The sequence below is a fragment of the Mesorhizobium sp. M0077 genome, assembly GCF_040322955.1.
Lineage (GTDB): Bacteria > Pseudomonadota > Alphaproteobacteria > Rhizobiales > Rhizobiaceae > Mesorhizobium.
Genome location: NZ_JAMYUL010000005.1, coordinates 57268 through 112243, shown reverse-complemented (window position 1 = coordinate 112243; position 54976 = coordinate 57268). Strand labels below are relative to the sequence as shown.

General features: G+C 62.9%; 59 protein-coding genes (2 of these 59 running past the window's edge). 39 read left to right on the top strand and 20 right to left on the bottom strand.

Features of this window, described 5'->3' with window-relative positions; translation table 11 throughout:
- From NKJ57_RS12695 to trmB, 18 genes are all read left to right on the top strand, one after another.
- A protein-coding gene (locus NKJ57_RS12695; RefSeq protein WP_352511129.1) for an imelysin family protein crosses the window boundary here: on the top strand, positions 1-738 show its 3' portion. Its footprint begins 555 nt before the window's first position; the window shows 738 of its 1293 coding nt (coding positions 556-1293); its start codon lies beyond the left edge, outside the window; its stop codon occupies positions 736-738.
- Between the two features lie 59 nt (positions 739-797).
- Positions 798-1109 (top strand): (2Fe-2S)-binding protein, encoded by a 312-nt coding sequence (locus tag NKJ57_RS12690; RefSeq protein ID WP_023669536.1) that lies wholly within the window; start codon positions 798-800, stop codon positions 1107-1109.
- Complete coding sequence (gene bfr, locus NKJ57_RS12685; RefSeq protein WP_023669537.1) at positions 1075-1560, top strand: bacterioferritin; 486 nt, start codon at positions 1075-1077, stop codon at positions 1558-1560. The genes NKJ57_RS12690 and bfr overlap by 35 nt, the downstream gene beginning before the upstream one ends.
- 12 nt (positions 1561-1572) lie before the next feature.
- Positions 1573-3162 (top strand): di-heme oxidoreductase family protein, encoded by a 1590-nt coding sequence (locus NKJ57_RS12680; RefSeq protein WP_352510980.1) that lies wholly within the window; start codon positions 1573-1575, stop codon positions 3160-3162.
- The gene (locus tag NKJ57_RS12675; RefSeq protein WP_023821522.1) at positions 3162-4241 is read left to right on the top strand and encodes an imelysin family protein; all 1080 of its coding nucleotides are present in this window, start codon (positions 3162-3164) and stop codon (positions 4239-4241) included. The genes NKJ57_RS12680 and NKJ57_RS12675 overlap by 1 nt, the downstream gene beginning before the upstream one ends.
- Before the next feature lie 3 nt (positions 4242-4244).
- A complete protein-coding gene (locus NKJ57_RS12670; RefSeq protein ID WP_023821523.1) occupies positions 4245-5360 on the top strand; it encodes a DUF1513 domain-containing protein in 1116 nt (371 codons plus the stop codon).
- A 107-nt stretch (positions 5361-5467) separates the two neighbouring features.
- Complete coding sequence (gene tsaB, locus NKJ57_RS12665; RefSeq protein ID WP_023669541.1) at positions 5468-6145, top strand: tRNA (adenosine(37)-N6)-threonylcarbamoyltransferase complex dimerization subunit type 1 TsaB; 678 nt, start codon at positions 5468-5470, stop codon at positions 6143-6145.
- Positions 6145-6639, top strand: a complete 495-nt coding sequence (rimI, locus tag NKJ57_RS12660; protein ID WP_023669542.1) for a ribosomal protein S18-alanine N-acetyltransferase — start codon at positions 6145-6147, stop codon at positions 6637-6639. Before tsaB ends, rimI begins: the two co-directional genes overlap by 1 nt.
- A 28-nt stretch (positions 6640-6667) precedes the next feature.
- On the top strand, positions 6668-7468 hold the full coding sequence (olsA, locus tag NKJ57_RS12655; RefSeq protein WP_352510979.1) for a lyso-ornithine lipid O-acyltransferase: 801 nt from the start codon (positions 6668-6670) through the stop codon (positions 7466-7468).
- Between the two features lie 76 nt (positions 7469-7544).
- Positions 7545-8954 (top strand): tRNA (N6-isopentenyl adenosine(37)-C2)-methylthiotransferase MiaB, encoded by a 1410-nt coding sequence (miaB, locus tag NKJ57_RS12650; protein ID WP_352510978.1) that lies wholly within the window; start codon positions 7545-7547, stop codon positions 8952-8954.
- Positions 8955-9037: 83 nt separating this feature from the next.
- Positions 9038-10030 carry a PhoH family protein gene (locus tag NKJ57_RS12645; protein WP_502902026.1) on the top strand — a complete coding sequence of 331 codons (993 nt, stop codon included), beginning with the start codon at positions 9038-9040 and terminating at the stop codon, positions 10028-10030.
- Positions 10031-10047: 17 nt separating this feature from the next.
- Positions 10048-10554: an rRNA maturation RNase YbeY gene (gene ybeY / locus NKJ57_RS12640; RefSeq protein WP_352510976.1), complete on the top strand. Its 507-nt coding sequence runs from the start codon at positions 10048-10050 to the stop codon at positions 10552-10554.
- Positions 10555-10582: 28 nt separating this feature from the next.
- Positions 10583-11677, top strand: coding sequence for a hemolysin family protein (locus NKJ57_RS12635; protein WP_023682011.1), 1095 nt, complete (start codon positions 10583-10585; stop codon positions 11675-11677).
- 20 nt (positions 11678-11697) lie between these two features.
- A complete protein-coding gene (locus tag NKJ57_RS12630) occupies positions 11698-12168 on the top strand; it encodes a VOC family protein (protein ID WP_352510975.1) in 471 nt (156 codons plus the stop codon).
- A 77-nt stretch (positions 12169-12245) separates the two neighbouring features.
- Positions 12246-13838 (top strand): apolipoprotein N-acyltransferase, encoded by a 1593-nt coding sequence (lnt, locus tag NKJ57_RS12625; protein ID WP_352510974.1) that lies wholly within the window; start codon positions 12246-12248, stop codon positions 13836-13838.
- A gap of 137 nt (positions 13839-13975) precedes the next feature.
- Complete coding sequence (locus tag NKJ57_RS12620; RefSeq protein ID WP_023669550.1) at positions 13976-14395, top strand: helix-turn-helix domain-containing protein; 420 nt, start codon at positions 13976-13978, stop codon at positions 14393-14395.
- A gap of 222 nt (positions 14396-14617) precedes the next feature.
- Entirely contained in the window at positions 14618-15883 is a 1266-nt protein-coding gene (metK, locus tag NKJ57_RS12615) for a methionine adenosyltransferase (RefSeq protein WP_023669551.1), read from the top strand.
- A 138-nt stretch (positions 15884-16021) separates the two neighbouring features.
- A complete protein-coding gene (gene trmB, locus NKJ57_RS12610; RefSeq protein ID WP_023669552.1) occupies positions 16022-16723 on the top strand; it encodes a tRNA (guanine(46)-N(7))-methyltransferase TrmB in 702 nt (233 codons plus the stop codon).
- A 42-nt stretch (positions 16724-16765) separates the two neighbouring features.
- Here trmB and NKJ57_RS12605 read toward each other — a convergent pair whose 3' ends face one another.
- Positions 16766-16930: a hypothetical protein gene (locus NKJ57_RS12605; RefSeq protein ID WP_023669553.1), complete on the bottom strand. Its 165-nt coding sequence runs from the start codon at positions 16928-16930 to the stop codon at positions 16766-16768.
- Positions 16931-17265: 335 nt separating this feature from the next.
- Between NKJ57_RS12605 and rimP the strand changes: the two genes are divergently transcribed.
- From rimP to NKJ57_RS12555, 10 genes are all read left to right on the top strand, one after another.
- A complete protein-coding gene (gene rimP / locus NKJ57_RS12600; protein ID WP_023669554.1) occupies positions 17266-17910 on the top strand; it encodes a ribosome maturation factor RimP in 645 nt (214 codons plus the stop codon).
- A gap of 47 nt (positions 17911-17957) precedes the next feature.
- A complete protein-coding gene (nusA, locus tag NKJ57_RS12595; RefSeq protein ID WP_023669555.1) occupies positions 17958-19553 on the top strand; it encodes a transcription termination factor NusA in 1596 nt (531 codons plus the stop codon).
- A gap of 38 nt (positions 19554-19591) precedes the next feature.
- On the top strand, positions 19592-20242 hold the full coding sequence (locus NKJ57_RS12590; protein ID WP_023669556.1) for an RNA-binding protein: 651 nt from the start codon (positions 19592-19594) through the stop codon (positions 20240-20242).
- Complete coding sequence (infB, locus tag NKJ57_RS12585; RefSeq protein ID WP_023669557.1) at positions 20239-22803, top strand: translation initiation factor IF-2; 2565 nt, start codon at positions 20239-20241, stop codon at positions 22801-22803. The genes NKJ57_RS12590 and infB overlap by 4 nt, the downstream gene beginning before the upstream one ends.
- A 161-nt stretch (positions 22804-22964) precedes the next feature.
- On the top strand, positions 22965-23384 hold the full coding sequence (gene rbfA / locus NKJ57_RS12580) for a 30S ribosome-binding factor RbfA (protein ID WP_023669558.1): 420 nt from the start codon (positions 22965-22967) through the stop codon (positions 23382-23384).
- Positions 23384-24355 (top strand): tRNA pseudouridine(55) synthase TruB, encoded by a 972-nt coding sequence (truB, locus tag NKJ57_RS12575; protein WP_023692584.1) that lies wholly within the window; start codon positions 23384-23386, stop codon positions 24353-24355. The genes rbfA and truB overlap by 1 nt, the downstream gene beginning before the upstream one ends.
- 44 nt (positions 24356-24399) lie before the next feature.
- Complete coding sequence (gene corA / locus NKJ57_RS12570) at positions 24400-25494, top strand: magnesium/cobalt transporter CorA (protein ID WP_023738181.1); 1095 nt, start codon at positions 24400-24402, stop codon at positions 25492-25494.
- A gap of 95 nt (positions 25495-25589) precedes the next feature.
- The gene (gene rpsO, locus NKJ57_RS12565) at positions 25590-25964 is read left to right on the top strand and encodes a 30S ribosomal protein S15 (protein ID WP_280790898.1); all 375 of its coding nucleotides are present in this window, start codon (positions 25590-25592) and stop codon (positions 25962-25964) included.
- A gap of 278 nt (positions 25965-26242) precedes the next feature.
- Positions 26243-28390 (top strand): polyribonucleotide nucleotidyltransferase, encoded by a 2148-nt coding sequence (gene pnp, locus NKJ57_RS12560; protein WP_352510973.1) that lies wholly within the window; start codon positions 26243-26245, stop codon positions 28388-28390.
- An 85-nt stretch (positions 28391-28475) separates the two neighbouring features.
- Entirely contained in the window at positions 28476-29489 is a 1014-nt protein-coding gene (locus NKJ57_RS12555) for a class I SAM-dependent methyltransferase (RefSeq protein WP_352510972.1), read from the top strand.
- Between the two features lie 16 nt (positions 29490-29505).
- Here the strand turns inward: NKJ57_RS12555 and NKJ57_RS12550 are convergent, their stop codons facing one another.
- From NKJ57_RS12550 to fabA, 4 genes are all read right to left on the bottom strand, one after another.
- A complete protein-coding gene (locus NKJ57_RS12550; RefSeq protein ID WP_352510971.1) occupies positions 29506-31059 on the bottom strand; it encodes a putative bifunctional diguanylate cyclase/phosphodiesterase in 1554 nt (517 codons plus the stop codon).
- Positions 31060-31243: 184 nt separating this feature from the next.
- Complete coding sequence (gene fabI / locus NKJ57_RS12545) at positions 31244-32056, bottom strand: enoyl-ACP reductase FabI (protein WP_023669564.1); 813 nt, start codon at positions 32054-32056, stop codon at positions 31244-31246.
- A gap of 33 nt (positions 32057-32089) precedes the next feature.
- Entirely contained in the window at positions 32090-33310 is a 1221-nt protein-coding gene (gene fabB, locus NKJ57_RS12540) for a beta-ketoacyl-ACP synthase I (protein ID WP_023823753.1), read from the bottom strand.
- A gap of 122 nt (positions 33311-33432) precedes the next feature.
- Positions 33433-33948: a 3-hydroxyacyl-[acyl-carrier-protein] dehydratase FabA gene (gene fabA, locus NKJ57_RS12535; protein ID WP_023669566.1), complete on the bottom strand. Its 516-nt coding sequence runs from the start codon at positions 33946-33948 to the stop codon at positions 33433-33435.
- Between the two features lie 344 nt (positions 33949-34292).
- On the opposite strand from fabA, the gene irrA reads away from it, so the two are divergent.
- Both irrA and NKJ57_RS12525 read left to right on the top strand, forming a co-directional pair.
- A complete protein-coding gene (irrA, locus tag NKJ57_RS12530; protein WP_023688734.1) occupies positions 34293-34724 on the top strand; it encodes an iron response transcriptional regulator IrrA in 432 nt (143 codons plus the stop codon).
- Between the two features lie 10 nt (positions 34725-34734).
- Positions 34735-35094: a DUF4260 domain-containing protein gene (locus tag NKJ57_RS12525; protein ID WP_352510970.1), complete on the top strand. Its 360-nt coding sequence runs from the start codon at positions 34735-34737 to the stop codon at positions 35092-35094.
- Positions 35095-35107: 13 nt separating this feature from the next.
- On the opposite strand, the gene NKJ57_RS12520 is transcribed toward NKJ57_RS12525, so the two are convergent.
- Positions 35108-35665, bottom strand: a complete 558-nt coding sequence (locus tag NKJ57_RS12520; RefSeq protein WP_352510969.1) for an SH3 domain-containing protein — start codon at positions 35663-35665, stop codon at positions 35108-35110.
- Between the two features lie 157 nt (positions 35666-35822).
- On the opposite strand from NKJ57_RS12520, the gene NKJ57_RS12515 reads away from it, so the two are divergent.
- Positions 35823-36824: a 2-hydroxyacid dehydrogenase gene (locus NKJ57_RS12515; protein WP_023703476.1), complete on the top strand. Its 1002-nt coding sequence runs from the start codon at positions 35823-35825 to the stop codon at positions 36822-36824.
- A gap of 12 nt (positions 36825-36836) precedes the next feature.
- On the opposite strand, the gene NKJ57_RS12510 is transcribed toward NKJ57_RS12515, so the two are convergent.
- From NKJ57_RS12510 to dnaN, 6 genes are read right to left on the bottom strand one after another with little or no spacing between them, the layout of a single operon-like run.
- Complete coding sequence (locus NKJ57_RS12510) at positions 36837-37250, bottom strand: aconitase X swivel domain-containing protein (protein WP_023834323.1); 414 nt, start codon at positions 37248-37250, stop codon at positions 36837-36839.
- Positions 37247-38500, bottom strand: a complete 1254-nt coding sequence (locus NKJ57_RS12505) for an aconitase X (RefSeq protein ID WP_023669572.1) — start codon at positions 38498-38500, stop codon at positions 37247-37249. The genes NKJ57_RS12510 and NKJ57_RS12505 overlap by 4 nt, the downstream gene beginning before the upstream one ends.
- Positions 38497-38985, bottom strand: a complete 489-nt coding sequence (locus tag NKJ57_RS12500; RefSeq protein ID WP_023703474.1) for a GNAT family N-acetyltransferase — start codon at positions 38983-38985, stop codon at positions 38497-38499. The genes NKJ57_RS12505 and NKJ57_RS12500 overlap by 4 nt, the downstream gene beginning before the upstream one ends.
- A 4-nt stretch (positions 38986-38989) precedes the next feature.
- The gene (locus tag NKJ57_RS12495; protein ID WP_352510968.1) at positions 38990-39745 is read right to left on the bottom strand and encodes a molybdopterin-synthase adenylyltransferase MoeB; all 756 of its coding nucleotides are present in this window, start codon (positions 39743-39745) and stop codon (positions 38990-38992) included.
- A gap of 31 nt (positions 39746-39776) precedes the next feature.
- Entirely contained in the window at positions 39777-40922 is a 1146-nt protein-coding gene (recF, locus tag NKJ57_RS12490; protein ID WP_352510967.1) for a DNA replication/repair protein RecF, read from the bottom strand.
- Positions 40923-40980: 58 nt separating this feature from the next.
- Positions 40981-42099 carry a DNA polymerase III subunit beta gene (gene dnaN / locus NKJ57_RS12485; protein ID WP_352510966.1) on the bottom strand — a complete coding sequence of 373 codons (1119 nt, stop codon included), beginning with the start codon at positions 42097-42099 and terminating at the stop codon, positions 40981-40983.
- On the opposite strand from dnaN, the gene NKJ57_RS12480 reads away from it, so the two are divergent.
- On the top strand, positions 42098-42373 hold the full coding sequence (locus NKJ57_RS12480; protein WP_155922476.1) for a hypothetical protein: 276 nt from the start codon (positions 42098-42100) through the stop codon (positions 42371-42373). The two genes, dnaN and NKJ57_RS12480, sit on opposite strands and share 2 nt — an antisense overlap.
- Before the next feature lie 27 nt (positions 42374-42400).
- On the opposite strand, the gene dnaA is transcribed toward NKJ57_RS12480, so the two are convergent.
- A complete protein-coding gene (gene dnaA, locus NKJ57_RS12475; RefSeq protein ID WP_031204276.1) occupies positions 42401-43945 on the bottom strand; it encodes a chromosomal replication initiator protein DnaA in 1545 nt (514 codons plus the stop codon).
- Positions 43946-44514: 569 nt separating this feature from the next.
- Here dnaA and NKJ57_RS12470 point away from each other — a divergent pair.
- Positions 44515-44766: a hypothetical protein gene (locus NKJ57_RS12470; RefSeq protein WP_156931527.1), complete on the top strand. Its 252-nt coding sequence runs from the start codon at positions 44515-44517 to the stop codon at positions 44764-44766.
- A 26-nt stretch (positions 44767-44792) separates the two neighbouring features.
- Here the strand turns inward: NKJ57_RS12470 and rpsT are convergent, their stop codons facing one another.
- The 4 genes from rpsT to NKJ57_RS12450 form a co-directional block, all read right to left on the bottom strand.
- The gene (rpsT, locus tag NKJ57_RS12465; protein ID WP_023681995.1) at positions 44793-45059 is read right to left on the bottom strand and encodes a 30S ribosomal protein S20; all 267 of its coding nucleotides are present in this window, start codon (positions 45057-45059) and stop codon (positions 44793-44795) included.
- Positions 45060-45218: 159 nt separating this feature from the next.
- Positions 45219-45992: an enoyl-CoA hydratase gene (locus tag NKJ57_RS12460; RefSeq protein ID WP_023681994.1), complete on the bottom strand. Its 774-nt coding sequence runs from the start codon at positions 45990-45992 to the stop codon at positions 45219-45221.
- Between the two features lie 41 nt (positions 45993-46033).
- Positions 46034-46924, bottom strand: a complete 891-nt coding sequence (gene mutM / locus NKJ57_RS12455) for a bifunctional DNA-formamidopyrimidine glycosylase/DNA-(apurinic or apyrimidinic site) lyase (protein ID WP_352510965.1) — start codon at positions 46922-46924, stop codon at positions 46034-46036.
- Positions 46917-48155, bottom strand: coding sequence for a phosphopentomutase (locus NKJ57_RS12450; RefSeq protein WP_352510964.1), 1239 nt, complete (start codon positions 48153-48155; stop codon positions 46917-46919). Before NKJ57_RS12450 ends, mutM begins: the two co-directional genes overlap by 8 nt.
- A 177-nt stretch (positions 48156-48332) precedes the next feature.
- Between NKJ57_RS12450 and NKJ57_RS12445 the strand changes: the two genes are divergently transcribed.
- Positions 48333-49286, top strand: a complete 954-nt coding sequence (locus NKJ57_RS12445) for a phosphate/phosphite/phosphonate ABC transporter substrate-binding protein (RefSeq protein WP_352510963.1) — start codon at positions 48333-48335, stop codon at positions 49284-49286.
- 25 nt (positions 49287-49311) lie between these two features.
- Here the strand turns inward: NKJ57_RS12445 and NKJ57_RS12440 are convergent, their stop codons facing one another.
- From NKJ57_RS12440 to NKJ57_RS12430, 3 genes are all read right to left on the bottom strand, one after another.
- The gene (locus tag NKJ57_RS12440; protein WP_352510962.1) at positions 49312-49947 is read right to left on the bottom strand and encodes a TadE/TadG family type IV pilus assembly protein; all 636 of its coding nucleotides are present in this window, start codon (positions 49945-49947) and stop codon (positions 49312-49314) included.
- A gap of 25 nt (positions 49948-49972) precedes the next feature.
- Positions 49973-50590 (bottom strand): TadE/TadG family type IV pilus assembly protein, encoded by a 618-nt coding sequence (locus tag NKJ57_RS12435; protein ID WP_352510961.1) that lies wholly within the window; start codon positions 50588-50590, stop codon positions 49973-49975.
- A 155-nt stretch (positions 50591-50745) separates the two neighbouring features.
- Entirely contained in the window at positions 50746-51168 is a 423-nt protein-coding gene (locus tag NKJ57_RS12430) for a pilus assembly protein N-terminal domain-containing protein (protein ID WP_023681988.1), read from the bottom strand.
- Between the two features lie 345 nt (positions 51169-51513).
- Between NKJ57_RS12430 and NKJ57_RS12425 the strand changes: the two genes are divergently transcribed.
- The 5 genes from NKJ57_RS12425 to NKJ57_RS12405 form a co-directional block, all read left to right on the top strand.
- Positions 51514-51684, top strand: coding sequence for a Flp family type IVb pilin (locus NKJ57_RS12425; RefSeq protein WP_023681987.1), 171 nt, complete (start codon positions 51514-51516; stop codon positions 51682-51684).
- Positions 51685-51833: 149 nt separating this feature from the next.
- The gene (locus tag NKJ57_RS12420; RefSeq protein ID WP_352510960.1) at positions 51834-52352 is read left to right on the top strand and encodes an A24 family peptidase; all 519 of its coding nucleotides are present in this window, start codon (positions 51834-51836) and stop codon (positions 52350-52352) included.
- 205 nt (positions 52353-52557) lie between these two features.
- Positions 52558-53370: a Flp pilus assembly protein CpaB gene (gene cpaB, locus NKJ57_RS12415; protein WP_023681985.1), complete on the top strand. Its 813-nt coding sequence runs from the start codon at positions 52558-52560 to the stop codon at positions 53368-53370.
- Positions 53367-54899: a type II and III secretion system protein family protein gene (locus NKJ57_RS12410; protein ID WP_023681984.1), complete on the top strand. Its 1533-nt coding sequence runs from the start codon at positions 53367-53369 to the stop codon at positions 54897-54899. Before cpaB ends, NKJ57_RS12410 begins: the two co-directional genes overlap by 4 nt.
- Positions 54900-54913: 14 nt before the next feature.
- Positions 54914-54976 carry the beginning of a CpaD family pilus assembly protein gene (locus tag NKJ57_RS12405; protein WP_352510959.1) on the top strand. 675 nt of this gene lie beyond the right edge of the window, so 63 of the gene's 738 nt are visible here — the first part of the coding sequence; the start codon lies at positions 54914-54916; the stop codon falls past the right edge of the window.

Genomic DNA, 54976 nt, shown 5'->3' with positions numbered 1-54976 from the left:
TTCCTGCTCTGGGGCCAGGATTTGCACGGCACCGGCCCGGGCGCCGGCGAGCGTCCGTTCACCGACTACGACCTCAAGAACTGCACCGGCGGCAATTGCGATCGCCGGGCCGAGTATCTGAAGTCGGCCAGCGATCTTCTGGTCTCCGACCTGCAGGAGATGGTCGGCAACTGGAAGGAAGACGGCGCCGCCCGCAAGAACCTCGTCGATGGCCAGCCGAACACCGCTATCTCGGTGATCTTCACCGGCATGGGCTCGCTGTCCTACGGCGAACTGGCCGGGGAACGCATGAAACTCGGCCTGCTGCTGCACGATCCCGAAGAGGAGCACGACTGCTTCTCGGATAATACCTACAACTCGCATCTCTATGACGCCATCGGCATCCGCGCCGCCTATCTCGCCAGCTACACGCGCATCGACGGCACCGTCGTTTCAGGCCCGTCGGTGCACGATATGGTCAAGGCGGCCGATCCGGCGATCGACAAGGAACTATCCGACAAGCTCGATGTCTCGGTCGCCAAGATGGAGGCGATCAAGGCGCGGGAAGTGGCCGGCGAGGCCTACGACCAGCAGATCGCCGAGGGCAACACCGAAGGCAATGCTACCGTGCAGGCGGCAATCGACGCGCTGGTCGACCAGACCAAGTCGATCGAACGCGCCGTCGGCGCGCTGAACCTGAACAACATAGCCTTCGAGGGGTCCGACAGCCTCGACGCACCGGACAAGGTGTTCAAGTAGCACCCCAACCAACTACCAGCCAAACGGCGCGGAGGGGCGCCGTCAGCCAGAGCCAATCCATGCTGATCTGCCATTGCAACATCATCACCGAAAAGGAGATTGAGCAGACGATCGTCGATCTGCTGGATCAGGACCCCTGGCAACTGATCGTGCCGGCGAAGGTCTATCACACGATGCAAAAGCGCGGTCGCTGTTGCGGCTGCTTCCCAAATGTGGTCGAAACGATCATTCGGGTCACCGAAAATTACCACACCCGTTCGGAGGCGAGCGGCGTGGACATCGTTTCACACCTGGATCGCGTCAGAGGCCTGCGCGTCCAATATGGGAGCAGAATCCATGAAAGGCGAACCGCAGATCATCGAGCGGCTTAACGAGGCTCTGTTCCTGGAGCTTGGCGCCGTCAATCAATACTGGGTGCATTTCCGCCTGCTCGAAGATTGGGGATATGCCAAGCTGGCAAAGAAGGAACGCGCCGAATCGATCGAGGAGATGCACCATGCCGACCGGCTGGTGGCCCGTATCATCTTCCTCGAAGGGCATCCCAATTTGCAGTCCGTGGCGCCGTTGCGCATCGGCCAGAACGTCAAGGAAGTGCTCGAATCCGATCTCGCCGGCGAATATGACGCACGCACCGCCTACAAGCGTTCGCGCGAGATCTGCAACGAAGCCGGCGACTACGTGACGATGAAGCTGTTCGAGGAATTGCTGGCGGATGAGGAAGGTCACATCGACTTCCTCGAGACGCAGCTCGACCTCCTTGCCTCGATCGGCGAGGAAAAATACGGCCAGCTCAACGCCGCATCGGCGGACGAGGCGGAATAGGACCATGCAGGAATGCGGCGCCCCATAGATATTCTGCGCCGCTTGCGGCGGGCCGCCGGCCCGCTGCTCCTCAAAAACCCGCGATATCAGGCCTTTCGCGGGCTTTCGGTTGTAACCCTGGCGGCAATTTTGGCCCCGGCCCTGGCCGGATCGTCGGAACCGGTCGGCCTCGCCACGAGCCGCACCGACCTGACGCCGAAGGACCAGGCCCGCGTCCTTGCCGTTACCAGGCCAACCCAGGATTTCTACAAGCCCGAATCCTTCGAAACGATGCAAGGCGGCGCCGGCACGTCGCGCAAGCAGGTCGATCGCGACGCCTTCTCGCAACCCTCTGAAAACATCACCTTCGAGGAACAGGGCAATTTCAAGCTCGGCAATGCGCTTTTCCGCAAGAACTGGGTGTCGTCGCCATCCTCGACCCAGGCCTCGGACGGTCTCGGACCCCTGTTCAACGAGCGCGCCTGCCAGAATTGCCATTTGAAGGATGGCCGCGGCCGCCCGCCGGCCGCCGACAGCCGCACCACGTCGATGTTCCTGCGGCTAGCGCGCGATGCGAGCACGGCCGAGGAAAAGACCGAGATCGCCGCGCACAAGGTGCTGAACTTCCCCGATCCGGTCTACGGCGCGCAGTTGCAGGAACTGGCGGTGCCCGGCCTCAAGGGCGAAGGCCGCATGTGTATCGATTATCGCGAGGAAAAGGTCACGCTCGGCGACGGCAGCGTGGTTTGGCTGCGCAAGCCGAGCTATTCGGTCGACGGGCTTGGCTACGGCCCGCTTGACCCGCGCACCACGCTGTCGCCGCGCCTGACGCCGCCAATGATCGGCCTTGGCCTGATCGAGCAGATCGCGCCGGCCGACCTCCTTGCCCATGCCGATCCCGGCGAACGCGACGGCATTTCCGGCAAGCCCAACATGGTGCGTGACCTCAGCAGTGGGCAACTGACGCTTGGCCGCTTCGGTTGGAAGGCCCAGACCGCGTCGATCCGCCAGCAGGCGGCGGACGCCTTTGCCGGCGATATCGGCATTTCGACGCCGGACGAGCCTAGTCACTGGGGCGATTGCACCGCAGCCGAAGAGGCCTGTTTGGCCATGCCCAATGGCGTGCCGAAGCGGCTCGGCCCGGTCGAGGCGCCACCACCGGTGATGGACCTCGTCACCTTCTATTCGCAGAACCTTGCGGTGCCGGCGCGGCGCGATGTCGGCGCACCCGCCGTGCTCGCCGGCAAGAAGCTGTTCTACGAGATGGGCTGCATTGCCTGTCATACGCCGAAATTCGTCACCATGCGCGGGAACAAGGCGCAGGCGTTCCAACTGATCTGGCCCTATTCCGACTTTCTGCTGCACGACATGGGGCCGGGCCTTGCCGACGGCCAGGCAGTGGGCGATGCCACGGGCAGTGAATGGCGCACCCCGCCGCTCTGGGGCATCGGCCTGACCAAGGCCGTCAACGGCAACGCTTTCTTCCTGCATGACGGGCGTGCGCGCACGCTTGCCGAAGCGATCCTGTGGCATGGTGGCGAGGGGCAGAAAGCGCGCGATCGCTTCGCCGCCGCCAATACGGCCGACCGCGATGCTCTCATCAAATTCCTGGAGTCATTCTGATGCTCAAGCGGGTTTTGCCTGTTCTACTCCTCCCATTGGCTCTGTTCGGTGCGTCCCCGGCATCGGCCTCGGTGAAAGCCTCCGACGTGATCCAAAGAGCGATCGACGGATTTGTCCGCCCCGCCTATGCCAGCCTGCATGGCCATGCCGGCACCTTGGCGAAGGCCATGGACGCGCTCTGCCAGGCGCCGTCGCAGGGCAACCTCGATGCCGCGCATGCCGGATTCTCGGCCACGGTCGCAGCCTGGTCGTCGGCTGAAATCATCGGCTTCGGGCCAATCAAGGAGAACAACCGGCTGGAGCGCATGCTCTACTGGCCGGACCGAAAGAGCATCGGCCTGAAGCAGGTGCAGGCGGCGCTGGCCGGCAAGGATCCGACCGCCACCGATCCGGCGCAGCTGGCGGGCAAGAGTGTCGCGATGCAGGGATTAGGGGCGCTTGAGTTCGTGCTTTACGGCGACGGCGCCGAGACGCTCGTCGGCAAGGACGAGCCCTATCGCTGCGCCTATGGCGCGGCAGTCGCCAAGAACATCGAGACCATGGCGGCCGATGTCGACGCGGCCTGGAAAAAACCGGACGGTTTTGCAGCCTTGTGGGCTAATCCTGGACCCGACAATGCGCTTTACCGCGACGGCACCGAAGCGGTGACCGAACTGGTCGGCGTCTTCATCAACGAGCTGGAAATGGTCCGCGACGTGCGCCTCAAAGGTTTTCTCGGCGCCAAACCGCAGGGTGACAAGCCGAGGCAAGCGATCTACTGGCGCTCGCAAAACACCGGCCTTTCATTAGCCGGCAACCTCTCCGGCATTGATGCGCTGTTCCAGGCCTCGAAGCTCGGCGACGCGCTGCCCGAGGATAGCAGATGGATGGCGGAATCCATCCATATCCAGCTCATCAATGGCGTTGCCACTGCCAAATCCATCCAGGGTCGGATCGACAAGACGCTCGCCGATCCCGCGGAGCGCGGAAAACTCGAACATTTCGCGCTGATCACCTCCAGCCTGTCGGGCTTGATCGGCACCCGGCTAACCGCCGAGTTCGGCCTGACCGCCGGCTTTTCGTCACTGGACGGGGACTGACCAATGGTTGCGACACGCACGCCGCTGATGGACCGCCGCGATTTTCTCAGAGCTGCCGGCGCCGGCTTCGTCGCGTCAATGGCGCCGCGGGCCTGGGCGGACACGCTTGCCGCCGATGCCGTCTTTGCCACCGCCTTCGTCAAGCGCGACGGCAGCTTTGGCGCCGCTGTGTTGTCGGAAGCCGGAAAAGTATTGCATGCGATCGACCTGCCCGACCGTGGCCACGACGTCACCTTCGATCCGGTCTCGAAGCGCTCCGTGGTCTTCGCCCGGCAACCCGGCACCTTCGCCGTGGTCTTCGACCATGCCGGCCGCGAGCCGCCGCTGACCATCGCCAGCATCACCGGTCGGCATTTCTTCGGCCACGGTGTGTTTTCCACCGACGGCGCGCTGCTTTACGCCACCGAAAACAATTTCGACAATGCCGCCGGCGTCGTCGGGATCTACGACGCACGGGCCAAGTTCAGCCGCATCGGCGAGTTTCCGACCTATGGCATGGGGCCGCATGAGCTCTTGCTGGTCGGAGACGGCCGGACGATCGCCATCGCCAATGGCGGCATCGAGACCCATCCCGACTATGGCCGCGCCGAGCTCAACATCGCCACCATGAAGCCGTCCTATGTGCTGGTCGATCGCACAACCGGCGATCTCATCGAAAAGCACGAACTGCCGCCGGCTCTGCACCAGCTGTCGATTCGCCACATGGATGCCGACCCCACAGGCACCATCTGGTTCGGCTGCCAGTACCGCGGGCCGGGCACCGAGCGGCCACCGCTGGTCGGCCGCGCCACGCGCGGCAAGGGGCTGCAGCTGCTCGACATGCCGCAGGACGTGCTATCCGGCTTCCGGAATTACATCGGCTCGGTCGCCGCCAACCCGATTGCCGGCACGGTCGCGGTGTCTTCGCCGGAAGGCAATTCGCTGGCCGTCATCGACGCCGCCAGCGGCAAGATCGTCGCCACCAAGGCGCTGGTCGAGGTCTGCGGCCTGGCGCCCGACGGCCCGGGCTTCATGGCAACCACGGGTGCCGGCGAAATCATCGAAGGCAGCGGCGCGACGCGCTCCGAGCCCGACTATGTCTGGGACAACCACATGCTGCGCATCGCGCCGGCGGCGTAAGCCGTCCGGCCTGCACCGAAGCGAAGCCACTTAACAATTTACGCGCTGGCTCTTGCGGCGGCGCGCCGTGGCGGGCAGAGGGAGACTGTTTTTCGAACCGGTCGCCCATGAAACTGCTCGCCATCGACTGTGCCGCCAATCTCTGCGCCGCTTGCGTCTATGACGCATCGGGCGGCAGAGAACTTGGCCGCTCGGTACTCGATCTCGGCAAAGGCCATGCCGAACACCTGATGGCTGTCATTGACGAAGCGCTGAAAGCGGACGGCACCGATTATGCCGGCCTTGGCGCCGTTGCGGTTTCCATCGGTCCGGGTTCCTTCACCGGCCTGCGGGTGGGCGTCTCGGCGGCGCGCGGCCTGGCGCTGGCGCTGAAGATCCCGGCGATCGGGGTAACGACACTGGAGGCGCTGGCGGCCGAGGCGAGGGCGGCATTTCCCGGCCGCCCGGTCCTGGCCGCTCTCGATGCCGGCCGCGAGGAAATCCATGCCGCGCTTTACGATGCGGAAGCGATTTTGCGCTATGGTCCGGCGGTGACCACACTTGCGCAAGCCGCGGGAATGGCGGCGGACAATCGTCCGGTGCTTGCCGGCACGGCCGCCGTGCAGATCGCAGCCGCGGCCGGTCGCGATTTCGATATCGGCCCGACGGCTGCCACCGCCGACATTGCCGTCTACGCCCGGCTCGCCGCTGCAAAAGGCGAGGGCGACAAGCCGAAGCCACTCTATCTGCGCGGCGCCGATGCCAAGGCGCAGGCCGGGTTCATCCTGTTGAGGCAGGAAAAGTGATGCGCATCCCTTTCCTCCAGCCGCGCCGCAGGGACTATGCGCTCGAGCCGCTGACCATCGCCGACAGCCCGGCAGCGTCGGTGCTGCACCGCGAGGATTTCGTCCGGCCCTGGACCGATGGCGAGTTCGCCGCGTTGCTCGAACAGGAAACGGTGTTCGGCTATGCCGCGCGCGAAATCGGCCAGGGCGCCAAGCCGCCGGTCGGCTTCGTGCTGGCCAGGCTTGCAGCCGGCGAGGGCGAGATTCTGACCGTGGCGGTGGCGCGCTCGCATCGCCGCCAGGGGCTCGGCTGGCAATTGATGGACGCCGTACTGCGCGAATTGCATGCGCAGCGCGCCGAGGCGCTGTTCCTTGAGGTTGACGAGACCAATGTCGCTGCCATCGCCCTCTACCGGCGGCTGGGCTTCCGCCAGGTCGGCCACCGCGCCAATTATTACCGCTCGACCGAACACGGTCCTACCGGCGCGCTTGTCATGCGCCGCGATCTTCGCTAGCCAAAGTTTTGGGGCAGGGCCAAGCTGCATGATCGGAAAAATCAGGATTTTCCTGGCGCTGGGCCTCGTTGTCGTCGGTTCGCTGGTCCTTGTGCCTTTGCAGCTGCTGTCGATGAAGACTGGAATCTGGCGTGAGACGGTCATTCTGAAGGCCTGGCACAGCCTCATCGTCCGGACGCTCGGCCTGCGCATCCATGTCAAAGGTGCGCTGTCCAGCCAGCGCCCGCTGCTGGTCGCCTCGAACCATATCTCCTGGACCGACATCATGGTGCTGGGCTCCTTTGCCGATGTGACCTTCATCGCTCGGGCGGACATGGAGGGATGGCCGCTGATCGGCTGGCTGTCGAAACTGCAGCGTACGGTCTTCATCGAACGCGAGCGCAAGCGGACAGCTGGCGACCAGGCCAGCGAGATCGCCAGCCGCATGGCCAAGGGCGACGCCATGGTGCTGTTTGCCGAGGGCTCTACCGGCGACGGCAACACCATCCTGCCGTTCAAGAGCACCTTGTTCGGCGCCGCCTCGATGGCGATTTCGGAAGGCGCGGCCGAGCAGGTCTTCATCCAGCCGCTGGCGATTGCCTACACGCGGGTGCACGGCGTGCCTCTCGGCCGCCGCCACCGGCCGCTCGCTGCCTGGATCGGCGATCAGGACCTGATGCCGCATCTCAAGGTGCTGATGGCCGAAGGCGCCATTGACGTCGAGGTGCATTTTGGCGAGCCAATCGCCTTTTCCAAGGGCTCGAACCGCAAGGAAACGTCGAGGCTGATGGAAACCCAGGTGCGCGCCATGATGCAGGCCGCGCTCGCCGATCCCCGCCCAAGCCGCTAGCGCAGGCCGGGCGCCTACAGGCCGATGCCCGAGAATCGTCTGTTTTTTGTCACGGAAAGGCGTTAGAAGCCGCCGGATGGATTTGAACACGATAGAGCGGAACGAAACCGACAGCGCCTCGCAAAGCGCTGCTGCGGCGTCCGCCCCGGCCAAAAAGGTCTTCGTCAAGACCTATGGCTGCCAGATGAATGTCTATGACTCACAGCGCATGACCGATGCGCTGGCCGCCGACGGCTACACCGCGACCGATGTCATCGCCGACGCCGATCTGGTGCTGCTCAACACCTGCCATATCAGGGAGAAGGCGGCGGAAAAGGTCTATTCCGAGCTTGGCCGCATCCGCGACATGAAGGCTGAACGCGCAGCAGTTGGGCGCGAAATGCTGATCGGCGTCGCCGGTTGCGTCGCGCAGGCCGAAGGCGCGGAAATCATCCGCCGTTCGCCTGCTGTCGATCTGGTCATCGGCCCGCAGACCTATCACCGGCTGCCCGATGTGCTGGCCAGGGTGCGTGGCGGCGAGAAGATCGTCGAGACCGAATACGCCATCGAGGACAAGTTCGAGCATCTGCCGCAGCCGAAGCGCGCCGAAATGATCAAGCGCGGCGTCACCGCCTTCCTCACGGTGCAGGAAGGCTGCGACAAATTCTGCACCTTCTGCGTCGTGCCCTACACCAGGGGCTCGGAAGTGTCGCGTCCGGTGGCGCAGATCGTCGCCGAAGCCGAGCGGCTGGCCGATGCCGGTGTGCGCGAGGTGACGCTGCTGGGGCAGAACGTCAATGCGTGGCACGGCAAGGGTGAGGATGGCATGGAATGGGGACTTGGCCGTCTGCTGTTCCGGCTGGCCGAGATTCCCGGCCTGGCGCGGCTGCGCTACACCACCAGCCATCCGCGCGACATGGACGACGAATTGATCGCTGCCCATCGCGACCTCCCGGCTTTGATGCCCTATCTGCATTTGCCGGTGCAATCCGGGTCCGACCGCATCCTCAAGGCGATGAACCGCAGGCACACGGCCAAGGACTATCTGGCACTGCTTGAGCGCATCCGCGCTGCGCGCGGCGACATCGCGCTGTCCGGTGACTTCATCGTCGGCTTCCCCGGCGAGACCGATGCAGATTTCGAGGCAACCATGGGTCTGGTGCGCCAGGTGAACTACGCCTCGGCCTTCTCGTTCAAATATTCGCCGCGTCCCGGCACGCCGGGCGCCGATATGCCCGATCACGTGCCGGAAGCGGTCAAGGACGAGCGCCTGCAACGCCTGCAGGCGCTGCTGCTGAAACAACAGCAGGATTTCGGCCTGGGCCTGGTCGGCAGCACCATCGACACGCTGATCGAGAAGCCCGGCCGTCAGGCCGGCCAGAAGGTCGGCCGCTCGCCCTGGCTGCAGCCGGTTATTGTTGATGAAAAGGCCGGCAAAATCGGTGACATTATCCGGGTGCGAATCACGAAGACGGGCTACAATAGCCTGTTCGCCGAGTTGGCTTGATGGGCTCGGCAGATGAGGAGAGACGGTTGAGCGCTGCTGAAGTGAAGACTCTGCCCCAGAACCAGACATCCGGGGCCTCTGACATGGCGCACATCGTTCTGACTTTCGACAACAACAAGCTTGCCAGCGCCCTGTACGGCCAGTTCGACGAGAACCTGGCCCGGCTCGAGCAGAAGCTCGGCGTCGACATCCGCTCGCGCGGCAACCAGTTGACCATCAAGGGCTCGGCCTCGGCGGCCGAACAGGCGCGCCGCGCACTCGACAATCTCTACGGCATTCTCCAGAAGGGCACCGACATTGGCCAGTCCGACGTCGATGGCGCCGTGCGCATGGCCATTGCCGCCGACGACCAGCTGACGCTGCCGACGCTGGAACGCAAGGGCAAGGTTTCGGCCGCCCAGATCTCCACCCGCAAGAAGACGATCTATGCCCGTTCGCTCAACCAGGACGCCTATATGCGGGCGCTGGAGCGTTCGGAACTTGTCTTCGGCATTGGCCCCGCCGGCACCGGCAAGACCTATCTGGCGGTGGCGCATGCGGCGATGCTGCTCGAACGCGGCATGGTCGAGCGCATCATCCTGTCACGCCCAGCGGTCGAGGCCGGCGAGCGGCTGGGTTTTCTGCCCGGCGATATGAAGGAAAAGGTCGATCCGTACCTGCGGCCCCTCTATGACGCGCTCTACGACATGATGCCGGCCGACAAGGTCGAACGTGCTATCGCTGCCGAGGTCATCGAAATCGCGCCGCTGGCCTTCATGCGCGGCCGCACGCTGGCGCATGCCGCCGTCATCCTGGACGAGGCGCAGAACACCACGCCGATGCAGATGAAGATGTTTTTGACCCGCCTCGGCGAGAATTCGCGCATGATCGTCACCGGCGATCCGACGCAGATCGATCTGCCTCCAAGCACCAAGTCGGGCCTCGTCGAAGCCTTGCGTGTCCTTGACGGCGTGGTCGGCGCGGTAACCGTGCGCTTCAACGATGTCGACGTTGTGCGCCACCCGCTGGTGGCCGAAATCGTCAGGGCCTATGACCGCGACGCCAAGCTGGCACGCGGCCTCGGCGCCGAGAGCTGATGTGACGATGCGGGCTCATGCCTGAAGACATAAGACCTGGCGGCGGGGACAGTTCGGTTCCCGTCGAGATCGATATGTCGGTCGAGGCCGGCGACTGGCCCGATGAGGCGGCGCTGACGCGTCTGGTCGATCGCGCCGTGTCGGCTGCCTTTGCCGAAACCGCTGCTGCCGGTCCTTCCGAACTCAGCATCGTCTTTTCCGACGATGCCCATATCCGTACCCTCAATGTCGGCTGGCGCGGCAAGGACAAGGCGACCAACGTCTTGTCTTTCCCGGCTTTTCCGTTCCCCAGGGGTGGCAAGCTGCCGCCCATGCTGGGTGACATCGTGCTGGCCGCCGAGACGGTGGCGCGCGAAGCAGCCCTGGAAGACAAGCCCTTCGAGAACCATATCACCCATCTCGTCATCCACGGCCTGCTGCATTTACTGGGCTACGATCACGAGACCGATGCAGAGGCCGAGGAGATGGAAGCCATCGAGCGCTCAACGCTCGCAAGGCTTGCCATTCCCGATCCCTACACGTAATGACAAAAGACCAATTGACCGGACGACGATGAACGACAAACCAGAAACTGCCGCCCGCCCCGAGGCTGGCAGTGCGACAAAGCCTTCCGATACGACGGAAGAGGGATCGAGTCCGAGTCCCAGTTCCGGCAGCCCCGCTTCTGGTAGTATTGCCAGCGAGCCATCGCCTGCCGGTCCGTCCTTGTTCGACCGCGTCTTGGGCCTTTTCAGGCAGCGGAACGGCACCAGCCTGCGCGAGGAAATCGCCGGCGCGCTTGCCGAAACGACCAGCGATGCCGGGTCTTTCTCGCCCGGCGAACGCGCCATGCTCAACAACATATTGCGCCTGCGCGAGGTACGCGTCGAGGACGTCATGGTGCCGCGCGCCGATATTGAGGCCGTCGAGATCACCACGACGTTGGGCGATCTGCTCGGTCTGTTCGAGCAGTCCGGCCATTCCCGCATGCCGGTCTATTCCGAGACGCTCGACGATCCGCGCGGCATGGTTCACATCCGCGACGTGCTGGCCCACATCACCAAGGTCGCCCGGGTCAAGAAGGGCAGAACATCCAGGAAGACGCCGGCAACGACGCTTCTCGACCTCGCTCAGGTCGATCTCGGCCGCACCATCGGCGACCTCAATCTGATCCGCCCGGTGCTGTTCGTGCCGCCCTCGATGCTTGCCTCCGACCTGATGGGCCATATGCAGACGACGCGAACCCAGATGGCGCTGGTCATCGACGAATATGGCGGCACCGATGGTCTCGCCTCGCTGGAAGACATCGTCGAGATGGTCGTCGGCGATATCGAGGACGAGCATGACGAGGACGAGCCGCTGATCACCCAGACCGGCGAGGGCGTGTTCGTCGTCGACGGCAAGGCCGAGATCGACGAGGTCGCCAAGATGATCGGCGAGGACTTTACCGCCGGTGAGCATGGTGAATATGTCGACACGATCGGCGGCATGATTTTCAACACGCTCGGTCGCGTGCCCGCGCGTGGTGAGGTTGTGCAAGCCATCCCCGGTTTCGAATTCCACGTGCTCGACGCCGATCCGCGCCGCGTCAAGCGGGTGCGCATCGTCCAGAACCAGAAGGGCGAGCGTCGCCGCCGCGTGACCGCCCCCCGCACCGAGCAGGCCTAGGACAGAACGTTGCCCGGCCGATGACGATCGACGATCCCTTCAAGCACTCAACCTTTGGCTCGGGTGTCTTCTACAAGGACCCGCGAGCCGCATTGAAATGGCTCGAAACGGCCTTCGGCTTCGAGCCGAGCATGGTGGTCAGCGATGCCGACGGACGGCTGGTCCATGCCGAAATGCGTTTTGGCGACGGCTACATCATCGTCGATTCCGAATGGGCCGATCATATTGCCAGTCCGGTAAGCGTCGGCGGCAAGAACACTCAGTCGGTCTGTGTGCGTCTGAAAGACGGCCTGGACGTGCATTGTGAGCGGGCAATGGCGGCTGGAGCCCAAATCGTCGAGGAGCCTGCCGACCATTTCTACGGCGAACGGCAGTATCGGGCGCGCGACCCCGAAGGCCATGTCTGGACCTTCTCCCAGACCTTGCGCACCGTGCCGCGCGAGGAGGCCGAGCACCTGAGCGGGCTAACCATCGAGGGATGGCACCGATAGCGCAGCGATCGGCCGGTTCGCGTTTCAATAAATCTGATAAATCTTGGCTCTTGATTCGCGCGACCTGGGAAGTCTGTATGGAGCGCCTTGCCGGCCGGATAATTCTGCTTTGGGGCTGGCGGCGCGCGCTGGTGGCGTTTCTTGCCGGGGCGCTGGCGGTGCTCGCCCAGGCGCCTTACGATTTCTTCGCCGTCTGTTTCGTCTCGTTTCCACTGCTGGTCTGGCTGCTCGACGGCGCCACCGGCGAGGCTTCCGACGGCTGGCTCAGGCGCCTGCGGCCGGCTTTTGCCATCGGCTGGTGGTTCGGCTTCGGCTATTTCCTCGCCGGCCTATGGTGGATCGGCGAGGCGCTTCTGGTCGAGGCCGACAGTTTCGCCTGGGCCTTACCCTTCGCGGTCGTAGGCATTCCTTTGGCGCTGGCATTTTTCTACGGCTTCGCCACCGTCGTCGCGCGGCTGTTATGGACCAACGATATTGGCCGCGTTGCCGCCCTTGCCTTTGCTTTTGGCCTGACGGAATGGCTGCGCGGCTTCCTGTTCACCGGCTTTCCCTGGAATGCCGTCGGTTATGCGGCGATGCCCGTGCCGCTGTTGATGCAAAGCGTGTCGGTGACCGGCATGGTCGGCATGAACGCGCTGGCGGTCTTTGTCTTCGCCATGCCGGCCTTGCTTGCAGCACGCCGGCATGTCCGTCTCGGTGTGGTCCTGCTTGCCATTCTCGTCGCCGCTCATGCCGGCTTCGGCTATGTCAGGCTCGCGACCCCCGACAAGCCGGCAACCCGCACTCTCGATGTCCGCATCGTGCAACCGGATGTCGACCTCAGCGAAAAATGGGACGCCTCGGTGCGCGACCGCATCTTCGCCACCATGATGGGCCTGTCGGTCGCAGCGCCCGATCCCGGTCATGACAAACCGCAGTTGATCCTGTGGCCGGAGACCTCGGTACCCTTCCTGTTCACCGAGCGTCCGGACGCGCTGACCGCGCTCGGCGACATGCTGCAGCCTGGTCAGATGCTGATTGCCGGCGTAGTGCGCGAGGAGCGCGGATCGGGGGCGGATGCCGACAGCCGCTACTACAATTCGGTGGTGGCGATCGACGACAAGGGCGAAATCGCTGATGCCGTCGACAAGGTCCATCTGGTGCCGTTCGGCGAGTATCTGCCGTTTTCCGGTCTGCTCAGCCGCTTCGGCATCGGACAACTCGTCGCCGGGCCGATGAACTTCGCCGCCGGCAACGAGCGCCATCCGATCGCTCTGCCCGGCGGCATCAGCGCCTTGCCGTTTATTTGCTACGAGGTGATCTTTCCGGATCTGGTGGCTGTTGACGCAACGTCATCCCAGCTTATTGTAAACGTCACCAACGACGCATGGTTCGGCGACACGCCCGGGCCGTACCAGCATTTCAGGCAGGCTCAGATTCGCGCGGTGGAAAACGGATTGCCGTTGTTGCGCGCCGCCAACAACGGCATTTCCGCCGTTGTCGATACGCGGGGACGCATCGTCGACGCATTGGCGGTCGATGCACGTGGCGCCATCGACGTGCGGGTGCCGATCTCCGGCCAAGCCTTCATCTCCGCCGCGGGGCGGCGCATTAACGGAATGCTGATCATGTTGGTGTTTGCCGCAATCGCCCTCAGCTTGAACGTAAGGCAACGGCTACGGGTGAATTGACAGTCGACACATTAGAAACTCATACTGTTACCGCCTAATTTTCTCGAAGTCGGTTGGTGTTTCTGTTGGGGCAGTTGGCTCCGGCTTCGTTTGGGCGAGAAAAATAGAAAAGGCCGGAAAAATTCGGCGAGGAAAAAATGACAGAAGAAAACAAGAAGAAACCGAATCCGATCGACATCCATGTCGGAAGTCGCGTCCGCCTTCGGCGCAATATGCTTGGAATGAGCCAGGAAAAGCTTGGTGAAAATCTCGGTATTACGTTTCAGCAGATCCAAAAATATGAAAAAGGAACGAACCGCGTCGGCGCCAGCCGTCTGCAGGCAATAGCCTCGATACTCAGCGTGCCTGTCGCCTTCTTTTTCGAGGATGCGCCAGGGCAGGAGCCGGTGGGTAATAGAGGATTTGCCGAGGACACTTCGATGGCTTTCGCCGTCGAATTCTGCGGCAGTCCGGAAGGGCTTCAGCTCAACCGCGCGTTCGTCAAGATCGCGGATGTAAAGGTGCGCCGCCGGATTATCGACCTTGTGAAGTCCCTTTCTGCCGAAGATGCCGAGTGATTCGGTGGGTCGATTGACCCATTGGCCCCAGTAATCCCCTGGGCCCGAGTAGCCCAGAGGCTCGACTGCCGGCGGCGCCAAGCCGCCGGTGGTACAAGATATATTGCTGCGACACTCATGCCAGAACCGCGGCACCGCTTGACGAGCGGCGCCCGGCACCGTTAACACGTGGCGCGCCAAAATCGGCAGCCCTGCCGATCGTTTTTTCAAGAGGGGACACCCGTGACGCGGCAGAACTACTTCTTCACCTCGGAATCCGTGGCCGAGGGTCATCCCGACAAAGTCTGTGACCGCATCTCGGACGAGATCGTCGATCTGGTCTATCGCGAGGCCAAGAAGACCGGCATGGACCCATGGAAAGTCCGGGTCGCCTGCGAGACGCTCGCAACCACCAACCGCGTCGTCATCGCCGGCGAAGTAAGGGTTCCCGATACTCTGCTGAAGCGGGACAAAGCCGGCAACATCCTCAAGGACGCCGCCGGGCATTCGGTCGTCAACCCGGCCAAGTTCAAGTCGGTCGCCCGCAAGGCGATCCGCGAAATCGGCTACGAGCAGGCCGGCTTCCACTGGAAGACGGCAAAGATCGAGGTTCTGCTGCACGGCCAGTCGCCCGACATCGGCCAGGGAGTCGACAACGCCGCCGACCGCCAGGGCGAAGAGGGTGCCGGCGACCAGGGCATCATGTTCGGCTATGCCTGCCGCGAGACCCCGGACCTGATGCCGGCGCCGATCTATTACAGCCACAAGATTCTCGAACTGCTCGCCGCTGCCCGTCACGAAAACAACGGCGAAGCCGGCAAGCTCGGACCCGACGCCAAGAGCCAGGTCACCGTTCGCTATGTCGATGGCAAAGCCGCCGAAGCGACGCAGATCGTGCTGTCGACGCAGCATCTCGACGCGACCTGGGATTCCAAGAAGGTCCGCAAGGTCGTTGAGCCTTACATCCGTGAGGCGCTCGGCGACCTCAAGATCGCCGACGATTGCATGTGGTACATCAACCCGACGGGCAAGTTCGTCATCGGTGGACCGGACGGCGACGCCGGCCTGACCGGCCGCAAGATCATCGTCGACACCTACGGTGGTGCTGCCCCGCACGGCGGCGGCGCCTTCTCCGGCAAGGACACCACCAAGGTCGACCGCTCCGCCGCCTATGCGGCGCGCTATCTCGCCAAAAATGTAGTGGCGGCCAAGCTCGCCGACCGCTGCACCATCCAGCTGTCCTACGCCATCGGCGTTGCCCAGCCGCTGTCGGTCTATGTCGACCTGCACGGCACCGGCAAGGTCGACGAGGCCAAGCTCGAGGAAGCGCTGCGCACGGTGATGGATTTGTCGCCATCCGGCATCCGCAGGCATCTCGACCTCAACAAGCCGATCTACGCAAAGACCTCGTCCTACGGCCATTTCGGCCGCAAGGCCGGCCGAGACGGGTCCTTCTCCTGGGAAAAGACCGATCTGGCCAAGGCGCTCAAGGACGCGATCGCTGCTTAGGCATGATTCCAAAAAGTGGTACCGGTTTTTTGGAAAAGATCATGCTCCAACAAAGGATTAGATTGAGATGAGATTTCAGCCAAATCTCATCTCAATCCCAAATCTCATCTCAATCTAAGCGCGGCGCGCGACCAGGCCATGGATCCACAGGACAGGCGGAGCCGCGCGACCGAAGGGTTCTTCGGCCGCCGGCACGGCAAGACCATTCGCCCGCAGCAGGCCGCGGCGCTGGAAAGCGGTCTTGGAGCGTATGGCCTCGACCTCTCCGTCCAGGCACCGGCAGAATTGCGCGCGCTATTCTCAGCGGATGTTTCAACGGTTCGGCTGGAAATCGGCTTCGGCGGCGGTGAGCATCTGCTGCACCGTGCCACGGAGGCACCGGCGACCGGCTTCATCGGTGTCGAGCCGTTCGTCAACGGCATGGCCAAGTTGATGATGGCGGTACGGGAAAAGCCGCTTGCCAATCTTCGCGTTTATGACGACGACGCCACGCGCCTGCTCGATTGGTTGCCGCAGGCGTCGCTCGACGGCATCGATCTGCTCTACCCCGATCCCTGGCCGAAGAAAAAGCATTGGAAGCGGCGCTTTGTCAGCCCGCTCAACCTCGATCGGTTCGCGCGCGTGCTGAAGCCGGGCGGAAAATTCCGCTTCGCATCCGACATCGACACCTATGTGAACTGGACCTTGTTGCACTGTCGGGCGCATGGCGCGCTCCTCTGGCAGGTGCAAGATGGGGCCGACTGGCATCGGCCCTATGAAGGCTGGCCGGGCACACGCTACGAGGCGAAAGCCATTCGCGAGGGCCGACGGCCGGCCTATCTCACCTTCATCAGAAAATAGTTCGATGCGGGAAAGTGTCCCGCATCGACAGCCGGTCTGGCTTCAGAAACGGCCGATCTTGCCGAAAGCGGTCGGGTCCATGCCGAGCCTGCGCAGATCGTTGGCGCGCGGCTTGCGGCCGGCTTCGACGGCCCGCGAGGCGGCAACGGCGCTGCCGAACAGGGCAAAGGCGTCGCCTATGGCGGAAAACACGGTACGGTTGCTCATTGTCTTGACCTTTCGCGCGCCACCGCGCGCTCATCTTTGATTTGTGCAGTGCAACATAGATAGGGATGTGAAATCCGGGATCACAGGGCCGTTACCGCATAGCCGGCATGCGCCGCGCGCAATCCTGCCAGCCGTCCCCGGCTGCACTCTGCCCGGCCCGTCAACAGACTTGAAACACCGGCCGGGATCGTCTATATCAGCCTCAAATTCTTGGTCGGTATGACGAAGAGTGGGTCCACCCGGTCCCGCTCTTTTTTATTACCTGCCGGTCAGCCATCAGCAAAGAGATGGTTCGGGACGACGATCATCCTGATCCATAGAACGACAGGAAACGCATGACTGCAACGGCAAGCGAAGCCGACGACCGCATCATCCGCGAAAGCGGTATCGATGCGCGCATCGCGCTGATCGTCCAGCCGGTGTTGCGAGGCATTGGCTTCCGCCTCGTGCGGGTGCATCTGTCGGGCCAGAACGGCCTGACGCTGCAGATCATGGCCGAACGCGAGGACGGCACCATGACCGTCGAGGATTGCGAAGAGGTCAGCCGCGCTGTGTCGCCGGCGCTCGACGTCGATGACCCGATCGAGAAGGCCTATCATCTCGAAGTGTCGTCGCCGGGCATCGACCGGCCGCTGGTACGCAAGTCGGATTTCGTCACCTGGACCGGCCATCTGGTGAAGATGGAAACCTCGGTGCCGGTCGCCGACCGCAAGCGCTTCAAGGGCAAGATCGCCGAAGCCGGCGAAGACGACATGCTGCTCGAGCGCGACAAGGCCGCCTACGGCGAAGAGCCGACGGTTCGCATTCCTTATGACGCGATCGCCGATGTGCGGCTGATCCTCACCGACGACCTTATTCGCGATGCCCTTTCGAAGGACAACCGGGAACGCAAGGAAGCCAAGAAACGCCGCGGCGAAGCTGATGATGCACCCGAAGGTGCTGAAGGCGGCGCGGAAGACGAAATCGAACAGGAACTATGATGAGCGGCCGGGCCTAAAAGCTCGGCAACAAGCTCGGGAGAAATAAGATGGTTGTAAGCGCCAACAGACTTGAACTGCTGCAGATCGCCGACGCGGTGGCGCGTGAAAAGTCGATCGACAAGTCGATCGTCATTGCCGCCATGGCTGATGCGATCCAGAAGGCCGCGCGCTCGCGCTACGGCCAGGAAACCAACATCCGCGCCGACATCAACGCCAACACCGGCGAGATGAAGCTGCAACGGCTGATGGAAGTGGTCGAGAAGGTCGACGACTACGCCACCCAGATCGCCATTTCCTCGGCCCGCGAGCGCAATCCGGACGCCCAGCTTGGCGACTTTATCGCCGAACAGCTGCCGCCAATGGATTTCGGCCGCATCGCCGCCCAGTCAGCCAAGCAGGTCATCGTGCAGAAAGTGCGCGAGGCCGAGCGCGACCGCCAGTATGACGAATACAAGGACCGCATCGGCGAGATCGTCAACGGCACCGTCAAGCGCGTCGAATATGGCAACGTCATCGTCGATCTCGGCCGTGGCGAGGCGATTATCCGCCGCGACGAGCTGATCCCGCGTGAAAACTACAAGTACGGCGACCGCGTCCGCGCCTATGTCTACGACGTGCGCCGCGAACAGCGCGGCCCGCAGATATTCCTGTCGCGCACCCATCCGCAGTTCATGGCCAAGCTCTTCACCATGGAAGTGCCGGAAATCTATGACGGCATCATCGAGATCAAGTCGGTCGCCCGCGACCCAGGCTCGCGCGCTAAGATCGCCGTCATTTCGCGTGACTCGTCGATCGATCCGGTCGGCGCCTGCGTCGGTATGCGCGGCAGCCGCGTCCAGGCCGTGGTCGGCGAATTGCAGGGCGAAAAGATCGACATCATTCCGTGGTCGCCTTCGGCCGCCTCCTTCATCGTCAACGCGCTGCAGCCGGCGGAAGTCGCCAAGGTGGTGCTCGACGAGGATGCCGAGCGCATCGAAGTGGTGGTTCCCGACGACCAGCTGTCGCTGGCCATCGGCCGTCGCGGCCAGAACGTGCGTCTTGCCTCGCAGCTCACCGGCTGGGACATCGACATCCTGACCGAGGCCGAGGAGTCTGAGCGCCGCCAGAAGGAATTCGTCGAACGCTCGTCGCTGTTCATGGAAGCCCTTGATGTCGACGAGATGGTCGGCCAGGTGTTGGCCTCCGAAGGCTTCACCAGCGTCGAGGAAGTTGCCTATGTCGATTCGGGCGAGATCGCCTCGATCGACGGTTTCGACGAAGACACCGCTTCGGAGATCCAGACCCGCGCCCGCGAATATCTGGAGAAGATCGAAGCCGAGCATGACGACAAGCGCAAGGCGCTGGGCGTCACCGACGAACTGCGCGAGATCCCTGGCGTCACCACCGCCATGATGGTGACGCTCGGCGAGGATGGCGTGAAGACGATCGAGGATTTCGCCGGCTATGCCGCCGACGACCTGACCGGCTGGAAGGAACGCAAGGACGGCGAGACCAAGGTATTCCCGGGTGTGCTCGCCAATCACGGCGTGTCGCGCGCCGACGCCGAGCAGATGGTTCTGGCAGCCCGCCTCAAGGCCGGCTGGATCACCGAAGACGAGCTTGCAGCCGAACAGGTCCCGGCTGACGAAGCCGTTGGTGCGTGAGGTGAAACCGCATCGCACACAACCCGCCCCAGGACGAGATGAACGATCGCACCTGCATCGTCACGCGCAAGCAAGCCGAGCCGGATGAGCTGATCCGTTTCGTCGTCGGCCCGGATTCGGCCGTCGTTCCTGACCTGAAGAGAAATCTGCCCGGCCGTGGTTGTTGGGTGAGCGCCGACCGCCTACATATCGACAAGGCGGCGGCGAAGAACCTGTTTGCCCGCGCCTTCAAGGCGCAGGTCGTCGTGCCGCCCGATCTCGGCGGCATGGTCGACGGACTGCTTGCACGATCCGCTTTGGGTATGCTTGGCCTTGCCCGCAAGGCTGGCTCGATCGCACTCGGCGCAACCAAGGTCGAGAGCGCGGTGCGCTCGGGGTTGGCGCTTTTCGTGCTCCACGCGACCGAGGCATCCGACGATGGCGTGCGCAAGATCAGTCAGGCGCGGCGGGCAACTGTCCACCTCGGCGGGCCTGCAGTCCTTGCCTACAAACTTTTCTCCGAGGCCGAGTTGAGCTTGGCATTGGGGGGTACAAATGTGATACATGCTGCCGTTCTCGCGGGAGACGCGGGCAAGGCGGTTGAGAGGCGCATGGTTGCGCTCGACCGATATCGGGGCGGAACCCCCGACGATCTGGCAATGCTTGCGGCCGTTGCTGACGAAGATGATGCTGCAGAGGATATGGAATGAGCGATACGAAATCGGGCGACGACAAGACGTTGAGTGTTACACCGAAGAAGACCTTGACGCTGAAGCGCCCCGGTACCGAGCAGAGCGTCGTGCGACAGAATTTCTCGCATGGCCGCACCAAGCAGGTCCAGGTCGAGATCAAGAAGCGCAAATTCTCCATGCCCGGCGACAAGCCGGAGCCGGTGGCTGCACCCGTATTTACGCCCAAGCCCGCGGTAGTGGCAGCCCCCGTCGTGCAGGAAGCGCCCAAGGCGCCGCCTCCGCCGCCCCCGGCCGAACGCGGCGGCATGGTGCTGAACGAACTGTCGCGCAATGAAATGGAAGCGCGCCGCAGGGCGCTCGAAGGCTCCAAGGTTCGCGACGTCGAGGACCGCCAACGCGCCATCGAAGAGGCCAAGCGCCGCAACGAGGATGAGGAACGCCGCAAGCGCGAGCGCGAGGAATCCGCGCGCCGTCAGGCCGAGGAAGAAGCCCGCCTGCAGACCGAGGCCGAGTCCCGCCGCCGCGCCGAGGAAGAAGCGCGCCGCCGCGCGCCGCAGGCTGCCGAGCTTGTGGCGTCGGACGACGAGGAAGAGGTCAAGCCGAAGCGCACCGCCGCCGGTGCCCCGGTACGCCGTCCGGTTACGCCCGAAGTGGCGCGCCCGGCCAAGCCGACCAAGGCCGAGGAAGACCGTCGTCGCGGCAAGCTGACCCTCAACACGGCTCTTTCCGACGAGGACGCGCGCGCCCGCTCGCTGTCGTCGATGCGTCGCCGCCAGGAAAAATTCAAGCGCGCGATGCACAATGAGCCGCGCGAGAAGGTTATGCGCGAAGTGATCCTGCCTGAAACCATCACCATCCAGGAACTGGCGCAGCGCATGTCCGAGCGCGCTGTCGATGTGGTCAAGTACTTCATGAAGCAGGGCCAGATCCTGAAGCCGGGCGACATCATCGACGCCGACACGGCCGAGCTGGTCGCCACCGAATTCGGCCACACGGTCCGCCGCGTCGCCGAGTCCGACATCGAGGAAGGCCTGTTCAACATTGCCGACAATGCCGAGGACCTGGTGTCGCGGCCGCCTGTCGTGACCATCATGGGCCATGTCGACCACGGCAAGACCTCGCTGCTCGACGCCATCCGCAATGCCAATGTCGTCTCCGGCGAAGCCGGCGGCATCACCCAGCATATCGGCGCCTACCAGGTCGAGAAGAACGGTCAGAAGATCACCTTCATCGACACGCCCGGTCACGCCGCCTTCACGGCGATGCGCGCGCGCGGCGCTCAGGCGACCGACATCGCCATCCTGGTGGTGGCGGCCGACGACAGCGTCATGCCGCAGACCATCGAATCGATCAGCCATGCCAAGGCGGCCGGCGTTCCGATCATCGTGGCGATCAACAAGATCGACAAGCATGATGCCGATCCGCAGAAGGTGCGGTCGGAACTGCTGCGCCATGAGGTGTTCGTCGAATCGATGGGCGGTGAAGTGCTGGACGTCGAAGTGTCGGCGACCAAGGGCACCAACCTCGACAAGCTGTTGGAAGCGATCCTGCTGCAGGCCGAAATCCTCGACCTCAAGGCCAATCCGGACCGTACCGCCGAGGGCGTGGTCATCGAAGCCCAGCTCGACAAGGGCCGTGGCCCCGTCGCCACTGTACTGGTGCAGACCGGCACTTTGATGCCGGGCGACATCCTCGTCGCCGGCAATGAGTGGGGCCGGGTGCGCGCGCTGGTCAATGACCGTGGCGAGCAGATCAAAGAGGCGCCGCCGGCAATGCCGGTCGAGGTGCTCGGCCTGCAAGGCACGCCGCAAGCCGGCGACCGCTTCGCTGTCGTCAACAACGAGGCCCGCGCCCGCGAGATCACCGAATATCGCCAGCGTCTGGCGCGCGAGAAGGCAGTGGCTCGCCATGCTGGCCAGCGCGGCTCGCTCGAACAGATGATGTCGCAGTTGCAGACGAGCGGGTTGAAGGAATTCCCGCTGGTCATCAAGGGCGACGTGCAGGGTTCGATCGAGGCGATCAACGCCGCTCTCGACAAGCTTGGCACCGACGAGGTGCGTGCGCGCATCGTTCATGCCGGCGCCGGCGCCATCACCGAAAGCGACGTGTCGCTGGCGGAGACCTCGGGGGCCGCGATCATCGGCTTCAACGTCCGTGCCAACGTGCAGGCACGTGCGGCCGCGGCGGCCGCGGGCATCGAAATCCGCTACTACTCGATCATCTACAACCTCGTCGACGATGTGAAGGCAGCACTTTCCGGCCTGCTGTCGCCGGAACGCCGCGAGACCTTCATCGGTAATGCCGAGATCCTCGAGATCTTTGACATCACCAAGGTCGGCAAGATCGCCGGCTGCCGTGTCACCGAAGGCAAGGTCGAACGTGGAGCGGGCGTGCGCCTGATCCGCGACAACGTCGTCATCCACGAAGGTACGCTGAAGACCCTCAAGCGCTTCAAGGATGAAGTCGCGGAAGTTCCGGGCGGCCAGGAGTGCGGCATGGCTTTCCAGAACTACGAGGACATGCGCGTCGGCGACATCATCGAGTGCTTCCGCGTCGAGATGGTGACCCGGACGCTCTGAGTTCGTATACTGTCGATACGACCGGGCGGTGGTCGAAAGACCGCCGCCCTAACTTTAATGCCTGTCGCCCAAAAGTGCGGGATAAACGACATGCATAGAACAAATATGAGACATGGCGGCACGGTCCCATCCCGCGCCTCACGCTTTCCGGATTGAGAAAAATGCCCCGTCCAACCGCCTCCAGCCCATCCCAGCGCATGCTTCGCGTCGCCGAACAGGTGCGCCATGCGCTGTCGGAAACCTTGCAGCGCGGCGAGATTATCGACCCGCTGATCGAGAACACCGTGGTTTCGGTCTCGGAAGTGCGCATGTCCACTGATCTGAGGGTCGCAACGGCCTTCGTTTCGCCGCTTGGCGCCAAGGACACGGGTGCGGTCATCGACGCGCTCAACAAGCATGCGAAGTTCGTCCGTGGCCGCGTCTCCGGCGCGCTCCGCCAGATGAAGTTCATGCCGGAGTTCCGCTTCAAGCTCGATACGTCCTTCGACAATTTCGCCAGGATCAACGATTTGCTGAAATCGCCCGAAGTCGCGCGAGACTTGGGTGCCGATGGCGAAGACAACGACAAGGACGAGAAATAGTGGGGCGCCGCGGCAAGAAGAAGGGCCGGCCGATCTCCGGCTGGGTGGTGCTGGATAAGCCGGTTGGCATGGGTTCGACCGAAGCCGTCTCCAAGATCAAATGGCTTTTCCAGGCCGAAAAGGCCGGCCATGCCGGCACACTCGACCCGCTGGCCTCTGGCATGCTGCCGATCGCGCTGGGCGAGGCAACCAAGACCGTGCCTTATGTGCAGGACGGCGCCAAAATCTACCGGTTCACCGTCGCTTGGGGCGAGGAGCGTTCGACCGACGATCTCGAAGGCCCGGTGACGCAAAGTTCCGACCGCCGTCCGGCGGAAGAAGATGTCAGGGCGCTGCTGCCGAACTACACCGGCGTCATCATGCAGACACCGCCGCAATTCTCGGCCATCAAGATATCAGGCGAACGCGCCTACGATCTCGCCCGTGGGGGCGAGACAGTCGACATCCCCGCGCGCGAGATCGAGATCGGCCGTCTGGACATCGTCGAGCACGCTGCCGACCACACTTTGTTCGAGGTCGAATGCGGCAAAGGCACCTATGTGCGCTCGCTGGCCCGCGACATGGGCCGCGACCTCGGCTGCTTCGGCCACATCGCCGAATTGCGCAGGGTCGAGGTCGAGCCGTTCACCCAGGAGGATTTCGTCACCGTCGCCGAACTGGAAGCCGCCCGTTTCGGCGAACAGCGCGAAGCTGACAAAGAGGGCGACGCCGATGTTGCCGACGCGCCGATCGACTTTGGCGCAATCGATGCGCTGCTCGTCGACACGGCCGCCGCGCTCGACTGCCTGCCGCAGATTGCCATCAGCGACGAAGCGGCGACGAAAATCCGCCTTGGCAATCCCGTCATCATCCGCGGCCGCGACGCGCCCGTGGAAGCCGAGGAAGCCTGCGCCACCGCGCGCGGCAAGCTTGTCGCCATCGGCGCCATCGAGCAAGGCATGTTCAAGCCGAAGCGGGTCTTTGCCGGCTGACCACTCTCGTCTAGTTTTACGTCGACGTCACATCCGAGGGGCACATGGCAAAGGCTGAGGCGGTGAAGAAGCGGGCGCCGGTGACAACGCGGCGGCCGCCGGTTGGCGCCTCGCCTGGCACGCTGATCGCCGATCCGGCGGCGCGACGGTCCGAGCTGCGGCTGACGCTGATTTCGCCTGAAAAATTCAAGACCATCAACGATGCCAGCATCGACGATCTCAACACCCATTGCGACAACTGGCCGGTCGTCTGGCTGGACTGCACCGGTCTCGCCAACATCCAGCTGATCGAGGAGATCGGCCGGATATTCAACCTGCATCCGCTGGCTCTGGAGGATGTCGTCAACACCGGCCAGCGGCCGAAGGTCGACTTCTTCGAGGACCACGCCTTCGTCGTCATGCGCATGATCGACGACGTCAAGGTGCATCGCTATGAGCAGATCGCGGTGTTCTTCGGCAAGAAATTCGTCGTCACCTTCCAGGAGCGCGAAGGCGATCCGTTCGACCCCGTACGCAAGCGCATCGCGGCAGCGTTGCCCAACCGCTTGCGGATGCGCGGCGCCGACTATCTGGCCTATGCGCTCATCGACTCCATCGTCGACAGCTATTTCCCGCCGATTGAGGCCGCGAGCGAGGAGGTCGATGGCATCGAGGACGAGATGCTCAACACGCCTCACAAGCATCAGATGCGCCAGCTGCACGAATTGCGGCGCGACGCCAATGTGCTCAAGGGCGTGCTGTGGCCGATGCGCGACGCGCTGGCGACGCTGATCCGCAACGACGTGCCCTATGTCAAGCCGGAGACGAAAATCTTCTTCAACGACACGCTCGACCATGCATTGCGGCTGATCGAGCTGGTCGAGAACCAGCGCGACATGCTGACCGGCTTGATCGAAATGCATTTGTCGCTGAGCCAGGCGCGCACCAACGACGTCATCTCTTATCTCACCATCGTCTCGGTGATCTTCATGCCGCTAACCTTCCTGGTCGGTATCTGGGGGATGAATTTCGATCCCGAGATCTCGCCGTGGAACATGCCGGAACTGAAAGCCTACTATGGCTACCCGGCTTCGCTGCTGTTCATGCTGGCCGTTGCTGTCGGGCTGATCGTCTTCTTCAAAAGCAAGAAGTGGCTGTAAGGTTTCGGTGTCAGGGGAATCCTGGATTCCCGAGCAAAGGGCTGCGACAAGCCGGCTTTATGAATGGGCTGGTGTTTTCCGGGGAATTGCCCTATATGCGCCGCAGCATCGCGCCATGTCGCTTTGCTTGCACCGGCCCCTGCTGGACGACATCCCGGCTGAGGGCGACCCGTTTCCTCAAACAGATAAGGAAAAACACGATGTCGATTACTGCCGAGCGCAAACAGGAATTGATGGGTGAATTCGCAACCGCCAAGGGCGATACCGGGTCTCCGGAAGTCCAGGTGGCCATCCTTTCCGAGCGCATCAAGAACCTGACCGACCACTTCAAGGACCACAAGAAGGATAACCATTCCCGCCGTGGTCTGCTCGCTCTCGTCTCCCAGCGCCGCAGCCTGCTTGATTATCTCAAGCGCAAGGATGACGCGCGCTATCAGACGTTGATCGAGAAGCTCGGTCTGCGCCGTTGACGAATTGACCGGCGGGCTTTCGAAGGAGAGCCCGCCGGTCGCGCATTCTGCCAGTCGCATCGATTGGCCAGACCCGGTTTCGAGCGCGCAGAGGCCACTCGAAACCGCCCATGGACGGTCATGGGGCAGGATTGCAGGACGCTCGTGCGCTAACCAGCGCCGAAATCTACCCGAGCTTCCCGTTGTCTTGCCCGTGGCTGCCCGAGAAAGGAAGCCAGGGAAAGGGCATCCGCGCACCGTGAAACGGCGCGGCCCTTTCCGCTTATTAAGGACAAGATATGTTCAACTACCACAAAGTGGAAATCGAATGGGGCGGCCGTCCGCTCATCCTGGAAACCGGCAAGATCGCACGTCAGGCTGACGGCGCGGTGCTTGCGACCTATGGCGAAACCAAGGTTCTCGCCACCGTCGTTTCGATGAAGGAGCCGAAGCCAGGCCTCGATTTCTTCCCGCTGACCGTCAACTACCAGGAAAAGACCTACGCCGCCGGCAAGATCCCGGGCGGCTACTTCAAGCGCGAGGGACGTCCGAGCGAAAAGGAAACGCTGGTTTCCCGCCTGATCGACCGCCCGATCCGCCCGCTCTTCGCCGACGGCTACAAGAACGACACCCAGATCGTCGTCACCGTCGTCCAGCATGACCTCGAGAACGATCCCGATATCCTGTCGATCGTCGCCACCTCGGCCGCTTTGACGCTGTCGGGCGTTCCCTTCATGGGCCCGATCGGCGGCGCTCGCGTCGGCTACATCAACGGCGAATACGTGCTCAACCCGCATGTCGACGAGATGCAGGAATCCAGGCTCGACCTCATTGTCGCCGGCACCGCCGACGCCGTGCTGATGGTCGAGTCCGAAGCCAAGGAACTCGGCGAAGAGCTGATGCTCGGCGCCGTCATGTTCGGCCACAGGGGCTTCCAGCCGGTGATCGACGCCATCATCAAGCTGGCCGAAGTTGCCGCCAAGGAGCCGCGCGATTTCACAGCGCCGGACTACTCCGCGCTTGAAGCCGAAATGCTGAAGATCGTCGGCGACGAGCTCAGCAATGCCTACAAGAACGTCGATAAGCAGAAGCGTTACGCCGCCGTCGACGCAGTCAAGGCGAAGGTCAAGGCAGCGTTCGCTCCGGCCGAAGGCGAAGACGCCAAGTACACCTCCGAGCAGATCGGTTCGGTGTTCAAGGAACTCCAGGCCAAGGTCGTGCGCTGGAACATTCTCGACACCGGTTCGCGCATCGATGGCCGTGACCTCAAGACTGTCCGCAAGATCGTCTCGGAAGTCGGCGTCCTGCCGCGCACGCACGGTTCGGCGCTGTTCACCCGCGGCGAGACCCAGGCGCTGGTCGTTGCCACGCTGGGCACCGGCGAGGACGAGCAGTATGTCGATTCGCTGACCGGCATGTACAAGGAGAAGTTCCTCCTTCACTACAACTTCCCTCCCTACTCCGTCGGCGAGACCGGCCGCATGGGTTCGCCGGGCCGCCGCGAAATCGGCCACGGCAAGCTCGCCTGGCGCGCCATCCGTCCGATGCTGCCGAGCGCGGACCAGTTCCCCTACACGCTGCGCGTCGTCTCGGAGATCACCGAGTCCAACGGTTCGTCGTCGATGGCCACCGTCTGCGGCACATCGCTGGCGCTGATGGATGCCGGCGTTCCGCTGGCCAAGCCGGTTGCTGGTATCGCGATGGGCCTGATCAAGGAAGGCGAGCGCTTCGCGGTTCTGTCCGACATCCTGGGTGACGAAGATCACCTCGGCGACATGGACTTCAAGGTCGCCGGTACCGAAGGCGGCATCACCTCGCTGCAGATGGACATCAAGATCGAGGGCATCACCGAGGAGATCATGAAGATCGCGCTGGACCAGGCCAAGGATGGCCGCCAGCATATCCTCAGCGAGATGGCGCATGCTCTGACCGGCGCCCGCCCCGAACTCGGTGAGTTCGCACCGCGCATCGAGGTCATGCACATCCCGACCGACAAGATCCGCGACGTGATCGGCTCCGGCGGCAAGGTTATCCGCGAGATCGTCGAGAAGACCGGCGCCAAGATCAACATCGAGGACGACGGCACGGTCAAGATCGCTTCGTCGAACGCCAAGGAGATCGAGGCGGCCAAGAAGTGGATCCATACCATCGTCGCCGAGCCGGAAGTCGGCGAAATCTACGAAGGCACGGTCGTCAAGACCGCCGACTTCGGCGCTTTCGTCAACTTCTTCGGTCCGCGTGACGGCCTCGTCCACATCTCGCAGCTTGCCAACGACCGGGTCGCCAAGACCTCGGACGTCGTCAAGGAAGGCGACAAGGTCTGGGTCAAGCTGATGGGCTTCGACGAGCGCGGCAAGGTCCGCCTGTCGATGAAGGTCGTCGACCAGGCCACCGGCAAGGAAATCGCCCGCGACAAGAAGACCGAAGGCGAAGAAAACGCCGCCTGAGTGGTCTGACAATAGAGTTGAACGGGCGCGGCTTATGTCGCGCCCGTTTTCGTTTAAGACCCGTCTACGACATGAGAATCGAAGAATGGCCGCTGAGCCGCTGAAGACACTGTTCCATCCCTTCGAGGCCGAGGGGCTCCCTCTGCCGCAAAAGGGCGAGCGTGTGCTGTTCCTGGGCGCCGAGCCTGGGTTTCGCCTGCCGGAAGGCTTCGAGGCAGAGCTCCATCTTGCACAGGGTTTCCGGCCGTATCTCCGAGCGCTGGAGCGTGCCGGCCACAAGGTAACGCCGCGCGCGGAAGGCGATGCATTCGATGCAGCGCTCGTGCTTGCCGGCCGCCATCGTGGGCTAAACGAGATGCGTATTGCCGAGGCGATCGAACGCGTCACGCCGGGCGGTCTGATCATTGTCGCCGGCGGCAAGGACGAAGGCATCGCCAGCCTGCGCAAGCGCATCGACGAGCTTGTTCCGATCGAAGGGCATCTGCCGAAATATCACGGCATCGCCTTCTGGCTTCGCCGTCCGGTCGATCTGGCGCCTGCGGAAAAACTGCGCGTCGCCAATCCCGCCTTGGTCGTAGAGGACCGCTTCCGCACCGCGCCCGGCATGTTCTCCTTCGACCGGATCGACGCCGGCTCGAAACTTCTGGTCGACAACCTGCCCAAAGACCTGCGCGGCAACATTGCGGATTTCTGCGCCGGCTGGGGTTATGTCACCGCCGAGGTCGCGGCACGTTCACCCGGCATAACAGGGCTCGACCTTTACGAAGCGGATTTCGAAGCGCTTGAGGCGGCCAAGGGCAATATCGGCCAGACAGGCTTCGAGCCCGGCTTCTTCTGGACCGATCTGCTGAGCGAGCCGGTCGAGCGGCGCTATGATGCCATCGTCATGAACCCGCCCTTCCATCGCAGCCGGGCGGCCGAGCCGGAAATCGGCGCCGGCATGATCCAGGCGGCGGGCAAGGCGCTGAAGCCGGGCGGGCGGCTGTTCATGGTGGCGAACCGCCAGCTGCCCTATGAGCCGGTTCTGAAGGCCGTCTTCTCCAGCCATGCCGAGCTCGCCCGCGACGGCATGTTCAAGGTTTTCTCCGCGCGCCGATAGGACGGTGCCGGTCGCCTCAATGCATGCTGACGATGCGCGCCGGCTCGTGGACGGGAATGGTCGGTCTGATATCGCCAGGCTTGATCTTGAGCGGCGCCGGCCTGCCGAACAGATAGCCCTGCACCATCTCGCAACCAGCTGCTCGCAAAAGCGTCGCCTGGTTCTCGGTCTCGACGCCTTCGGCGATGATGCCGACGCCGAGCGCCCGCGACAGGCCGACGATGGTAGAGACGACGGCGCCCGAATTCGAATCGGTGTCGATGCGGCTGACGAAGGAGCGGTCGATCTTCAGCTTGCCGAAGGCGAAGTCGATCAGGTAGCTGAGATTGGAATAGCCGGTGCCGAAATCGTCGACGGCCACCGAAATGCCCATGTCGGCAAGCTGCTGCAGGATGATGGCGGCGCGGTCGCGGTCCTGCATCATCGCCGTCTCGGTCACTTCGAGCTCCAGCCGTGACGGCTTGATGCCGGTGCTGGCCATCGTATCGCGCACGATACCGACGAAATCCTTGGTCATGAACTGGACCGGCGAGATGTTGACGGCAACGAAGCAGTCCTCGGGCAAATGACGGGCATCGCTGCAGGCCTTGTTCAGCACCCAATTGCCGATCGGGTGGATCATGCCGGTCTCTTCGGCGATCGGAATGAATTCCATCGGCGGGATCATGCCGCGTTCCGGGTGCTTCCAGCGGATCAGCGCCTCGTAGCCGACGATACCGCCGGTCGGCAGGTCGAGCTGCGGCTGGTAGTGAAGGTCGAAATCGCCACGGACGAAGGCGATATGCAGTTCGGATTCGATCCAGTGGCGGTAGTCGGCGACCTGGCCCATGTCGGAATGGAAGACCGACCAGTTGCCCACGCCGCCGGCGCGGGCATTCTGCAGCGCCAGGTTGGAGCGGCGCAGGATGAGGACCGGATCGACGCCATCCTTTGGCATCGCCACGATGCCGACCGACAGGCCGACCGACTGCAGGTGAGAATCGAGCTGGTACGGCTTCAGCATCTCCTCGATCATGGTTTCGACGGTGCTTTCCATGGACCTTTGGAGTTGGTGTTCCCAGACAAGGATAGCGAACTCGCCGGCGCCGATGCGCCCCATCACCGCGCCTTCGGGCATGCAGGCCTTCAACCGCTTGGTGAAGCCGCGGATCAGTTCGTCGCCATGGCTGTAGCCGATGGCGTCGTTGATCTGCTTGAAGCGGTCGATGTCGATGTCGATGAGGAACACCGGCTCACCGGTCCTGATCGTCGCGGACGCCGCGTCGGCAATCCTGCCGACCATCGCCGGCCGCGCAAAAAGCCCGGTCAGCTTGTCAAAATGGGTTTCGTTGAAAACGTAGTCCACCGATTCATCGACGCCGGCGAAGAAGGACAAGGCAGCACCGGCGGCGGCCAGCGCGCATAGCGCCGACGCGATGCCGATCATGGTTTCCGCCTGCATGCCGGCAAAGCCGTCCCCGAAACCATGCCGGAGGCCCCAAAGCCCAAGGATGAAACTGCCAAGGCCCGAACTGGCGACGGTGAGCAGCCGGAACACAGGCGTTCGCTTGGGGTTGCTGACAGCAGGCATTGCTCAGTCCCTGTCGCATGATCCCGAAATCAACTCGACTTTCGGGAAATATCAAGCGCAAATTCATAAAGGCTAAAGCATCCTTTGCGCCCAGCAAGAACGCGCAGAGCCCAAGCCCATAGGACTTCTAGCGGATATCTCCTTAAAATGAGTTTCCGCCCATGCATCTAATTTTACTGGTGAATTAATCGCGTACGCTGTCGGTCTGCTTCAACTCGTCCAGGGTTGGCATCGACACGATGTGATAGCCGGAATCCACATAATGGATTTCGCCGGTGACGCCTGACGAGAGGTCGGACAAAAGATAGAGCGCCGAGCCGCCGACCTCGTCGATGGTCACCGTGCGGCGCAGCGGCGAGTTGCGCTGCTGGTAGGAGTACATGTGGCGGGCGTCCGAGATTCCGGCGCCGGCCAAAGTACGCACCGGTCCCGCCGATATGCCGTTCACCCGGATGCCGCGCGGGCCATAATCGTTGGCGAGATAGCGCACGCTGGCTTCCAGCCCGGCCTTGGCGACGCCCATGACGTTGTAGTTCGGCATGACGCGGACAGAGCCGGCATAGGTCAGCGTGATCATCGCGCCGCCTTCGCTCATCAGCGGGGCGGCATGGCGGGCGACCTCGGTGAAGGAGTAGCAGGAGATGACCATGGTGCGGACGAAATTATCGCGGCTGGTGTCGGCGTAGAGCCCCTTGAGCTCGTTTTTGTCGGAAAAGCCGATGGCGTGGACGACGAAGTCGAGCCCGCCCCATTCCTTGCCGAGCGTCTCGAAGGTGGCGGCGACCGATGCGCTGTCCTCGACGTCGCACGGCACCACCAGAGACGCCCCAAGCTTCTCGGCAAGCGGCTTGACGCGGCGCCCGAATGCGTCGCCCTGATAGGTGAAGGCAAGCTCCGCTCCGTGTTCGGACAATTTCCTGGCGATGCCCCAGGCGATCGAATGATCGTTGGCGACGCCCATGACAAGCCCGCGCTTGCCCTTCATCAGTCCGTCCATGGCCGGCAATCCCCCTACAAAAAAACGCTGGCCTTATGCGGAATAGCGCTGGAAAATCAGCGTTGCGTTGGTGCCACCGAAGCCGAACGAGTTGGACAAAACCGTGTCGATCCTGGCGTCGTCGATGCGCTTGCGCACGATCGGCATGCCCTCGAATTCGGGATCGAGGTTTTCGATATGGGCGCTCTCGCCGATGAAGCCGCCTTGCATCATCAGGATCGAGTAGATCGATTCCTGGACGCCGGCGGCACCCAGCGAATGGCCGGTCAGCGACTTGGTCGAGGTGATGAACGGCATCTTGTCGCCGAACACCTCTCGGATGGCGCCCATTTCCCGGGAATCGCCGACCGGCGTCGAGGTGCCGTGGGTGTTGATGTAGTCGACGGGCGTGGACACCGTCGCCAGAGCCTGGCGCATGCAGCGCACCGCGCCTTCGCCCGACGGCGCCACCATGTCGTAACCGTCCGACGTCGCGCCATAGCCGACGATCTCAGCGTAGATCTTGGCCCCGCGCGCCTTGGCGTGTTCGAGCTCCTCCAGGATGAGGACGCCCGCGCCACCCGCGATGACGAAGCCATCGCGATTGGCGTCATACGCGCGTGACGCTGTTGACGCCTTGTCGTTATACTTCGACGACATCGCCCCCATGGCATCGAACAGGTCCGACATCGTCCAGTCGAGGTCCTCATGGCCGCCGGCAAACATCACATCCTGCTTGCCCCACTGGATCAGTTCGTAGGCGTTGCCGATGCAATGCGCCGAGGTCGAGCAGGCCGACGAGATCGAATAGTTGACGCCGTGGATCTTGAACCAGGTGGCGAGCGTCGCCGACGCGGTCGACGACATCGCCTTCGGCACCGCGAACGGACCGATGCGCTTGGGGCTGTTGTTCTTGAGCGTGGTCTCGGCCGCCTCGACGATGGTGCGGGTCGAGGGGCCGCCCGAGCCCATGACGATGCCGGTGCGCTCATTGGTGATGTCGCTTTCGCCAAGCCCGGCGTCGGCGATCGCCTGGTCCATCGCGACATGGTTCCAGGCCGCGCCCTGGCTCAGGAAGCGCATGGCACGCCGGTCGATCATAGGGGTGGGGTCGAGCGTCGGCGCGCCCCAGACCTGGCAGCGGAAGCCGTGTTCGGCGAAGGAATCGGAGAAGCTGATGCCTGATTTGGCATCGTGGAGCGAGGATTGCACCTCGTTGGCGTTGTTGCCGATCGACGATACGATGCCGAGGCCTGTGACGACGACCCTTCTCATTCGCAACTCCTTCCAGCGGATGATCCCGAAACCCTAGTCGGTTTTCGCCGGCGATCATACGCAAAATCAAAATGCCGCAGCGTCGTTGCGCGTCCGGGAACGCCCTGCTGCAGTGGCGCCGGTCAGGCGGCCGATTGCTTGGACAGCCCCACCTTGAGGTCCGTCGCAGCGTATATGGGTTCGCCGTCGGCCTTAAGCCAGCCATCGGCGATACCGAGCACCAGGCGTCCACGCATGACGCGCTTGAAATCGATGCCGTATTCCACCTTCTTGACCGAAGGCGTCACCATGCCCTTGAACTTGACCTCGCCGGTCGACAGCGCCATGCCCTTGCCCGGCTCGCCGAGCCAGCCGAGGTAAAAACCCGTCAATTGCCACATGGCGTCAAGGCCCAGGCACCCCGGCATGATCGGATTGCCGATGAAATGGCAGGCGAAGAACCACAGGTCCGGTTTGATGTCGAATTCGGCACGGATGAAGCCCTTGTCGTGGGCGCCGCCGGTCTCGCTGATCTCGGTGATGCGGTCGAACATCAGCATGGGCGGGTAGGGCAACTGGGCGTTGCCGGGCCCGAACAGCTCGCCGCGGGCGCAGGCGAGCAATTCCTCATAACCGTAGCTGGATTTCGAACCCGCCATATGTCTCGTCCCCATAATGTCCTGGGCGGTGGGGCGCCCTTGTCGTTGGTTTCCTAACACAATCCCTTTCGGGCCGGAAACCGGCGTTTGCGCTTAACCCGCCCGTCTGCCCGGGTCAATGCGCGCTCTCGCATCGGCCGAAATCGATTTCGATTTCCGGAAAGCACCATGCGATGCCAAAACAGCGATAGAGCGCACTTAGTGCGTCCAACTGGACGCACGTCGCTCTATTGATCGTATTCGGCCAACAGAATATATGTCTGGAGGTATCCAGTTTCGGCGAATGACGTCTTTTCGCCACTCTGGGCGTGTCTTGAGGCAGAACTATGGGCTTGGACGGATAGATGGATCTGGGCTGCCGGAAGGAAAATGTCGCTGTGGACAAGCGGGTTCGCGAAGCCGGCCTCAGGCCGACACGCCAACGCATTGCGCTGGCCGATCTGCTGTTTGCCAAGGGCGACCGCCACCTTTCGGCCGAGGAACTGCATGAAGAGGCGGTCGCCGCCGGCGTGCCGGTCTCGCTCGCCACCGTCTACAACGCGCTTCACCAGTTCACCCAGGCCGGGCTGCTGCGCATCCTGGCGGTCGAGGGGTCCAAGACCTATTTCGACACCAACACCTCCGATCACCATCATTTTTACATCGAAGGCGAAAACAGGATCTTCGATATAGAAAGCGGTCCGGTGACCGTCTCCAACCTGCCGGAGCCACCCGCAGGCATGGAGATCGCCAATGTCGACATCGTGGTGAGGCTGCGCCCGAAGCGCAGCGTTTAAGCCCCAACCCGTGAAACCTGTCGATTTTGCAATCCGGCTCGAATGGGTTGCGGTCGCGGTCGTGGCTATAGTCGCCTATGCCGCGTCAGGCGTTTCCTGGTGGCTGTTCGCCCTGCTTATTCTGGCGCCCGACCTGTCGATGCTGGGCTATCTCGCCGGGGCACGGATCGGCGCTGTCGCTTACAACGCGTTGCACATCCTGATCGTCCCGCTGTTGCTGGCCCTCGCCGGATATATTCTGGCCAATTCGACGGCGACCGCGATTGGTCTGATCTGGATCATCCACATCGCCGTCGACCGCGCGCTCGGCTACGGTCTCAAACTGTCGACCGGTTTTCAGGACACCCATCTCGGCCGTATCGGCCGTTAGGCCTCCAGCAATTTCAATTCTTGACGTGCTCGCCGGGATAGGCGCCCCACACCTGCGACTGGGCGATCCAGCCGGTGTGGCCGTCGAAGGTCATTTCGCACCACTGGCCATCGCAGGTTTTGATCGTGCCCGTAACGCCCGGCTCGACGATGGCGATGACGCTGGCGTCCTTATCGGCATCGTCGAGCAGATTGATTCGGCCACCTTTGGTGCGTTGCCAAGGGGCGACGATCGCGGTCCGGCGGCCCGACAGCAGCGACTGGTTGATCCAACCCTCCGAGCCATCGGCATCGCGCACCCGCCGCCAGGTATCGAATTCCTGGATGATTTCCATCGGCAAGCCGGCCTTTGTGTACATCCAGTCGACGGAATAGTTGGCGCCGGGGCCAACGCGCGAGTTGACGCGAGCCGATTTCAGGCTGACGAAACGCGGCAGCGGCAGGCCGCTTGGCCCGAGCGTGACCGTCTGCACAGGTGCGGCGGCACCTTGCGCCGCGGCTTGCGGGGAATGCAGGAGAGCGCCGAGAAGCGCTGCGCTGAGGATCAGGCGAAGCGACGCGAAACCAGACACTTTCATTCCTTTCGGTGCGTGCCCTTTGGCCCGGGCGCCCCTTTTTCTTTGTCTTCGGCGGCACCGCTTGTTACAGGAGTGGCAGGCACCGCGACCGGTATTCAGTTTCGCCTGTCTTGGTTAAAGAGGTCTCAACGAGATCGGGTTCGAGGAAACAATGGCAGGCAAAAAACGGCCTCTCGTCGTCATCACGCGCAAGCTGCCCGATCCGGTCGAGACCCGCATGCGCGAACTCTTCGACGCCAGGCTGAATGTCGAGGACAGGCCGATGACGCAGCCGGAGCTGGTCGCGGCGATCAAGGAAGCCGATGTGCTGGTGCCGACCATCACCGACCAGATCGATGCGGCGCTGATTGCCCAGGCCGGCGACAATCTCAAGCTGATCGCCAATTTCGGCAATGGCGTCGACAAGATCGATGTGGCGGCGGCGGCCAAGAAAGGCATTACCGTCACCAACACGCCGAACGTGCTGACCGAAGATACGGCCGACATGACCATGGCGCTGATGCTGGCCGGGCCGCGGCGGCTGGCCGAAGGCGCCAATGTGCTCACCAGCGACAAGAAATGGGCCGGTTGGTCGCCGACCTGGATGCTCGGCCGGCGCATCTGGGGCAAGCGCCTCGGTATCGTCGGCATGGGCCGCATCGGCACTGCGGTTGCGAGGCGCGCCAAGGCTTTCGGCCTGTCGATCCACTACCATAACCGCCATCGCGTGCTGCCGGCGGTCGAGGAAGGGCTGGAGGCGACCTATTGGGAAAGCCTCGACCAGATGCTTGCCCGCATGGACATCATCTCGATCAACTGCCCGTCGACGCCGGCGACCTTTCATCTGCTTTCGGCGCGGCGCCTAGCTCTGCTTCAGCCCACCGCCTATGTGGTCAACACCGCGCGCGGCGACATCATCGACGAGGAAGCGCTGGTCAAGCTGATCCAGGACGGCAAGATCGCCGGCGCCGGCCTCGACGTCTACGAGCACGAACCGGCGCTGAACTCGAAACTGCTGAAGCTTGCCGCCAAGAACAAAGTCGTGCTTTTGCCGCATATGGGTTCTGCGACGATCGAGGGCCGCATCGACATGGGCGAGAAGGTGATCATCAACATCCGCGCCTTCTTCGACGGCCACCGGCCGCCGGACCGCGTGCTGCCGCTACGGACTTGAAGCGGGCCGCGTTCAGGATGCGGTTGTGAGGGCGCCATCCGCCGCGACACTCACACGCTTGCCGCGATAGGCCTCAAAAGCGTCGCGCCTGAGCCTGAGCGCTACCGGCGTCGGCCAGCCCATTTCCCTGGCCACAATCAAGCCAAGCAGCAGGATCGCGTCCGGCTCGTGCAGCACGAGTGCCGTCGGCGCATGGCCATTGTGGACGAGTTCCATCAGCACGGCTGACGCTGAGGACGAGCCGATCGTGCCGGGCAGGAACAGCACACGCCCGGAAATGGTCTCGCCATGCTGCGGGTGACGGACATCGGCGATGCGGCCGCTCTTCGGATCGACGCCGCCCCAGAAGCTGATCGGCGCCGTCAGCACCAAGGCCAGCCCTTCGCCTCCGCTGCCCGGCACCAGGATTTCAGCGACGGCGCTCATGCGGCGATATCCGTAAACCTGGGCTTACCGGCAACCGCGCTTTCCACGCAGTCGGCCAGCGAGCCGTAAAGCACGGCGTAACCGGTATTGCCCGGCGCGTAGTGCGCGAATTTTCCCGAATTGGTCATCAGCACGCCGCCGGCCAGATCCGGCAGGATCGGCGTCACCACCACGCAGGTGTCGGCGACGATGATGACGCCGCTGGCTTCGAGCATCTTGCGCTTGCCGTTCTGCTCCAGCCTGGTGAGCACGTGGCGGCCGGTGCAGGCGTAAATCGGCACGCTGAGCCGCCGCCCGCCAATCAGCCGCTCAAGTGCATCGAATTCGGCCAAAGACAGATGCGGACTGCCGATCGCCACGGCATCGATGGCGGTCTGCGTGGCTGCGGTGGACAGGCCGGCGCGGGCCTTCATGGCCATCTCCGGCGTTACGCGGATCATCGTTTCCGGCCTGCCGCCCACCAGGATGGTCTCGGCGTCGGGCGCCTCGGGCGTCACGCCGGCAATGTGGAACAGGCCGACGGCGCCCGACGATGCCGCCGCCGCGCCGAAGGCCTTCAGCGCATCCTCGCCGGGATGGCTGAATATGCCGGTGACGACGCCGATCGCATTGCCGACCTCACGGCCGTAGAGGTTGCCCAGCACCGGCCAGGCGATCTCGGAGCCAAGGAACGAGGCGGATAGGCCGGACACATCGAACAACAGCCGTGCCTGCCGGTTCTCGGGGCGATGCAGGCCGTAATCCGGCGCGCGGCCCGATATGGCGCAGGCGATGTCGAGGAAGTCGCCATAGCGGTTGGTGCGTGCCCCCAGAACCGAATTGCAGAACACCACCGCGTTGGATTCACCCCAGGCGACATCGCTGCCAAGCGCCGGCCTGTGGCCGGCCTGATAGGGCGCGCAGGTCCAGCTCTGCTCGCAGCCCAGTTTGCGGTAGGCCTCCATCATTCGTCGCGCCATGCCGCGCGCCGGCTCTTCGAGGCGCACGCGCGAGCAGCCCATCAGGTCGAGCGCGCCGACATTGAGCGTCGAGCGCACCGCGACCCTGGCGCCGCTATCGACCAGCCTTTCGGCAAACAGCGTGCCGGAATCGCCGTGATAGAGCGCGCCGTCTATATGCGTCGAGGCGATCGGGATAAGTCGCGGCGCGCCGAGCAGCGCAGCGCTTTCGGCAACGATGCGCATCGCCATCGCCGCCCCGTCATGGCCGGAGGCGACTGTCTGCTCCTGTGAGCTGAGTGCAAGGCTCACGCCAACTCCTTGCGCAAGGTGATCGAGGTCGGCCGGTCATAGCCGTCATGCGCGGTGCGTTCAGTCTCGCGGAAGCCGAGACCGGCAAAGGTTGCATGATTTACGGTCAGTTCGATTCGCGTCTGCAGTTCGATGGCCGGTTTGTTCCGGCTGCGGGCGAGAAATTCGACAGCCTGCATCAGCCGCCTGCCGATGCCTTGCCCTTGAAGCTCAGGTTCGACGGCGAGCTTGCCGATGTAGAAATCATCGGCTCTCTCCAGCGCGAAAACGCAGCCGGCGATCCTGTCATCCTGCAGGGCCAGCAACACGGTCTCTCGGCCAGCCTTGTCCCTGAGGTTTCCGGCGTTCAGCAGATGTGCCGAGGAGGGCGGGTCGATGACGCCGTCCATCGGTGCAAAGGCGCGCATGATCAGGCTGAGCAGTTCGTCCCAGCGGTCGAAGCCGGGGGCGAGCTGCGTGACCAAAACACTGGCAGGCTGATCCATGCGGTCAGCTTCTCTTGTAGCGGATCGTGTCGAAGCGCGCCGACAGCGCATCGTAGAGCAGCAGCCGGCCGACCAGTGGTTCGCCGATGCCGGTGATCAGCTTGATGGCTTCCATCGCCTGCAGCGTGCCGACGACGCCGGTCAGCGCACCGACGACGCCGGCCACGGCGCAGGACGGCACCAGCCCCTCTGGCGGCGCTTCGGGAAAGAGGTCGCGATATCCAGGGTTCGGCTTGCCGTCGGCGCCGGTGCCGAACGGCATCAACACCGTCACCGAGCCGTCGAAGCGGCCGACGGCGGCATGCACGAGCGGCCGCTTTTCCGCCGCGCAGGCATCAGCCACCACATAGCGCGTCTCGAAATTGTCGGAGCCGTCGATGACCACGTCGTAGCGCGTGACGAGGACGGCAGCATTGTCGGCCGTCAGCCTGAAATCGTGCAATTCCACCGCGACATGGGGATTGATCCGGGCGATCGCTGCTTTGGCGCTCTCGGTCTTCGCCGTGCCGACCGTATCGGTGGCGTGGATCACTTGCCGCTGCAGATTGGACAGCGAGACAATGTCGTCATCAACGATGCCAAGCGTGCCGACGCCCGCGGCAGCGAGATATTCCAGCACCGGCGCGCCGAGCCCGCCGGCGCCGATGACCAGTACCCGGGCCCGCTTCAGCCTCTGCTGGCCGGCGCCGCCGATCTCGGGCAGCACGATGTGGCGGGCATAGCGTTCGAGTTCTTCGTCGGTGAGGGCGGCAGGGGTCATTGCCCGACCATATAGCGGAGCAAAAACCTTGTCAGGTCTCTTCGGTTGGCCCAACCGTGCCGTGGTCGACGGTGAGGAACTGCGCGCGTCCCCTCAGGCTGGAAAACAGCGCGGCGTCGGTTCCGGTCATGAAGGCCTGGCAGTTCAGCTCCTCCAGGATCGAGAACAGCGCGGCGCGCCGGCCGGCATCGAGATGCGCGGCAATCTCGTCGAGCAACAGGATCGGCGTCATCGCCGACATCTCGCCGGTCAGCCTTGCGTGCGACAACACGATGCCGACCAGCAGCGCCTTCTGCTCTCCAGTCGAGCAGAGTTCGGCCGGCATCGCCTTGGGGCGGTGGCGCACCAGTAGATCCGAACGGTGCGGGCCGTCGAGCGTGCGTCCGGCGGCGCGGTCGCGCTCGCGGCCGTCGGCAAGGGCGTCGCGATAGCGTTGCTCGACATCCACAGCGGGTGCTGAGGCGACATCGCTTTCAAGGTCGCCGAAGAGACTTATGTCGGCTTGCGGAAACGGCCCGCTGGACGGCAACCTGTCGATCATGGCGGTAAGCAGGCGCACCAGCTCGGCGCGCGCCGCGGCAATCGCCACGCCGGTTTCGGCCATTTGCATCTCAATGGCGTCGAACCATGCGCCGTCTCGCGAACCTTCCGTAAGCAATCGGTTACGTCCGCGCATCGCCTTCTCATAGTCGAGCGCGCGCTGGCCGTGGCTGGGATCGATCGCAAGCACCAGCCTGTCGAGAAAGCGCCGCCGGTCCGCGGCAGGTCCCGGGAAGAGGCCGTCCATGGCCGGCGTCAGCCAGACCACGCGCAGCCATTCCAGCATGGCGTCGGCCGACCGTGCCGGCGCGCCATTGATGCGCACCTTGCGACCGCCCTCGCCGGCCGCTTCACCCCCGGTGATGCCGGTGCCGATCTCGACCTGTCCCTCCGGCCCGTCGAGCCTTGCGTGGAGCGCAAAGCCGCCATCGCCGCCTTCGCGGGCCACGTCGACATAGGGCGCACGGCGCAGGCCGCGGCCAGGCGTCAGCAGCGAGATGGCTTCCAGGAGATTGGTCTTGCCGGCGCCATTGTCGCCGGAAAACACCACGGCGCCGGGGGAAAAGCCGATCGACAGCGCCGCATAATTGCGGAAATTCGTAAGTGTGAGCTTACTTATGTGACTTTGTTCCGGCAACCGCTATCCGCCTGTAGAAGTCGCCGCAATCACTATGCTGCAGTGTGCCCCAGTGCGGCTACACCCGCATCGGCATCAGCACGTAGAGCGCGGTCTCATCGGCCATGTCGTGGATCAGCGTCGGCGAGCCGGCATCGGCCAGCATGAACTTGGCTTCCGTGCCGGTGAGTTGAGCAGCGACGTCGAGCAGATATTTGGCGTTGAAGCCAATCTCGATCGGGTCGGACGAATAGTCGGCCGCCAGTTCCTCGGTGGCGCTGCCCGAATCCGGATTGTTGACGGCAAGCGTCACCTGGCCTTCGGTGATCGAAAGCTTCACCGCGCGGCCGCGCTCGGAGGAAATGGTCGAGACGCGATCGACGGCGGCGGCGAAGCTCTGGCGGTCGATGATCAGCTTCTTGTCGTTGCCGGTCGGAATGACGCGCTGGTAGTCCGGGAAAGTGCCGTCGATCAGCTTCGAGGTCAGAACCACGCTGCCGATGGTGAAGCGGATCTTGGTGTCGGACAATTCGGTGGTCACCGCGACATCGGGATCGTCGACCAGCTTCTGCAATTCGCTGACCGTCTTGCGCGGAATGATGATGCCCGGCATGCCTTCGGCCCCGGCCGGAGCGTCGATCTCGGCGCGCGCCAGGCGGTGACCGTCGGTCGCCACCGAACGCAGCTTCAGCTTGCCGCCAGTTTCATGCGTGTGCAGGTAGATGCCGTTGAGATAGTAGCGCGTCTCTTCGGTGGAGATGGCGAACTGGGTCTTTTCGATCAGGCCTCTCAGGGCGACGGAATCGAGCCGGAAGATGTGTGAGAAGGACCCCGCCGAAAGCTCCGGGAAATCGGACTGCGGCAGGCACTGCAGGCGAAAGCTCGAGCGGCCCGACGTTACCGTCATGGCGTTGCCGTCCTCGTCGGTCTTCAGCATCACTTCGGCGCCGTCGGCCAGCTTGCGCACGATGTCGTAGAGCAGGTGCGCCGGAACCGTCGTCGCCCCGCCGCGCTCGACCTTTGCCGGCGTCGCTTCGGTCACTTCGAGGTCGAGGTCGGTGGCTTTCATTTCAAGGCTGGCGCCCTCGGCGCTGAGCAGCACGTTCGACAGGATCGGTATGGTATTGCGCCGCTCGACCACGCGATGAACGTGGTTGAGCGACTTCAGGAGATTGGACCGTTCCAGGATAACACGCATGACGAAACAGGCTCGCTTGAATGAATGGACGGGTCACCAGTGGGCGGCGCCCCGCGAAAGGTCTGAACAGGCTCAGAATCTATGCAAACTGACAGGAAAAAGCCAGCAAACGCAAGTCCGGGCCACCGGTTCGCGCCGGTTAAGCGGGCTTTCTGGGGATAAAGCGGACGTTGGCCGGCAACCGATGCATGTCGCCGAAAACTGCGCAGCGGTTTTGGGACAACGACATGCATCAAAACAAGAAAATTTAAAGCGCGACGACCGAATACTCTAACCCGGCGCGCTCCGTTTGCCGCGCCGATCAGGCTTGGTCGTTGATCAGCCTGCGCAACAGTTCCAGTTCCTGCGCCAGCGTGTTGTCGACGCCGGAAAGGTCCTCGATCTTGCGCACCGCATGCAGCACCGTGGTGTGGTCGCGGCCGCCGAACCGCCGGCCGATCTCCGGCAGCGAGCGCGGCGTCAATACCTTCGACAGGTACATGGCGACCTGCCTGGGCTTCACGATGGTGCGCGTGCGCCGGTTGGACAGCAACTCGGTCTTCGACACATTGTAGTGGCGCGCCACGATGCGCTGGATGTCCTCGATGCGCACCCGCTTCGGCTCGCCAGAGCGATAGATGTGCCCCAGGATCTCGTCGATGCGGTCGATGGTGATCGCCGGCTCGAACGACTGACGAAACAGCAGTTGGTTGAACGCGCCCTCCAGCTCACGACCGCTGCCGGTCACCGTGCGGGCGACATGGTTGAGGATCTCCTCCGAAATATTGAGCGATGCATCGTCAACCTTGGCGGTGGCAAGCCGAAGTTTGAGCATGCCGATGCGCATGGCGAAGTCCGGCGCCGACATTTCCAGCGCGACGCCGCCATTGAGGCGCGAGCGCACCCGTGGTTCCAGCGATTCCAGTTCCGACGGCGGCCTGTCGGCGGCAACCACCACCTGCTTGGCGCTGTCGAGCAGCATGTTGATGAGATGGCAGAATTCGTGCTGGATCGACTTGCCCTGCAGGAACTGCATGTCGTCGATGATCAAGAGGTCGATGTCGCGCAGCTGTTCCTTCAGCGTCAGCGCATTGTTGTCGCGGATCGCGGTGGCGAAGCGCCACATGAAATATTCGGCTGTCAGGTAGACGACGCGCGATTTCGGGTTCTGTTTCAGGGATTCGGCCGCAATCGCCTGCAAAAGGTGCGTCTTGCCGAGCCCGACGGTCGCATGAAGGAACAGCGGGTTGAAGCGCACCGCGCTCGACTGCGATTCCGCCACGGCTTTGGCTGCGGCGAAAGCCACCCGATTCGACGGGCCTTCGATGAAGGAGCCGAACGTGTAGCGCGGGTCGAGCGGCGACCCCAGCACATTGTGCCGGAATTCGCTCTCGATCGGCGTGCCGGGACGAGGGGCGGGCGCCCGCTCCATCCTGCCGGGGCCGACCGTGCCGGCCGCCAATGCGGTCTGCGTATGCTTGGTCATCTTGCGCGCCGGCACGACCTCGGGTTCGACGCCATTGCGGGCCGGACGGGTCGCGGTGCGCACGACCATCTCAATCTTGAGGATTTCGGGATCCTCGTGCTTCCACAGATCGGCGATGAGATCGAGATAATGGCCATTGATCCACGAGCGCAGGAAGGCCGTGGGCACCGAGATGCGTACAATGCCCCGGGAAGCCTCAGCCACCTTCATACGGCCGAACCAGCTCGAATAGACCTCGGTTCCCAGGCGCGCCTTCAATTGGGCCTTGACCCGGTCGAACTTCTGTTCCGCGTCGTTGGAAGCCGCCATATCGTGCGCTCCGACCAATGTTCCGGGAAATGGCAGGTCGCCCGTAAGCTCCCGCTCGATGCCGCTCTGCATGATTGTGCGTCCCTTTTCCTTTGTACCTTTTTTCCGCCGGGAGTGCGCCTCCTGCACCCATGTTTCCGGCGACCGTATCTTCGCTACAACACCACCGCCGCCGCCGGCGGATGACGTTGCCTCGTCAAAAAGGGATGGGTCCCGGCTGCTTAAAGCCAGTCCGTCTGACATGTTCGGGCAAAGCGGTGCTACCCGGCGAAAACGCCGGTGCGCCATCAAGCTGCCATGTACAATTACGCCAGTCCCCTATCGTATCGAAAAGGCAAGCCATACCCGTTCGCGGAATTGATCCACGTCATGAATTCTGCCACTGTTAGCTGGCCGATTCAGGCTGGGTTAAGGGCTAATGGCCCGTCCCTTTCGATAGATCGACATTACCGAAATCGCTGTGGATAGGGCAAGGCCACCTCTAACGGATTTTTAAGGAATCTGGTTAGTGAACAACGGTTCGGGCTCCGTGCTGGAAGCGCATATTTTGACAAAGCCATTGGGATTCAAACCCTTTTGCCGCGAATATGAAAATGGCTGTGCGGTTTGAAATTTTCTGAAATAATTCGCTTGACACCAACTTGCTGCCTGTCGCCCACAGGCGATGTGAACAAGCTGTGGATCACTTCCAGCAAGCCACTGAAAAATATCAGCAATTTGTGACAGCCAAATTTATTGGCGTGGGCCGTTTCGGCGGATTGGAATATCAGTGGGAGTGTATGTGCCGGCAAAGCATTCCGGACTCTGGAATGCGGCTCGGGCATGCTTTGCGGCCGTTCTTTTTAAGTGCTTGCCGGCAAACCAAAAAACCCGGCGCGATTGGCCGGGTTTGAAAGAACGACAGTTCAGGAACGGTCGATCAGGCCGACAGCACCTTGAGGCGGTGAGCCAGACGCGACACCTTGCGCGACGCCGTATTCTTATGGATCACGCCCTTGGTCGCGGCGCGCATCAATTCCGGCTCTGCGGTCTTGAAGGCTTCCAGCGCGGCTGCCTTGTCGCCGGCAGCCAGTGCCTCTTCGACCTGGCGGACATATGTACGCACGCGCGAGCGGCGGTTCTTGTTGATCGCTGCGCGGCGGGCGATCTTGCGCGTTGCCTTTTTGGCCGAGGAGGTATTGGCCATGATGCCTCTCTTCTGATCTGGTGGGCGCATGCGGGATGCCGCAGGGCGCAAAAAACAAACGGGCAGCCAACGGCCGCCTCGGTTGGAGCGGCTTATAGTTCAGCTTTTCCGGCGCGTCAACGCCGCTTTGGCTTCTTTTTGGTCCTCGCCGCCGCCACTCTAGCGATTGGTGAAATTCGGCTTCCGCTTCTCGGCAAAGGCGGCCATCCCTTCCTTCTGGTCATCGAGCGCAAACAGCGAGTGGAACAGCCGGCGTTCGAAGCGCAGTCCCTCGGCCAGCGTCGTCTCGTAGGCGCGGTTGACTGCCTCCTTGGCCATCATCACCGATGGCAGCGAAAACTCTGATATCCTGGCCGCGGCCTTCATCGCCTCCTCGATCAACTCGCCGGCCGGTACGACGCGCGACGCCAGGCCGCTGCGCTCGGCTTCGGCGGCATCCATCATCCGTCCGGTCAGGCACATGTCCATGGCCTTCGATTTGCCGACAAAGCGGGTCAGCCGTTGCGACCCGCCCATGCCGGGAATGACGCCGAGCGTGATTTCGGGCTGGCCGAATTTCGCCGTGTCGGCGGCAATGATGAAATCGCACATCATCGCCAGTTCGCAGCCGCCGCCCAGGGCATAGCCGGCGACCGCCGCGATCATCGGCTTGCGCGCGCGGGTAAACTCTTCCCAGCCGACGAAGAAATCCTGCACATAGGCTTCGGCGTAGGTGACGGCCTGCATTTCCTTGATGTCGGCGCCCGCCGCAAAAGCCTTCTCGGAACCGGTGATGACCATGGCGCCGATGCCGGGATCGGCGTCGAACCCCTTTGCCGCCGTCAGCAAATCCGCCAGCACCTGCGCGTTCAGCGCGTTGAGCGCCTTGGGCCGGTTCAGCGTGATCAGGCCGACCTTGCCGCGCGTCTCGACGATGATGGTTTCATAGCTCATGGGCTGGCCTCCTGATTGCGGCACTGAAGGACCTGTCTAGCTTACCGCTGACAGGTCCGGCAATAAAAGGTCGAGCGGCCGCTTTGCACGATGCGCTCGATGTGGCCGCGACAGCCGGGCGTCGGACAGGGCCCACCTTCGCGATCGTAGACCGCGAAGGAATGCTGGAAATAGCCCAGCGACCCGTCTGTGTGCATATAGTCGCGCAGCGAAGACCCGCCGGCGGCGATCGCATCGGCGATCACCGAACGGATTGCCTCGGCCAGTCGTTCGCTCTGTTCCTTGGCCTTCTTGCTGGTCCCGGCGATGGTGCCTGCCTCGCGCAATGGCGAAAGGCCGGCGCGCCACAGCGCTTCCGATACATAGATATTGCCGAGCCCGGCAATCAGCTTCTGGTCGAGCAGCGCCGCCTTCAACGGCGATCTGCGGCCCTTCAGCAGCGAGGCGAGCAGGGCGCCTTCCAGCGCATTGCCGGTCGGCTCGACGCCCAGTCCCGCCAGCATCGGATGCGCCTCGGCCAGGCCTTCCGCAAACAGCATGAAGCCGAAGCGACGCGGGTCGTTGAAGACCACGCGAGACTGGACGCCGACAGGCGACACGACATGGAACACCACATGGTCGTGCTTGGCATCCTTCGAGCGCTCTTGACGGAACGTGCCGGGCGTCTCTTTGTCATCAGCGGTCTCAATGCGGAACGAGCCCGACATGCCGAGATGGCAGATCAGCACCGGGCCACCGTCCAGGTGTATGGTGAGATATTTGGCGCGGCGGCCAAGCGCGGTGACGGTCTTGCCGGTCAGCCGCTGCGCAAATTTCGCCGGAAACGGAAATCTGAGATCGGGCCGGCGCGCCTCGACGCGCACGATCCGCGCGCTTTCCAGAACCGGCTGCAGGCCGCGCCGGACGGTTTCGACCTCGGGCAGTTCAGGCATGGCCGCCTATCGCCGCATGGAAGGAAGCGCCGTGGCGGCCGCGCGCCAGCTTGAGGTGTTCGGCGACCGTCTCGCCGATATCGGCGAAGGTGGTCCTGAGCCCGATGTCGCCGCCCGTGAGACCCGGTGCGATGCCGATGACCGGGATGCGTTCGCGCGTGTGGTCGGTGCCACGCCATGTCGGATCGTTGCCATGGTCGGCGGTGAGGATGAGCAGATCGCCCGGCTTCAGCTTTGCCAGTGCCTCGGGCAGCCGGCGGTCGAAGGCTTCGAGCGCCGCAGCATAGCCGGCGACGTCGCGGCGATGGCCGAACTCGGTGTCGAAGTCGACGAAATTGGCGAACACCAGGTCGCCGTCGCCGGCATCGTCCATCGCGCCCAGCGCCTTGTCGAACATTGCCATGTTGCCGGGCGCCTTGCGTACTTCCGAGATACCGCGGTGGGCGAAGATGTCGCCGATCTTGCCGACCGCGATCACCCGGCTGCCGCGCCCGGTCAAGCGGTCGAGCAGCGTCGGCTCAGGCGGCGGCACGGCGTAGTCATGGCGGTTGTAGGTGCGCTCGAACGTGGCTGATGTTTCGCCCAGAAAAGGCCGTGCGATCACCCGTCCGATCTTCAGCGGGTCGACCAGCCGGCGTACCGTCTTGCAGAACTCGTAGAGCCGCTCCAGGCCGAAATGAACTTCGTGCGCTGCTATCTGCAGGACGGAATCGACCGAGGTGTAGCAGATCGGCTGGCCGGTGCGGATATGCTCCTCGCCAAAGCGCTCGATGATCTCGGTGCCGGGTGCATGGCAGTTGCCGAGAATGCCCGGCACCTTGCCCTCGCGGATCATCGCTTCGGTCAGTTCGGCAGGGAAGGCGGGCACCTTATCGGGGAAATAGCCCCAGTCGAACCGCACGGGCAGCCCGGCGATTTCCCAGTGACCCGACGGCGTATCCTTGCCGCTCGAAATCTCCTGCGCGGCGCCGTGGAAAGCGGAGGCTGAAACGGCGGCTTTGCTGTCGAATTGGAAGCCGGTTGCGGTTTCTGCTGCGCGGCCGAGACCGAGCGAAACCATGGTGGGCACCTTCAGCGGTCCCTCGCGCAGGCCCTCGCGATCGGCGCGGGCTTCCGCGCAGGCCAGCGCGATATGTCCCAATGTGTTCGAGCCGGCGTCGCCATAGCGTTCGGCATCGGCGGCGCCGCCAATGCCGAAAGAATCGAGAACGAAGAGGAAAGCGCGTGCCATCGATGCCGTCATTGCCAGTCTGGTTGACCAGACATAAGGTCCCGTCGCGGCATTGGCAAATCGCAAACCAGGCGGCAGAGCGGCCTGGCGCGATAGTCGCGAAGTCGGGCAGGCGTGGTGTACGCATCCTTGAGACATGCGATGCGCTTCAAGGAACGGCGTGCGGGGCATGGATCGATGAGACGGGCTGACCTCGGTTGGAGTGCACTGGCGACCACTGTAGCGCTGCTGGCCTCGCAGCTCGCGGCGCACGCCGACTGGCGCGACCAGATCGGCACGTTTCGGATCGGCATCGTTGCCGAGCCGGGCGCCGGCAACACGGTTCCGGGTCTGGCCTTGCTGACAGACGCCTACGGCAAGGCGCTCGGCATGAAGGTGGAATTCGTCGTCGCGCATGACTATGCGGCGCTGATCGAGGCACAGGCCAATGGCCGGATTCAGTACGCGGTCTATTCGGCGACCGCCTACGCCACCGCCTCGGAGCGCTGCGGCTGCGTCGAACCTCTTGTGGCGCCGGTCGATGCCGACGGTGCCACGGGGATCCGCTCCGTGCTTTGGACGCGCGACGGCAGGCTTTCCGGTCTCGCGGCCCTGGAAACGCACCGCATCGCCATGGCGCCTTCCGACAATGTCGGCGGTTCGCTTCTACCGCTCGCCGGGCTGGCGGCCGCCGGCATCAAGATCAACCAGGATGCGCCATTCCTCGCTCATGCCGGCTCGGCTGCCGCCGCAGAAGCGATGCTGGTCGATGGCCAGGCCGATGCCTTGTTCGGCTGGGAGCGGGCCAGGGCGGAAAACCGGACGGCGATTGCTGGCGATCAGCCGGCGGATCCGGACGGCACGGCGGCGCGGCTGGAGGCGGCGGGCATTCCAGAAGCCGCGCTCCAGATCATCTGGACCTCCGGCGTGCTCAGATACGGCCCTCACGCCGTCCGCAGCGATCTCGACCCCGAAGCCAAACGCCGACTGACCGTCTTCCTCACCAATCTCCGATCGCAGTCGCCGGAAGTCTACGATTTCGTGGAATCGAAACATGCGGGAGGGTTCACGCTCGCCGCTGCGAGTGACTATGCGATGGCCGCTTCCATCGTGCGCCTGGTGTCAGGCAGCACGGACAGCAGCGCGCAATGACCCGGGTTGAATGGGTAGAACTGCTTCAGCAATTGCTGCAGGGGATCGAGGTGGCCCGGCGCGGCCTGAGATAGTAGGTTTCGCTCATCGTTATTTTGCCTTCGTTGAAGGCCGAGATAAATCCGAGCGGCTTTTCGGCGCTTTCCGACCAGGAGATGATCGGTTCATATTTGAGAGTGGTTTTGACACGAATAAGGAAAGTCCCCGCAACGTTGAGCGTCGCCGGAACAGTTGTGGAGCTTGTCGGGTTGGAGTCGCGGCTCGTGACCCCATTCAGCACGCGCCAGGACCACGCCACCTTCGCCTTCGGTGTCGGGTTGCCCGGATCGGCTTCGATGTCGATTGCTGTGATGAAGATATCGGCGACTGAGCGGTTATAAGGCTGAAGGCTGGAGTTTCCGATCTTCATAATGTCGGTGAGATCTGCATTGACCACCGACGTTTGCTGCGTGACGAGGTCGGCAACCATGGAGCTGATGCGGCTGACCTTCTTGCTGGCCTCGATGGCTTGCGAGGCCTCCATGGTAACGAAATACATGATCAGCAGGACGGGCACGATGAGGGCAAACTCGACCGCCGCTATGCCCCGACGATCGGCACAAAACCGCGCCGCTCTCTTCCAGATAACCGATATCCCCGGATGTGCCCCCGCACGAAACATGCCCTTTTCCTTTGCTACACGTGCCTCAGTTGTCGAATGGCTCGTTTTGCCACGTTGCCGTTGCGTAATGCAGCGTCTTGCCGCCATCCATATTCGACATGTATTGAGCCATGAAATCGGTCATGACCGGCCAAGGGTAGAAAACCCGCAGCATGTTCTTTGATTCTGCCGGACCTATTGTGGGGGTCCCGAAAGCCGGGTCCTTGCCTGTATCCGGATCCTTGCCCGTCAGCGTGATGGTCGAGCCGGAAATCTTGAAACCCGCACTGGCTGCCCCGGCAAAGGTCTTGAACGGGCGCAGATCAACCAGCAAACCGGGGCAACCCTTGGCGACAATGATCTCGAGTCTGGCGCAGACCCTACCCTTTAGCTTCTCTTCCGTCACATCGGCTTGCCTCAACTGGCCAGTACGCAATTGACGGGCGATATCATCGGTGATGTTGGCCATCACCTCCTGTCCGGCAAATGAAATGCAGCTCTCGAGGATGGCGAAGACGAGAGCCGCAAACGGTAACGCAAGCATGGCGAATTCTGTCGCCGTGCCGCCGCGCCGATCGCCAAGGAAACGACGGGCAAACGTCACGCGCCCTGCCTTGGCCTTGCAGATCTTGCGTCTTGAATCCTCGTCCAAAACGTCGCCCATATCCCGTTCCTGCCGATCCTGATGCGGTACCGTCAGCACCACTATCAAGAACCCATTTAGCTCCGGTTTGAATGACCGTTAAATTCGACCAGGCGACATTAACCGGCCGCTAACCGACGCGGCTCTCCCCCAGACAATCAAGTCACCTGAGGCGCTTACTGCCCAGCGCTCATCTCGGCCTCGGACGACTTTTCCGAGTCGCTCTTGTACGAGCTTTCGCAATAGGGCGTGCAGGACATGGTCTGGACCGAGGCGCGCCTGTAGATACGCACCGACGACGCGTCCTGGCGCACTACGGTCACCTGCTCGTCGACGATCGGGCTGCCATCGTGGTCGAGGACAACCAAATTGGTCACGCCGAATCCCTTGCCCGTCAGCACGATCGTCGATGCATCCTGGACGGAGGCGTCGGCGATCGCCGGATTGCCGACGACGATGGTGTCGGCGGGGCGTGTCAGTTTGACGATCTTGGCCTGGTTCATCGTCACTTCAATGCCGGCTCCGGCCTTGGCCGGCAGCACGAAAGCCGGGACGGCGAGAAGCGCGACAAGCAGGAATGACGATTTCATGGCGGTCATCAAGGCGCTCCACAGCGGCAAAACTTGTTCACGGAACATGAAGGAGATTGGTGAACCAACGGTTAAACCCTTGACCGGCGCCGGGTATTCGCTCCAATCTTGCTGCCAGCTGATATAACATTGCGTCCTGCCGATAGCCGTGAAATTACAGCTTTTCACGGGCAGGCGAGCCACTGTCCAGCGTTTAGTTTACGGTTAACCACGCAAGCTGTTCGAAGCGGGAAAGGAATCGGTAAGGCTGTTTATTAAGCCGATTGAAAGAGCTTCTCCGTAGATTGGCAGCATCCGATCAACCACCACAGAAGTTGACGGAAGTGCTGTAACACGTGGAGTAGGAGCTCTCGAATGTCTAATCTCATCGCACGTTTCGCGAAGGACGAATCCGGCGCGACCGCTATCGAATACGGTCTGATCGCCGCTCTCATCGCGCTTGCCATCATTTTTGGCGCTGGTCAGCTCGGCAACGCCCTGAACAACAAGTTCATCGCCATCGCCGGTAAGGTGAGTGGTTCGTAATACCCTGGTTGCCTTAGAGATAGGGGCCGCCTGACTGGCGGCCCTTATTTCATCGCGTCGGGCGGTTTTGAGTAACCCAGTCTCATCGATCGTTAATCATATATGTCTAGGCTGAGGCTGGACACAGTTGGCAACAGGGTGTCGCGCCCATGCTCGAAGCGTTGATCTTCGTCATCTTTCCTTTTTGCATGCTCTTCGCCGCGATCTCCGACATGCTGTCGATGACGATCGCCAACCGCGTACCGGTGCTGCTGCTGGCGGTGTTTGCGCTGGTTGCGCCGCTGACGGCCATGGACTGGGCAACCTATGGCTGGCATTTCGCCGCCGGCGCCCTAGTGCTGGCCGTGACGTTCGGTCTGTTTGCACTCGGCGGCATGGGTGGCGGCGACGCCAAGCTGCTCGCCGGCACCGCCGTCTGGATGGGGTTCAACATTCACCTTGTCGAGTATCTCGTGATATCGACGTTCATCGGCGGACTGCTGACGCTCGCCATCCTTCTCTACCGGAAATCGCCGCTGGCGATTTACACCAGCCACAATCTATTCCTGCGCCATTTCGCCGACGACACGACTGGCGTTCCCTACGGCATTGCACTCGGCATTGGCGGGCTGCTGACCTATCCGGATTCACCCCTGATGGTTTGGGCACTGGCAAAGCTGGCGAACTGAAGCAGCAAGCAACCTTTGCCGCTCCGACATCGGTCTGAAAAGAGGCCGCTGGTCGCCCTTTCTGTCGTCGGAGCACGGGTCCGTCCAATTTATGTAAACCTTAAATTAATCACGATCGTAAGCATTGCATTAACCTTGTTTTGACGATTGCCGCTGCAAAGTCCGGCCTGGCTAGGTGGTTGCCTAAAGGCGAGGGTTCGGACAGATGCCAGCATCCCGACTGATTATTCTGGGCGTGGCGGTGGCTGCGGCGGGTGGTGCAGGTTATGTTGCCAAGAATATGGTGGCGGTCCCGCCCCAGCAGGTCGTCGCCGATGCCCCGCAGGCGCCGGCCATTGCCTTGCAGGATGTGCTCGTGCTTTCCGGCGACGTGCCGATGGGCAGCCCACTTGAGAACAATCTCAGCTGGGAGTCCTGGCCGTCCGATGGCATCAATGCGAATTTCATCACCCGTGCCGCCGAACCCGAAGCGCGGGAGAAACTGAAGGGCTCCGTCGCCCGCATGGCGATGTACACCGGTGAGCCGCTGCGGCGCTCCAAGCTGATCGGCGAGGGGCAAAGCTTCATGTCTTCGATCCTGCCCACCGGCATGCGTGCCGTCGCCACCGCGATCTCGGCTGACACGTCGGCAGGCGGGTTCATCCTGCCCAACGATTTTGTCGACGTCATCATGACCCGCAGATCCGACACCGGCAACGGCGGCAGCGGATTCACCACCGAGACCATCCTCAAGAACATCCGCGTCCTGGCGATCGATCAGACCATCCAGGAGGACGAGGAAGGCAAGAAGACCAGGGTCGGACAGACGGCGACGCTGGAGCTGACGCCGCAGCAGGCCGAGATCATAACCGTCGCCCAGCAGATGGCCGATCGCCTGACGCTGGCGCTGCGCTCGATCACCGACAACAAGGAAAAGGGTACCGATGAAGCCGACTACCTCGTTTCCGGCAGTGGGCGGCGCGGAACGGTGCGGTTGATCAAATCGGGCGAAGTTTCCGAAGTAGGGGCAAGGAAATGAGGTTAGTCGCTAAACTGCCGGTCACCATGGCTGCAGCCGTCGGCCTGCTTTTCCTCGGAGCCCATGCAAGTGGCCTCGGCGACGCCAAGGCCGCCGGAAAGAGCGTCGGGGTCACGGCCTCGACCGCCACGCAACGTGTCAAGCTCGGCCTCAACAAATCGGTCGTCATCGATCTGCCGAGCGACGCCTACGACATCCTTGTCGCCAATCCCGCGGTCGCCGATGCGGTGACCCGCACCGCAAGGCGCATCTATCTGTTCGGCAAGTCGGTGGGCGAAACCAACATCTTCGTCTTCGGTCCCAATGGCGAGCAGATTGCCAGCCTGGATCTGGCCGTCGAACGCGACGTCGCCGGATTGGAAGACTACCTCAAGCGCTTCCTTCCGAATGCCGAGATCAAGGTCGAATTGCTGAACGACAACGTCGTCCTGACCGGGACGGTGGATACGCCGCTCGATGCCAAGCGCGCCGTCGATCTGGCAACCATCTTCGTGTCCGGCGGTGAAGCGACGACGGGCCAGTATTCGCAGACCGCGGCCGGCGGTAATGCCAATGGCGGCGTCGACATCAACAACCCGGATGCCGAACGCCGGGTCTCGAAGATCGTCAACCTGCTACAGATCATCGGCGACGACCAGGTGACGCTGAAGGTGACCGTGGCCGAAGTCAGCCGCTCGGTGATGAAGCAGCTCGGCGTCAACATGGTTGGCAGCGGCAGCATGGACGGCATCGCCTACGGTGCGCTGAGTTCGCCCAACTACGGTTTGGGAAAGCCGCTTTCGCAGAATTCAGGCTTTAACTTGGGCGGCAGTGGCCTCAAAGCCTACATCAATGCCATGGAGCAAAGCGGCGTCATGAAGACGCTTGCAGAACCGACCCTCACCGCGGTTTCGGGCGAGAAGGCAACGTTCAGGGTCGGCGGCGAATTCAATCTCATCACGGCACGTACGAACAACGTTTCGACCGACAACCAGACCGGCCAGGTCACCTACACCAACGAAAAGCTGGAATACGGCATAGGCCTCGAGTTCCAGCCCGTTGTGCTGTCGGCGGGTCGGATCAGCCTCAAGGTCAGAACATCGGTTTCGGAGCCGACCTCGGAAGGTGCTACCACCCTGGAAGGCGGCGGCAGCTTGCCCGGCCTGACGCTTCTGTCGATCCGCAAGAGACTTGCCGACACCACCGTCGAATTGCCGTCGGGCGGTTCGATGATGATTGCCGGCCTCGTTCGCGACGACGTCCGCCAGGCTGTATCGGGCTTGCCCGGCCTGACCAAGATCCCGGTGCTCGGCACGCTATTCCGCAGCCGCGATTTCGTCCGCAATGAAACTGAACTGGTCATCATCATCACGCCTTATCTGGCTCGGCCGGTGGCGCGCAACGACCTGGCTAAGCCGGACGACAATTTCAATGCCGCCGGCGATGGTCCGGCCATGTTCCTTGGCCGCGTCAACCGCGTCTACGGCACCATGCAGACCGACAAGCCCAACGGCCGCTACCACGGCGTTGTCGGCTTCATCTACAAATAAGCGGGGAAGCGGACATGTCTCAGTCAGCATCAAAGGTACTGGCGATTGCCGCAACGGCATGGTCTGGCCGTGGCCGG

What these genes read in the sequence shown, in the direction of transcription:
- NKJ57_RS12690 (WP_023669536.1), top strand. Translation starts at nt 798, where the DNA reads ATGCTGATCTGCCATTGCAACATCATCACCGAAAAGGAGATTGAGCAG.
- bfr (WP_023669537.1), top strand. Translation starts at nt 1,075, where the DNA reads ATGAAAGGCGAACCGCAGATCATCGAGCGGCTTAACGAGGCTCTGTTC.
- NKJ57_RS12680 (WP_352510980.1), top strand. Translation starts at nt 1,573, where the DNA reads ATGCGGCGCCCCATAGATATTCTGCGCCGCTTGCGGCGGGCCGCCGGC.
- NKJ57_RS12675 (WP_023821522.1), top strand. Translation starts at nt 3,162, where the DNA reads ATGCTCAAGCGGGTTTTGCCTGTTCTACTCCTCCCATTGGCTCTGTTC.
- NKJ57_RS12670 (WP_023821523.1), top strand. Translation starts at nt 4,245, where the DNA reads ATGGTTGCGACACGCACGCCGCTGATGGACCGCCGCGATTTTCTCAGA.
- tsaB (WP_023669541.1), top strand. Translation starts at nt 5,468, where the DNA reads ATGAAACTGCTCGCCATCGACTGTGCCGCCAATCTCTGCGCCGCTTGC.
- rimI (WP_023669542.1), top strand. Translation starts at nt 6,145, where the DNA reads ATGCGCATCCCTTTCCTCCAGCCGCGCCGCAGGGACTATGCGCTCGAG.
- olsA (WP_352510979.1), top strand. Translation starts at nt 6,668, where the DNA reads ATGATCGGAAAAATCAGGATTTTCCTGGCGCTGGGCCTCGTTGTCGTC.
- miaB (WP_352510978.1), top strand. Translation starts at nt 7,545, where the DNA reads ATGGATTTGAACACGATAGAGCGGAACGAAACCGACAGCGCCTCGCAA.
- NKJ57_RS12645 (WP_502902026.1), top strand. Translation starts at nt 9,038, where the DNA reads ATGGCGCACATCGTTCTGACTTTCGACAACAACAAGCTTGCCAGCGCC.
- ybeY (WP_352510976.1), top strand. Translation starts at nt 10,048, where the DNA reads ATGCCTGAAGACATAAGACCTGGCGGCGGGGACAGTTCGGTTCCCGTC.
- NKJ57_RS12635 (WP_023682011.1), top strand. Translation starts at nt 10,583, where the DNA reads ATGAACGACAAACCAGAAACTGCCGCCCGCCCCGAGGCTGGCAGTGCG.
- NKJ57_RS12630 (WP_352510975.1), top strand. Translation starts at nt 11,698, where the DNA reads ATGACGATCGACGATCCCTTCAAGCACTCAACCTTTGGCTCGGGTGTC.
- lnt (WP_352510974.1), top strand. Translation starts at nt 12,246, where the DNA reads ATGGAGCGCCTTGCCGGCCGGATAATTCTGCTTTGGGGCTGGCGGCGC.
- NKJ57_RS12620 (WP_023669550.1), top strand. Translation starts at nt 13,976, where the DNA reads ATGACAGAAGAAAACAAGAAGAAACCGAATCCGATCGACATCCATGTC.
- trmB (WP_023669552.1), top strand. Translation starts at nt 16,022, where the DNA reads ATGGATCCACAGGACAGGCGGAGCCGCGCGACCGAAGGGTTCTTCGGC.
- NKJ57_RS12605 (WP_023669553.1), bottom strand. Translation starts at nt 16,930, where the DNA reads ATGAGCAACCGTACCGTGTTTTCCGCCATAGGCGACGCCTTTGCCCTG.
- rimP (WP_023669554.1), top strand. Translation starts at nt 17,266, where the DNA reads ATGACTGCAACGGCAAGCGAAGCCGACGACCGCATCATCCGCGAAAGC.
- nusA (WP_023669555.1), top strand. Translation starts at nt 17,958, where the DNA reads ATGGTTGTAAGCGCCAACAGACTTGAACTGCTGCAGATCGCCGACGCG.
- NKJ57_RS12590 (WP_023669556.1), top strand. Translation starts at nt 19,592, where the DNA reads ATGAACGATCGCACCTGCATCGTCACGCGCAAGCAAGCCGAGCCGGAT.
- infB (WP_023669557.1), top strand. Translation starts at nt 20,239, where the DNA reads ATGAGCGATACGAAATCGGGCGACGACAAGACGTTGAGTGTTACACCG.
- rbfA (WP_023669558.1), top strand. Translation starts at nt 22,965, where the DNA reads ATGCCCCGTCCAACCGCCTCCAGCCCATCCCAGCGCATGCTTCGCGTC.
- corA (WP_023738181.1), top strand. Translation starts at nt 24,400, where the DNA reads ATGGCAAAGGCTGAGGCGGTGAAGAAGCGGGCGCCGGTGACAACGCGG.
- rpsO (WP_280790898.1), top strand. Translation starts at nt 25,590, where the DNA reads ATGCGCCGCAGCATCGCGCCATGTCGCTTTGCTTGCACCGGCCCCTGC.
- pnp (WP_352510973.1), top strand. Translation starts at nt 26,243, where the DNA reads ATGTTCAACTACCACAAAGTGGAAATCGAATGGGGCGGCCGTCCGCTC.
- NKJ57_RS12555 (WP_352510972.1), top strand. Translation starts at nt 28,476, where the DNA reads ATGGCCGCTGAGCCGCTGAAGACACTGTTCCATCCCTTCGAGGCCGAG.
- NKJ57_RS12550 (WP_352510971.1), bottom strand. Translation starts at nt 31,059, where the DNA reads ATGCCTGCTGTCAGCAACCCCAAGCGAACGCCTGTGTTCCGGCTGCTC.
- fabI (WP_023669564.1), bottom strand. Translation starts at nt 32,056, where the DNA reads ATGGACGGACTGATGAAGGGCAAGCGCGGGCTTGTCATGGGCGTCGCC.
- fabB (WP_023823753.1), bottom strand. Translation starts at nt 33,310, where the DNA reads ATGAGAAGGGTCGTCGTCACAGGCCTCGGCATCGTATCGTCGATCGGC.
- fabA (WP_023669566.1), bottom strand. Translation starts at nt 33,948, where the DNA reads ATGGCGGGTTCGAAATCCAGCTACGGTTATGAGGAATTGCTCGCCTGC.
- irrA (WP_023688734.1), top strand. Translation starts at nt 34,293, where the DNA reads ATGGATCTGGGCTGCCGGAAGGAAAATGTCGCTGTGGACAAGCGGGTT.
- NKJ57_RS12515 (WP_023703476.1), top strand. Translation starts at nt 35,823, where the DNA reads ATGGCAGGCAAAAAACGGCCTCTCGTCGTCATCACGCGCAAGCTGCCC.
- NKJ57_RS12510 (WP_023834323.1), bottom strand. Translation starts at nt 37,250, where the DNA reads ATGAGCGCCGTCGCTGAAATCCTGGTGCCGGGCAGCGGAGGCGAAGGG.
- NKJ57_RS12500 (WP_023703474.1), bottom strand. Translation starts at nt 38,985, where the DNA reads ATGGATCAGCCTGCCAGTGTTTTGGTCACGCAGCTCGCCCCCGGCTTC.
- NKJ57_RS12495 (WP_352510968.1), bottom strand. Translation starts at nt 39,745, where the DNA reads ATGACCCCTGCCGCCCTCACCGACGAAGAACTCGAACGCTATGCCCGC.
- NKJ57_RS12480 (WP_155922476.1), top strand. Translation starts at nt 42,098, where the DNA reads ATGACGAAACAGGCTCGCTTGAATGAATGGACGGGTCACCAGTGGGCG.
- dnaN (WP_352510966.1), bottom strand. Translation starts at nt 42,099, where the DNA reads ATGCGTGTTATCCTGGAACGGTCCAATCTCCTGAAGTCGCTCAACCAC.
- dnaA (WP_031204276.1), bottom strand. Translation starts at nt 43,945, where the DNA reads ATGCAGAGCGGCATCGAGCGGGAGCTTACGGGCGACCTGCCATTTCCC.
- rpsT (WP_023681995.1), bottom strand. Translation starts at nt 45,059, where the DNA reads ATGGCCAATACCTCCTCGGCCAAAAAGGCAACGCGCAAGATCGCCCGC.
- NKJ57_RS12460 (WP_023681994.1), bottom strand. Translation starts at nt 45,992, where the DNA reads ATGAGCTATGAAACCATCATCGTCGAGACGCGCGGCAAGGTCGGCCTG.
- mutM (WP_352510965.1), bottom strand. Translation starts at nt 46,924, where the DNA reads ATGCCTGAACTGCCCGAGGTCGAAACCGTCCGGCGCGGCCTGCAGCCG.
- NKJ57_RS12450 (WP_352510964.1), bottom strand. Translation starts at nt 48,155, where the DNA reads ATGGCACGCGCTTTCCTCTTCGTTCTCGATTCTTTCGGCATTGGCGGC.
- NKJ57_RS12445 (WP_352510963.1), top strand. Translation starts at nt 48,333, where the DNA reads ATGAGACGGGCTGACCTCGGTTGGAGTGCACTGGCGACCACTGTAGCG.
- NKJ57_RS12440 (WP_352510962.1), bottom strand. Translation starts at nt 49,947, where the DNA reads ATGTTTCGTGCGGGGGCACATCCGGGGATATCGGTTATCTGGAAGAGA.
- NKJ57_RS12435 (WP_352510961.1), bottom strand. Translation starts at nt 50,590, where the DNA reads ATGGGCGACGTTTTGGACGAGGATTCAAGACGCAAGATCTGCAAGGCC.
- NKJ57_RS12430 (WP_023681988.1), bottom strand. Translation starts at nt 51,168, where the DNA reads ATGACCGCCATGAAATCGTCATTCCTGCTTGTCGCGCTTCTCGCCGTC.
- NKJ57_RS12425 (WP_023681987.1), top strand. Translation starts at nt 51,514, where the DNA reads ATGTCTAATCTCATCGCACGTTTCGCGAAGGACGAATCCGGCGCGACC.
- NKJ57_RS12420 (WP_352510960.1), top strand. Translation starts at nt 51,834, where the DNA reads ATGCTCGAAGCGTTGATCTTCGTCATCTTTCCTTTTTGCATGCTCTTC.
- cpaB (WP_023681985.1), top strand. Translation starts at nt 52,558, where the DNA reads ATGCCAGCATCCCGACTGATTATTCTGGGCGTGGCGGTGGCTGCGGCG.
- NKJ57_RS12410 (WP_023681984.1), top strand. Translation starts at nt 53,367, where the DNA reads ATGAGGTTAGTCGCTAAACTGCCGGTCACCATGGCTGCAGCCGTCGGC.